Annotated in this window: 53 protein-coding genes and 1 tRNA gene (1 of these 54 cut by a window edge); 19 read left to right on the top strand and 35 right to left on the bottom strand. The window is 65.6% G+C overall.

Features of this window, described 5'->3' with window-relative positions; translation table 11 throughout:
* Positions 1-35: 35 nt before the first annotated feature.
* A complete protein-coding gene (crgA, locus tag LWC34_RS19865) occupies positions 36-305 on the bottom strand; it encodes a cell division protein CrgA (protein WP_233726673.1) in 270 nt (89 codons plus the stop codon).
* Between the two features lie 117 nt (positions 306-422).
* On the opposite strand from crgA, the gene LWC34_RS19860 reads away from it, so the two are divergent.
* Positions 423-1,295: a class E sortase gene (locus LWC34_RS19860; protein ID WP_233726672.1), complete on the top strand. Its 873-nt coding sequence runs from the start codon at positions 423-425 to the stop codon at positions 1,293-1,295.
* Positions 1,295-1,468 (top strand): hypothetical protein, encoded by a 174-nt coding sequence (locus LWC34_RS19855; protein ID WP_233726671.1) that lies wholly within the window; start codon positions 1,295-1,297, stop codon positions 1,466-1,468. Before LWC34_RS19860 ends, LWC34_RS19855 begins: the two co-directional genes overlap by 1 nt.
* On the opposite strand, the gene LWC34_RS19850 is transcribed toward LWC34_RS19855, so the two are convergent.
* A complete protein-coding gene (locus LWC34_RS19850; RefSeq protein WP_233726670.1) occupies positions 1,455-2,129 on the bottom strand; it encodes an HAD family hydrolase in 675 nt (224 codons plus the stop codon). The genes LWC34_RS19855 and LWC34_RS19850 overlap by 14 nt on opposite strands.
* 109 nt (positions 2,130-2,238) lie before the next feature.
* Here LWC34_RS19850 and LWC34_RS19845 point away from each other — a divergent pair, with 109 nt between their 5' ends.
* On the top strand, positions 2,239-2,880 hold the full coding sequence (locus LWC34_RS19845; RefSeq protein WP_233726669.1) for an aminodeoxychorismate/anthranilate synthase component II: 642 nt from the start codon (positions 2,239-2,241) through the stop codon (positions 2,878-2,880).
* Here LWC34_RS19845 and LWC34_RS19840 read toward each other — a convergent pair.
* From LWC34_RS19840 to LWC34_RS19805, 8 genes are all read right to left on the bottom strand, one after another.
* Positions 2,877-4,220, bottom strand: a complete 1,344-nt coding sequence (locus tag LWC34_RS19840) for a PP2C family protein-serine/threonine phosphatase (RefSeq protein ID WP_233726668.1) — start codon at positions 4,218-4,220, stop codon at positions 2,877-2,879. The genes LWC34_RS19845 and LWC34_RS19840 overlap by 4 nt on opposite strands.
* A 153-nt stretch (positions 4,221-4,373) precedes the next feature.
* The gene (pknB, locus tag LWC34_RS19835; protein ID WP_233726667.1) at positions 4,374-6,344 is read right to left on the bottom strand and encodes a Stk1 family PASTA domain-containing Ser/Thr kinase; all 1,971 of its coding nucleotides are present in this window, start codon (positions 6,342-6,344) and stop codon (positions 4,374-4,376) included.
* A 73-nt stretch (positions 6,345-6,417) separates the two neighbouring features.
* Positions 6,418-7,836 (bottom strand): serine/threonine-protein kinase, encoded by a 1,419-nt coding sequence (locus tag LWC34_RS19830; protein ID WP_233726666.1) that lies wholly within the window; start codon positions 7,834-7,836, stop codon positions 6,418-6,420.
* Between the two features lie 2 nt (positions 7,837-7,838).
* Positions 7,839-9,326 (bottom strand): peptidoglycan D,D-transpeptidase FtsI family protein, encoded by a 1,488-nt coding sequence (locus LWC34_RS19825; RefSeq protein ID WP_233726665.1) that lies wholly within the window; start codon positions 9,324-9,326, stop codon positions 7,839-7,841.
* Positions 9,323-10,810, bottom strand: a complete 1,488-nt coding sequence (locus LWC34_RS19820) for an FtsW/RodA/SpoVE family cell cycle protein (RefSeq protein WP_284051631.1) — start codon at positions 10,808-10,810, stop codon at positions 9,323-9,325. The genes LWC34_RS19825 and LWC34_RS19820 overlap by 4 nt, the downstream gene beginning before the upstream one ends.
* Positions 10,810-12,219, bottom strand: coding sequence for a PP2C family protein-serine/threonine phosphatase (locus LWC34_RS19815; protein WP_233726664.1), 1,410 nt, complete (start codon positions 12,217-12,219; stop codon positions 10,810-10,812). Before LWC34_RS19815 ends, LWC34_RS19820 begins: the two co-directional genes overlap by 1 nt.
* Positions 12,216-12,674, bottom strand: coding sequence for an FHA domain-containing protein FhaB/FipA (locus tag LWC34_RS19810; protein WP_054287533.1), 459 nt, complete (start codon positions 12,672-12,674; stop codon positions 12,216-12,218). Before LWC34_RS19810 ends, LWC34_RS19815 begins: the two co-directional genes overlap by 4 nt.
* Positions 12,675-12,756: 82 nt before the next feature.
* Positions 12,757-13,983 (bottom strand): FHA domain-containing protein, encoded by a 1,227-nt coding sequence (locus LWC34_RS19805; RefSeq protein ID WP_233726663.1) that lies wholly within the window; start codon positions 13,981-13,983, stop codon positions 12,757-12,759.
* A gap of 126 nt (positions 13,984-14,109) precedes the next feature.
* Between LWC34_RS19805 and LWC34_RS19800 the strand changes: the two genes are divergently transcribed.
* A tRNA-Leu gene (locus LWC34_RS19800) sits at positions 14,110-14,192 on the top strand.
* 168 nt (positions 14,193-14,360) lie between these two features.
* Here the strand turns inward: LWC34_RS19800 and LWC34_RS19795 are convergent.
* Positions 14,361-16,124 (bottom strand): hypothetical protein, encoded by a 1,764-nt coding sequence (locus LWC34_RS19795; RefSeq protein ID WP_233726662.1) that lies wholly within the window; start codon positions 16,122-16,124, stop codon positions 14,361-14,363.
* The gene (locus LWC34_RS19790; protein ID WP_233726661.1) at positions 16,121-17,014 is read right to left on the bottom strand and encodes a site-specific integrase; all 894 of its coding nucleotides are present in this window, start codon (positions 17,012-17,014) and stop codon (positions 16,121-16,123) included. The genes LWC34_RS19795 and LWC34_RS19790 overlap by 4 nt, the downstream gene beginning before the upstream one ends.
* A 72-nt stretch (positions 17,015-17,086) precedes the next feature.
* Here LWC34_RS19790 and LWC34_RS19785 point away from each other — a divergent pair, with 72 nt between their 5' ends.
* Complete coding sequence (locus LWC34_RS19785; RefSeq protein ID WP_233726660.1) at positions 17,087-17,482, top strand: hypothetical protein; 396 nt, start codon at positions 17,087-17,089, stop codon at positions 17,480-17,482.
* Positions 17,483-17,617: 135 nt separating this feature from the next.
* Here the strand turns inward: LWC34_RS19785 and LWC34_RS19780 are convergent, their stop codons facing one another.
* On the bottom strand, positions 17,618-18,436 hold the full coding sequence (locus tag LWC34_RS19780) for a hypothetical protein (RefSeq protein WP_233726659.1): 819 nt from the start codon (positions 18,434-18,436) through the stop codon (positions 17,618-17,620).
* A 504-nt stretch (positions 18,437-18,940) separates the two neighbouring features.
* Positions 18,941-20,398, bottom strand: a complete 1,458-nt coding sequence (locus LWC34_RS19775; protein WP_233722402.1) for an IS1380 family transposase — start codon at positions 20,396-20,398, stop codon at positions 18,941-18,943.
* A 117-nt stretch (positions 20,399-20,515) separates the two neighbouring features.
* Between LWC34_RS19775 and LWC34_RS19770 the strand changes: the two genes are divergently transcribed.
* From LWC34_RS19770 to LWC34_RS19755, 4 genes are all read left to right on the top strand, one after another.
* Positions 20,516-21,658, top strand: coding sequence for a 5'-methylthioadenosine/S-adenosylhomocysteine nucleosidase family protein (locus LWC34_RS19770; protein ID WP_372496554.1), 1,143 nt, complete (start codon positions 20,516-20,518; stop codon positions 21,656-21,658).
* Positions 21,659-21,887: 229 nt separating this feature from the next.
* Positions 21,888-22,028 (top strand): hypothetical protein, encoded by a 141-nt coding sequence (locus tag LWC34_RS19765; RefSeq protein ID WP_233726658.1) that lies wholly within the window; start codon positions 21,888-21,890, stop codon positions 22,026-22,028.
* A 1,352-nt stretch (positions 22,029-23,380) separates the two neighbouring features.
* Positions 23,381-23,977: a hypothetical protein gene (locus tag LWC34_RS19760; RefSeq protein ID WP_233728763.1), complete on the top strand. Its 597-nt coding sequence runs from the start codon at positions 23,381-23,383 to the stop codon at positions 23,975-23,977.
* A gap of 28 nt (positions 23,978-24,005) precedes the next feature.
* Entirely contained in the window at positions 24,006-24,677 is a 672-nt protein-coding gene (locus tag LWC34_RS19755) for an NAD(P)H-binding protein (RefSeq protein WP_233726657.1), read from the top strand.
* Here the strand turns inward: LWC34_RS19755 and LWC34_RS19750 are convergent.
* Positions 24,647-25,984, bottom strand: a complete 1,338-nt coding sequence (locus tag LWC34_RS19750; protein ID WP_233726656.1) for a D-arabinono-1,4-lactone oxidase — start codon at positions 25,982-25,984, stop codon at positions 24,647-24,649. The two genes, LWC34_RS19755 and LWC34_RS19750, sit on opposite strands and share 31 nt — an antisense overlap.
* A gap of 87 nt (positions 25,985-26,071) precedes the next feature.
* Between LWC34_RS19750 and LWC34_RS19745 the strand changes: the two genes are divergently transcribed.
* The gene (locus tag LWC34_RS19745; RefSeq protein WP_233726655.1) at positions 26,072-27,274 is read left to right on the top strand and encodes an amino acid deaminase/aldolase; all 1,203 of its coding nucleotides are present in this window, start codon (positions 26,072-26,074) and stop codon (positions 27,272-27,274) included.
* Between the two features lie 136 nt (positions 27,275-27,410).
* Here LWC34_RS19745 and LWC34_RS19740 read toward each other — a convergent pair whose 3' ends face one another.
* A complete protein-coding gene (locus LWC34_RS19740; protein ID WP_233726654.1) occupies positions 27,411-28,031 on the bottom strand; it encodes a TetR/AcrR family transcriptional regulator in 621 nt (206 codons plus the stop codon).
* Positions 28,032-28,109: 78 nt separating this feature from the next.
* On the opposite strand from LWC34_RS19740, the gene LWC34_RS19735 reads away from it, so the two are divergent.
* Both LWC34_RS19735 and LWC34_RS19730 read left to right on the top strand, forming a co-directional pair.
* Positions 28,110-29,441, top strand: a complete 1,332-nt coding sequence (locus LWC34_RS19735; protein WP_233726653.1) for a GH1 family beta-glucosidase — start codon at positions 28,110-28,112, stop codon at positions 29,439-29,441.
* Positions 29,438-30,652, top strand: coding sequence for an MFS transporter (locus tag LWC34_RS19730; protein WP_233726652.1), 1,215 nt, complete (start codon positions 29,438-29,440; stop codon positions 30,650-30,652). Before LWC34_RS19735 ends, LWC34_RS19730 begins: the two co-directional genes overlap by 4 nt.
* A 415-nt stretch (positions 30,653-31,067) precedes the next feature.
* Here LWC34_RS19730 and LWC34_RS19725 read toward each other — a convergent pair whose 3' ends face one another.
* Positions 31,068-31,412, bottom strand: coding sequence for a hypothetical protein (locus tag LWC34_RS19725; RefSeq protein WP_233726651.1), 345 nt, complete (start codon positions 31,410-31,412; stop codon positions 31,068-31,070).
* 13 nt (positions 31,413-31,425) lie between these two features.
* A complete protein-coding gene (locus tag LWC34_RS19720; protein ID WP_233726650.1) occupies positions 31,426-31,725 on the bottom strand; it encodes a hypothetical protein in 300 nt (99 codons plus the stop codon).
* 278 nt (positions 31,726-32,003) lie between these two features.
* Between LWC34_RS19720 and LWC34_RS19715 the strand changes: the two genes are divergently transcribed.
* The 3 genes from LWC34_RS19715 to LWC34_RS19705 all read left to right on the top strand — a co-directional run bounded on the left by LWC34_RS19715 (position 32,004) and on the right by LWC34_RS19705 (position 34,690).
* Complete coding sequence (locus tag LWC34_RS19715) at positions 32,004-33,320, top strand: helix-turn-helix domain-containing protein (RefSeq protein WP_233728762.1); 1,317 nt, start codon at positions 32,004-32,006, stop codon at positions 33,318-33,320.
* A 31-nt stretch (positions 33,321-33,351) separates the two neighbouring features.
* The gene (locus LWC34_RS19710; protein ID WP_233726649.1) at positions 33,352-34,251 is read left to right on the top strand and encodes an aminoglycoside phosphotransferase family protein; all 900 of its coding nucleotides are present in this window, start codon (positions 33,352-33,354) and stop codon (positions 34,249-34,251) included.
* Positions 34,252-34,384: 133 nt separating this feature from the next.
* Positions 34,385-34,690 (top strand): hypothetical protein, encoded by a 306-nt coding sequence (locus tag LWC34_RS19705; protein WP_233726648.1) that lies wholly within the window; start codon positions 34,385-34,387, stop codon positions 34,688-34,690.
* A gap of 86 nt (positions 34,691-34,776) precedes the next feature.
* On the opposite strand, the gene LWC34_RS19700 is transcribed toward LWC34_RS19705, so the two are convergent.
* The 5 genes from LWC34_RS19700 to LWC34_RS19680 form a co-directional block, all read right to left on the bottom strand.
* The gene (locus tag LWC34_RS19700) at positions 34,777-35,796 is read right to left on the bottom strand and encodes a CopD family protein (RefSeq protein WP_233726647.1); all 1,020 of its coding nucleotides are present in this window, start codon (positions 35,794-35,796) and stop codon (positions 34,777-34,779) included.
* A complete protein-coding gene (locus LWC34_RS19695; RefSeq protein ID WP_233726646.1) occupies positions 35,796-36,350 on the bottom strand; it encodes a copper resistance CopC family protein in 555 nt (184 codons plus the stop codon). The genes LWC34_RS19700 and LWC34_RS19695 overlap by 1 nt, the downstream gene beginning before the upstream one ends.
* Entirely contained in the window at positions 36,347-37,117 is a 771-nt protein-coding gene (locus LWC34_RS19690) for a YcnI family copper-binding membrane protein (protein WP_233726645.1), read from the bottom strand. Before LWC34_RS19690 ends, LWC34_RS19695 begins: the two co-directional genes overlap by 4 nt.
* Before the next feature lie 52 nt (positions 37,118-37,169).
* Positions 37,170-37,721, bottom strand: a complete 552-nt coding sequence (locus LWC34_RS19685) for a hypothetical protein (RefSeq protein WP_233726644.1) — start codon at positions 37,719-37,721, stop codon at positions 37,170-37,172.
* A gap of 63 nt (positions 37,722-37,784) precedes the next feature.
* The gene (locus tag LWC34_RS19680; RefSeq protein WP_233726643.1) at positions 37,785-38,225 is read right to left on the bottom strand and encodes a DUF6474 family protein; all 441 of its coding nucleotides are present in this window, start codon (positions 38,223-38,225) and stop codon (positions 37,785-37,787) included.
* A gap of 71 nt (positions 38,226-38,296) precedes the next feature.
* Here LWC34_RS19680 and LWC34_RS19675 point away from each other — a divergent pair, with 71 nt between their 5' ends.
* Complete coding sequence (locus LWC34_RS19675; RefSeq protein ID WP_233726642.1) at positions 38,297-39,934, top strand: TM0106 family RecB-like putative nuclease; 1,638 nt, start codon at positions 38,297-38,299, stop codon at positions 39,932-39,934.
* 45 nt (positions 39,935-39,979) lie between these two features.
* The gene (locus tag LWC34_RS19670; RefSeq protein ID WP_233726641.1) at positions 39,980-40,804 is read left to right on the top strand and encodes a hypothetical protein; all 825 of its coding nucleotides are present in this window, start codon (positions 39,980-39,982) and stop codon (positions 40,802-40,804) included.
* On the opposite strand, the gene LWC34_RS19665 is transcribed toward LWC34_RS19670, so the two are convergent.
* From LWC34_RS19665 to LWC34_RS19640, 6 genes are all read right to left on the bottom strand, one after another.
* Positions 40,741-41,283: a sarcosine oxidase subunit gamma gene (locus LWC34_RS19665; protein WP_233726640.1), complete on the bottom strand. Its 543-nt coding sequence runs from the start codon at positions 41,281-41,283 to the stop codon at positions 40,741-40,743. The genes LWC34_RS19670 and LWC34_RS19665 overlap by 64 nt on opposite strands.
* Complete coding sequence (locus LWC34_RS19660; protein ID WP_233726639.1) at positions 41,273-43,975, bottom strand: 2Fe-2S iron-sulfur cluster-binding protein; 2,703 nt, start codon at positions 43,973-43,975, stop codon at positions 41,273-41,275. Before LWC34_RS19660 ends, LWC34_RS19665 begins: the two co-directional genes overlap by 11 nt.
* Positions 43,972-44,214 carry a sarcosine oxidase subunit delta gene (locus LWC34_RS19655; protein ID WP_233726638.1) on the bottom strand — a complete coding sequence of 81 codons (243 nt, stop codon included), beginning with the start codon at positions 44,212-44,214 and terminating at the stop codon, positions 43,972-43,974. Before LWC34_RS19655 ends, LWC34_RS19660 begins: the two co-directional genes overlap by 4 nt.
* Positions 44,215-44,222: 8 nt before the next feature.
* Entirely contained in the window at positions 44,223-45,425 is a 1,203-nt protein-coding gene (locus LWC34_RS19650; protein ID WP_233726637.1) for a sarcosine oxidase subunit beta family protein, read from the bottom strand.
* A gap of 2 nt (positions 45,426-45,427) precedes the next feature.
* A complete protein-coding gene (locus LWC34_RS19645) occupies positions 45,428-47,821 on the bottom strand; it encodes a GcvT family protein (protein ID WP_233726636.1) in 2,394 nt (797 codons plus the stop codon).
* A gap of 88 nt (positions 47,822-47,909) precedes the next feature.
* Positions 47,910-49,199, bottom strand: a complete 1,290-nt coding sequence (locus LWC34_RS19640) for a carotenoid oxygenase family protein (RefSeq protein ID WP_233726635.1) — start codon at positions 49,197-49,199, stop codon at positions 47,910-47,912.
* An 83-nt stretch (positions 49,200-49,282) separates the two neighbouring features.
* On the opposite strand from LWC34_RS19640, the gene LWC34_RS19635 reads away from it, so the two are divergent.
* Positions 49,283-49,801 (top strand): PadR family transcriptional regulator, encoded by a 519-nt coding sequence (locus LWC34_RS19635; protein ID WP_233726634.1) that lies wholly within the window; start codon positions 49,283-49,285, stop codon positions 49,799-49,801.
* Between the two features lie 58 nt (positions 49,802-49,859).
* Here LWC34_RS19635 and LWC34_RS19630 read toward each other — a convergent pair whose 3' ends face one another.
* The 5 genes from LWC34_RS19630 to betA form a co-directional block, all read right to left on the bottom strand.
* Positions 49,860-50,816, bottom strand: coding sequence for an ABC transporter substrate-binding protein (locus tag LWC34_RS19630; protein ID WP_233726633.1), 957 nt, complete (start codon positions 50,814-50,816; stop codon positions 49,860-49,862).
* Complete coding sequence (locus tag LWC34_RS19625) at positions 50,813-52,738, bottom strand: ABC transporter permease (RefSeq protein WP_233726632.1); 1,926 nt, start codon at positions 52,736-52,738, stop codon at positions 50,813-50,815. Before LWC34_RS19625 ends, LWC34_RS19630 begins: the two co-directional genes overlap by 4 nt.
* A gap of 38 nt (positions 52,739-52,776) precedes the next feature.
* Positions 52,777-53,769 carry a quaternary amine ABC transporter ATP-binding protein gene (locus LWC34_RS19620; protein ID WP_233726631.1) on the bottom strand — a complete coding sequence of 331 codons (993 nt, stop codon included), beginning with the start codon at positions 53,767-53,769 and terminating at the stop codon, positions 52,777-52,779.
* A 126-nt stretch (positions 53,770-53,895) separates the two neighbouring features.
* Positions 53,896-54,672 carry an IclR family transcriptional regulator gene (locus tag LWC34_RS19615; protein ID WP_233726630.1) on the bottom strand — a complete coding sequence of 259 codons (777 nt, stop codon included), beginning with the start codon at positions 54,670-54,672 and terminating at the stop codon, positions 53,896-53,898.
* Positions 54,669-56,309, bottom strand: coding sequence for a choline dehydrogenase (gene betA / locus LWC34_RS19610; protein ID WP_233726629.1), 1,641 nt, complete (start codon positions 56,307-56,309; stop codon positions 54,669-54,671). Before betA ends, LWC34_RS19615 begins: the two co-directional genes overlap by 4 nt.
* A 151-nt stretch (positions 56,310-56,460) precedes the next feature.
* Between betA and purU the strand changes: the two genes are divergently transcribed.
* Complete coding sequence (gene purU, locus LWC34_RS19605; protein ID WP_233726628.1) at positions 56,461-57,306, top strand: formyltetrahydrofolate deformylase; 846 nt, start codon at positions 56,461-56,463, stop codon at positions 57,304-57,306.
* On the opposite strand, the gene LWC34_RS19600 is transcribed toward purU, so the two are convergent.
* Positions 57,226-57,493 carry the 3' end of a LysR family transcriptional regulator gene (locus tag LWC34_RS19600; RefSeq protein WP_233726627.1) on the bottom strand. 674 nt of this gene lie beyond the right edge of the window, so 268 of the gene's 942 nt are visible here — the last part of the coding sequence; the start codon falls outside the window, past its right edge — the gene reads right to left on this strand; it ends in the stop codon at positions 57,226-57,228. The two genes, purU and LWC34_RS19600, sit on opposite strands and share 81 nt — an antisense overlap.

Below are 57,493 nucleotides of genomic sequence, written 5' to 3'. Positions count from 1 at the left end.
GTCCAGCGTCCCTCTACCGAGTGAACAGCAGGTTTTCAGCGCCACCGCATGGTCATCAGCAGACCACCGATCATCAGTGCGAACCCGATCGCGAAGTTCCAGTTCCCCAGATCGTTCATGAACGGGATGTCCTGGCCGGCGATGTAGTTGACCACCAGCCAAGCAAGGCCGATCACCATGACACCGAGCATCACCGCGATGTACAGCGGATGCGAGGGGCCACCCCCACGCACCTTCACCGGGGTACGGCGATCGCTGCTGGGCGCCGTGTAGACGCTCTTCTTGCGAACCTTGGACTTGGGCATCGTGTCCTCGCCTGGCGTTATGCGTGCGTGTACGGCGGCAAGCGGAGGTCCGCAACTGCCGCCGTGTGAACACGTTAACGTAGTCGAAAAGGCTCGCGAACCACCAGGGGAGTACGAGTGGGTTCTCACGAGGGTGCACACGACTCTGGACGCCTCTACGGCGACCTGGGCGACGGGCCGCCGCAGAGCGGCGACCGCGCCCGCAACGTGGTGCGCAACATCGGCGAACTGCTGATCACCGCTGGCATGATCGTGCTGCTCTTCGTGGTCTACGAGCTATACATCACGGATCTTTTCTCCGCAGGCAAGCAGCGTGAGGCCACCGCGGCGCTGGACGACCAGTGGCAGCACCCCGGTGCGGACGTCGTCGAAGGCGGCGAACGGACCAACAAGATCGAGCTCGAGGACGGCAAGGGCTTCGCCAAGCTCTACATCCCGAAGTTCGGCGCGGATTTTCACTTCACAGTTCTCGAGGGCACGAACGACAAGACCCTGGAGAAGGGCCCTGGCCACTACAAGGGCACCGCGCTGCCCGGTGACCACGGCAACTTCTCCGTCGCGGGCCACCGGGTCGGCAAGGGCGCCCCGTTCAACGACCTCGACCTGCTCAAGTCCTGCGACGCGGTGGTGATCGAGACCTCCACCAGCTGGTTCACCTACCGGATGCTGCCGCTGCCGGAAGAGGCCAAGAACTGGGACACGATCAAGACCAAGAGCGCCCGCTGCGAACGCGTGAACACCCTCGGCGCCGACTACGCCAAGGTCTTCGGCAGGGAAATCGTCAAACCATCACAGGGTGGGGTCATTTCCCCCGTTCCCTACGCCCCTGCGGGCACGAAACCGGGCGCGGCACTGCTCACCCTCACCACGTGCCACCCGAAGTTCTCGGACGCACAGCGGCTCATCATGCACCTCGTGCTCACCGACCAGGCGGCGAAGAACCCGGCGAAGCCGAACGAGCTGCCCGCAGTGCTGACGGAGAACGACTGATGTACGGCTGGATTTGGCGCAAGATCCCCGGCCCGCTGGCGGTCCGGATCACGATCGCGACCGTGCTCATCCTCGGCGTGATCGCGCTCCTGCTGTTCGTGGTCTTCCCGTGGCTGGAGCCGAAGCTCTGGTTCAACAACGTGACGACCGAGGAAAGCCTCAGAAGTGGTTGAGCAGGTCGGTGAACCTCTCCAGGTGCAGAACGCCCTGGTCGGAGGGGTCCAGCTCGTCCTCCTCGAGTACCCAGGTGTGCACGTTCGGGATGAACACGGCGTTCATGCCAGCCGCGCGCGCCGACAGGATGTCCGACTTCGGTGAGTTGCCGATCATCCACGTGCTGCCCAGATCCAGCGACAGCTCCTTGACCAGCCGCCGGTAGGTGTCGGGGTCCTTCTCGGCGACGATGTGGATGCCCGTGAAGTGGTGCGCGAGCCCGGAGTGGTCGATCTTGCGTTGCTGCTCGGTCGTGTCGCCCTTGGTGAGCATCAGCAGCTCGTGGCGGCTGCTCAGCTCGCTGAGGGTGTCCGGCACGCCGTCGATCAGCTCGACGCGGTGGTCGATCAGCGCGACCGCGAGCTCCTCGACCTGCCTGCTCTCCTCTGCGGAGATCTGCCGCCGGTAGAGGTGCTCGAACGTCTCGCGGAGGTTGTGCAGCAGCGCCTTGCTGCCGTAGCCGACCGTGACGATGTTGGCGTGCTCGATGTCGTCGAGGATCGGCCGCAGCTCGGCCTTGTCCATCGTCGGATGGGCCAGCCAGCCGAGGAAGTCGTCGATCACCCGCTCGAACAGGACGTTGTTCTCCCAGAGCGTGTCGTCCGCGTCAAAGATCAGCACACCGGCAAGCCTAACCGGAAAAGTGGTACGCTCGCACCACTTTTTGCGTGACATGACGCGTGGTGAAAACACGACGCGCCGGGTTGTCACGGCCGAATAGCATGGCCGCATGCGCGTCCTGGTGGTCGACAACTACGACAGCTTCGTCTACAACCTGGTCCAGTATCTGGCCCAGCTGGGTGCGGAGTGCGTAGTGCTGCGCAACGACTCCGCTGAGCTCGAACTCGACGGGTTCGACGGGGTCCTGGTCAGTCCTGGGCCTGGCACGCCGGAGCGGGCTGGCCGGAGCATCGAGCTGATCAAGCTTGCCGCCGAGCGCAAGACGCCGGTCCTAGGTGTCTGCCTTGGCCACCAGGCCATTGGTGTGGCGTGGGGGGCCACTGTGGACCGCGCCCCAGAGTTGTTGCACGGCAAGACAAGCCAGGTTTACCACGACGGCGCCGGGGTGCTCGCCGGGCTGCCGGATCCGTTCACCGCGACCCGCTATCACTCGCTGACGGTGCTGCCCGAGACGATTCCGGCTGAGTTCGAGGTCACCGGCAAGACCGAGACCGGCATCGTGATGGGCATGCGGCACCGCGAACTGCCGATCGAAGGCGTCCAGTTCCACCCCGAGTCGGTGCTCACCGACGGCGGTCACCGGATGCTGGCGAACTGGCTCGCTGGTTGTGGCCACCCTGTGCCTGAGCACAAGGTGGCTGAACTCGAGCACGGCATGCGCAACCTCACCGAGGCCGCCGCGGTCCGCTAACAGGCTGGCGGCGTGCTGCTCGCCGGGCTGCTGCTGCTTGGCGGTGGCGTCGTCTCGTTGAACGAAGGCACATCCGTCGAGGTGGACGTTCCCGGCGTCGGGCAGTCCACCGGCTGCTGCTGATCCTCGGTGCGCCACGTGCTGATCATCTGCCGGGCCGCTTCGAGGTCGTTGACCGGAACGCCCTCGTTGGCCCGTGTCGTGTTGGTCGCGCCGAGGTCGTCGATCCGCAGTGGACGGCAGGTCGGGCCGTCCGCGGGCGCGCACGAGCCTTCGACCTTGCGGTGCAGGCCCACTCCGAGCACGGTCCCGCGAACGCCTTGGAAGACCGCGATCTCCCCGCCGTCGCTGACACCCACGTAGTAGTTGGTGTACGCCAGATACCTGATTCCCGCACCGACCAACGCGAGGAAGATGACCGACACCGCGACCACGATCGCGACCTTGCGGCCCCGCTTTTTCTTCTTCTGCGGAGGCTGGGGCGGCTGCTGTATCGTGGGCTGCTGATGCGGCGGTTGCTGCGGCATCGGGACCGGCGGCCGCGGCGGTGACGTCGTCGGGCCGACCGGGCGCATGTTGTTGCCCGTCGACTCGAATGCCTGTGTGGCTTGCGGTTTCGGTTCCTCATCGACCACGTCCGCGACGATCACGGTCACGTTGTCCGGCCCGCCGCCCTGCAGCGCGAGCTCGATCATCTTGTCCGCGCACGCCTGCCGGTCGGCGATCTGCATCGTCTCGGCCAGCTTCTCGAAGCCGACCACGTCCGACAGCCCGTCAGAGCACAGCAGGTACCGGTCGCCCGTCCTGGTCTCCCTGACCTGCAGGGTCGGCTCGATCACCTCGTGGCCGACCAGCGCACGCAGCACAAGCGAGCGCTGCGGGTGCGTGAGCGCTTCCTCCGGCGTGATCCGGCCTTCGTCCAGCAGCGACTGCACGAAGCTGTCGTCCCGGGTGATCTGGTTGAACTGCCCGTCGCGCAGCAGGTACGTCCGAGAGTCCCCGATGTTGACAAGGCCGAGTCTGCCGCCGCCGAACAGGATGGCGGTCAGCGTCGTCCCCATCCCCTCGAGGTCGGGGTCCTGGTCGACCAGCTCGGCGATCGTGTCGTTGCCCGACACCACCGCCTCGTGCAGCTTGCCGAGCAGATCGTCGCCGGGGACGTCCTCGTCGAGAGGCGCGAGCGCGGCGATGACCACCTTGCTGGCGACCTCTCCCGCGGCGTGCCCGCCCATCCCGTCCGCGATGGCGAGCAGGTGCGGACCGGCGTACACCGAGTCCTCGTTGTTGGATCGGTGTAACCCTCGGTCGCTACGTGCCGCGTACTTCAGCGCAAGGGTCATGGCCAGCGTGGACTCTCAATGAAGCCGGCCACTGCGTTGCGAAGTCGCCCAACCATTGCATTCCGCCTTTCCGGGCATTGCGGCGCCCAGCTACCGGCAAGCCAGATCTCGGGGCAACAACATACAAAACCATGGATCACACACCGCAAGGCGTCAGGGTGTGCCCGCCTTGAATCTGAACACCTTCACGTTGACCGGCGCGTTCTTGGCGATCTTCGAACCAGGCTGTGGGTCCTGCTCGTCGACCTCGCCGATCTGCGACACGTCGTTGGTGTCCTCTGGCGTGATGTTGAACTGTCCGTCCCAGCCGAGGTTGCGCAGTTCCTGACGGGCGGCGTTCTCGTTCTTGCCGACCAGGTTGGGCATCGTGATCTGGCTGGCGTCCTGGCCCTTGGAGACTTGCAGGGTGATCGTCGAGCCCGGCCTTGCCCTCTTCGGGCTCTGCGAGACCACGATGCCCGCGGGCTTGTCGGAGTCCACGTCGGTGCGCTGGACCTTGAAACCCTCGTTCTCCAGGTTGGTCTTCGCGGCGTCGAAGTCCGAGTTGACCACGTCCGGCACGTCGACCTGGGCAGGCTGCTTGCCGATCACCAGCCGGACCGCCGAGCCCTTGGCCACGTCGATGCCGATCGGCGGCTGCGTGCTCGAGACCTTGCCGACCAGCTTCGAGTCGGTGGTGTCCTCGGTGACGTCGTCCGGCGACGGGGTCAGGCCTTCCTGCACGAGGAGCCTGGTTGCTTCTTCCTTGGACTTGCCACGCACGTCCGGCACCTTCACCGAGCTCGCGCTGCGGCCGATGGTCAGCGTGACCGTGGAGCCTGCTTGGACCTTGCTCGGCGCCGGGTCCTGCTGGATCACCGTGCCGACGTCCTCGGTCTGGCACGGCGGCGCCTGGCCGGGGCCGGGCGGCTCGCACTTGACCGTGGCGATGTTGACCTTGAAGCCGGCCGCCTCGAGCTGGTTGCGCGCCGCGATCTCCTGCGCGCCCTTCACCGACGGCAGGTCGACGTAGCCGGAGTCGGCGCTGTTGGTGCCGATCAGTTTCGTGGTCAGCCAGATGCCGAGCACGATCACCGCGACAACGAGCAAGGTGATCAGCGCGGTCATCCATGCCTTGCGGCGCTTACGTTTGCGCTCTTCTTCCGAGGCGTCGTAGTCGTCGTAGTCATCGGCCATCGAGTCCGGCCGGTGTCTGCCGCGCTGGATGTCGTTGATCCGGGTCTGCTGCTGACCCATCATCGCGGTCCGGTCGTCCTCGGTCATCACCATCGGCGCGGACGGGCGCTGCCCGGACAGCACCCGGACGATGTCCATCCGCATCTCGGCGGCCGACTGGTAGCGGTTGGCCGCACCCTTGGCCATCGCCTTGAGCACGATCGCGTCGAGCTGCGGGCTGACCCGCGAGTTGAGCTGGGAAGGCTTGCGCGGGTCTTCCCGCACGTGCTGGTAGGCGACGGCGACAGGAGAGTCGCCGGTGAACGGCGGCTCACCGGTCAGCAGCTCGAACAGCACGCAACCCGTTGCGTAGACGTCACTTCGCGCGTCCACGGCCTCACCACGGGCCTGTTCGGGGGACAGGTACTGCGCGGTGCCGATCACCGCGGCGGTCTGCGTGACGGCCGCCTGGCCGTCGTGCACCGCGCGGGCGATACCGAAGTCCATCACCTTGACCGCGCCGGTCTTGGTGATCATCACGTTGGCCGGCTTCACGTCACGGTGGATGATGCCGTGCCGGTGGGAGAAGTCCAGTGCCGCGCAGACGTCCGCCATGATCTCCATGGCCCGCTGGCCGGGCAACGGCCCCTCGGTCTTGACGATGTCGCGCAGCGTCCGGCCGTCGACGTACTCCATCACGATGTACGGCAGCGGGCCATATTCGGTGCGCGTCTCGCCGGTGTCATAGACAGCGACGATCGCGGGGTGGTTGAGCGCGGCCGCGTTCTGCGCCTCGCGCCGGAAGCGCTCCTGGAACTGCGGGTCCCTTGCCAGGTCGGCACGCAGCACCTTGACCGCGACGTCACGACCGAGCCGAACGTCACGGCCCTTGTGAACCTCGGACATGCCGCCATAGCCGAGCGTCTCGCCCAGCTCATAGCGATTGGAGAGCAGTCGCGGTGTCGTCATCGCTGCGTAGTCCCGCTCCTAGTCAACTTCTCGGTCCCATCATGCCCGCTTTTGCTGCTTCGCCATGCCGCTTTCAACCAGGTGGCTGTCTGTTCGGGTCGCATTCGACAGTCACCTTCGACCCTTGGTCCACTTGCCCGATCGGTTGTACGCCCGTCACATAGCACGTCCGCAGGTCCTGCGACGGTTCGCCAGACAACCGTAGCGATCGAACATCCGGTTGCAGACCAGCCTCCCGTAAGCGCTCGACTACTTCCGAGGCGGGGTGGCCGAGCAGCTCGCCGGCCTTCACCTGAACCACCGCCGCGCCGGGCCCACCATATGCCGGTCCGTCCGCGGGGAAGCTGACCCTGGGGGTCCCCTGCGTGGCGCTGTCGGGCTGGCCGGGCGGCGCCGGCGTTCCCGAGGTGGAGCTGGTCAGTCTCGGCAGAACCGCCCACACGGCCAGCACAACCAGTGCTACCAGCAGCAATGCGAGCAAAGTCCACAGCCAGGCCCGGCTGCCGCGGCGCGGCCGGCGGGGCGGCATCGGGAACGAACCGGTGCCGTGCACCATCTGCTGGGGCATACCCACTGGCACGACACCCGGATGTGTCCCGGGATGTGTTACTGGGTGCGCGGCCGCCATCGCCATCCCCGAAGGTGTGGGGAGCGGCCGACCGGCACGGACCGCGGCGACCGCCGCGGCGAACTCGCCACCACTGCTGTAGCGCTGGCGCGGGTCCTTGACGAGTGTGGCCTCGATGACCGCCCGAGCGCCAGGTGGAACATCGGGCGGCAGCGGCGGCGCGATGTCGCGGATGTGCATCATCGCCACCGTGACCGCGTTCTCCGACAGGAACGGCCGGCGTCCCATCAGGCACTCGTAGCCGACCACGGCCAGCGAGTACACGTCGCTCGCCGGCTCGGCGTCGTGCCCGAGAGCTTGCTCCGGCGCGATGTAGTGCGCCGTGCCCATCACCATGCCCGAGCGGGTCACCGGTGCCGCGTCGGCGGCTTTGGCGATCCCGAAGTCGGTCAGCTTCACGATGCCCGCCGGGGTGATCATGATGTTGCCCGGCTTGACGTCCCTGTGCACGTATCCGCTGGTGTGCGCGGCCTGCAGGGCGTTGCCCGCCTGCTCGAGGATGTCCAGCGTCCAGTCGGCGGTGATCCGGCCCTCTCTGGCCAGGATGGTCGCCAGCGGCTCGCCCTCGACCAGTTCCATCACCAGGTACGCGGTGTCCTGCGGGCCGTCCGGCGTCGCGGCGGTCTCGCCGTAGTCGTGCACCGAGGCGATGCCGGGGTGGTTCAGCGAGGACATCGTCCGCGCCTCGGTACGGAACCGGTGCAGGAACTCCGCGTCCCCGCACAGTTCCGGCTTGAGCACTTTCACGGCCACGGCACGGTCGAGCCGCGTGTCGGCGGCTTCCCAGACCTCGCCCATGCCACCGACGGCGATGCGCCGCACCAACCGGTATCGGTCGGCAAGCAGCTGCCCCGACGTCAGCATGCTCACCTACCTCCGATTCCCGGCATCGCGTTGATGGTCGCCCGGCCGATCGACGCGGCCACGGTCGCGCCGGTCGCCGCGAGCCCGCGGTTTCCACCGTTCTCAACAAGGACGGCTACGGCGATCTGTGGGTTGTCCGCTGGCGCGAAAGCGACGTACCAAGCGTGCGGCGGGGTGTTCTTCGGGTCGAACCCGTGCTCGGCCGTTCCGGTCTTCGACGCGATGCTCAGCCCGTTGACCTTGCCGTTGCCCCTGGTGTTGTCCTCGGACTTCTTCATCATGTCGCGCAGCGCGTTCGCGTTGGACGTGGACATCGCCCTGCCGAGCTCGTCGGCGTCGAACTTCGACATCTCCGAGAGGTCGGGTGCCAGCACCTTCTGCACGAGCTGCGGGCGCATCAGCACCCCGCCGTTGGCGATCGCCGCGGCGATCATGGCGTCCTGCAACGGGGTCACCCGCGCGTCACGCTGGCCGATGCCGGTCTGGTAGATCGCGGCCTGGTCGGGCAGCGGGCCGATGCTCGACGCCGCGACGCCCATCGGGATCTGCAGGTCGGTCTGGCCGATGCCGAACTTCGCCGCCTGCTCACGCAGCTTGTCCGCGCCGAGCTTGCCCGCCAGTTCGGCGAACGCGGTGTTGCACGAGATCGACAGCGCGAGTTCGAGCGAGGCCGTCGGCGAGTCGCCGGGACCGCAGTGGCCCCCCGCGAAGTTCTCGAGGTCGGCGTCGCGGGTGCCGGGCAGCTGGACCTCGTTGGCCGCGGTCAGCTGCTCGTCCTTGGTCATCCCGTCTTCCAGCGCGGCAGCCGCGATGACCAGCTTGAAGGTCGAACCAGGCTGGTAGGTCTCCCTGATCGCCCGGTTGACAAGCGGCTTCGCCTGCTTGTCGGCGATGTAGTTGTTCCAGGCCTTCTCCTGCTCGTCACCGCTGTGCGACGACAACGGGTTCGGGTCGTAGGACGGCGTGGAGACCATTGCGAGGATCTCGCCCGTCTGCGGCCGTAGCGCGACCACCGCGCCGGTGTAGCCGGAGGCGGTCATTCCGTCGTACGCCACCTGCTGGATGCGCGAGTCGACAGTGGTCTGGATGTTGCCGCCGCGCGGATCGCGGCCGGTGATCAGGTCGGAGAGCCTGCGGACGAACAGCCGGTCGTCCGACCCGTCGAGGATCTCCTTCTCCGAGCGCTCAAGCGCGGTCGCGCCGTACCGGACCGAGTAGTACCCGGTGATCGGGGCGAACGCGGCGCCGAGCGGGTACTGGCGCAGGAAGCGCAGCCGGTCGTTGGTCGGTGTGACCATCGCGACCAGTTTGTTGTCACTGGAGATGATCTTGCCGCGCTCGCGGGAGTACTCGTCGAACAGCACCCGCTGGTTGCGCGCGTCGGCCCGGTAGTCGTCGGCCTTGACCATCTGGATGTACGTGATGTTGGCCAGCAACAACACCAGCATCACGAGCATGGTCAGGCCGACCCGGCGAAGTGGTGTGTTCATGATGGCCGCTCCACCATCACCGTGCTTGCCTCCGCGATTGGTGCCTGCTGAACCGGCCGCGGGCGCGAACCGGTCTGTGGCCGCCGCGCGGCGTCGGATATCCGCAACAGCAAGGCTATGAGGATGTAGTTCGCCAGCAGTGAAGAACCGCCGTACGACAGGAAAGGCGTGGTGATACCGGTCATCGGGATCAGCGCGGTCACACCGCCGACCACCACGAACAGCTGCATGATGATGGCGAACGAAAGGCCGCCGCCGAGCAGCTTGCCGAAGCTGTCGCGGACAGCGACCGCGCTGCGCATACCGCGCAAGGCCAGGATCATGTACACCATCAGCAACGCGGCAAGGCCGATGAAGCCGAGCTCCTCGCCGATCGCCGCGGTGATGAAGTCGGTGTTGGCCTCCGGCACGATGTCCGGCCTGCCTGCGCCAAGACCCGTACCGGCCATTCCGCCGGTGCCGAGGCCGAACAGGCCCTGCGCGATCTGGTAGCTACCGCCGCCCCGCTCGTAGACGGCCTGGTCCATCGGCGTCAGCCAGTTGGCCACACGCTGCTGAACATGCGTGAACAGCGAGAACGCGACCAACGCGCCACCGATGAACAGGGTCAGGCCGATGATCACCCACGCGGCGCGTTCCGTTGCCACATAGAGCATCGCCAGCACGATGCCGAAGATCAGCAGCGAGGTGCCGAGGTCCTTCTCGAAGACCAGGACGCCGATCGCCACACCCCACGCGACCAGGATCGGACCGAGGTCACGCGCTCGTGGCAGCTCGAGCCCGAGGAACCGGCGGCCGGCGACCATGAACAAGTCGCGTTTGGACACCAGGAAGGACGCGAAGAACACCATCAGCAGGATCTTGGCGAACTCACCCGGCTGGATGGAGAAGATGCCGAGCTTCAGCCACACCTTGGCGCCGTTGACCTCGGAGAGGCTTGACGGCAGCAACGCGGGCAGGGCCAGCGCGAACAGGCCGACAAGACCAGCGGTGTAGCCGTATTTGGCCAGTACCCGGTGGTTCTTGACGATGTAGAGCACGGCGAGGAACAGCACGAGCGAGATTGCCGTCCACAGCACCTGTTTCGGCGCCGCCGCGGTGTACTCCCTAGCCCTGGCAAGCGCTTGCTCGGCCTTGGCGAGGTCGATCCGGTAGATCATCACAAGGCCGAACCCGTGCAGCAGTGCCACACACGGCAGGATCAGCGGATCCGCGTACGGCGCCCACTTGCGCACCGCGACGTGCGTGATCGCGAACGCCGCCATGAACGCGAGGCCGTACCAGAGGATCTGGATCGTCAGCTCTTGCTTCTGGTTGATCGAGACCAGCGTCAGCGCGCCGGTGACGAGTGCGGCGGCGAAGGCGAGCATCCACAACTCTGTGCTGCGCCGCGTCGGAGCCACAGGCTGCATCGCGGGGTTGCTGTTGTTGCCCTGCCCGGTCGCCGTCGCCGGACCCGCCCCGACGGGAACCGGTTGCGCCATTAGCCGCCGCCACCCTCGTTGTGCTCGGGCCGGCAGTCCACACCTGGACGCGGCGGTGAGGTCGGCATACTCGTCGCCACCTCAGGATCCACCGGGCCCGTCGGCGGCGTGGACGTCGCCGACTGGTTCTGTCGTTGTTGCTGCTGTGCGATCACATCCGGACACGGATCGAGGACGTTCTCGGTCCGCAGCCGGTTTATGAACTCACGCGCTTCGTTCAGGCTGCCATAAGTGTTGCTACCGCCGAGCACGGTCGCCTTACCGGTTTCGTCAAGTTGGTCGACATACCGCTTGTTGCACTTGTCCAGCGCGGGATCACATGACCCCTGCACCTCACGCTGCAACGGAATACCGAGCAGGCTTCCCGGCACGCCCTGGAAGATCGCGATCTCGCCCTTGTAGGCGCCAGTTCCTTCGCCGACGTAATAGTTGCGCAGTACGAAGTATCGGATGGTGAACCCGCCTGCGACCAGCAGCACCAGCACGACCAGCGTCAACGCGGCGGCCTTCAACCGCTTGCGGCCCTTGGCTTTCGGGTCCTCCGGCGTCGGCTGGTCGAGTTTTCGCGGCTCCTGGCGTGGCTGCGCAGCCGCGGTCATCGCCGCCGCCCGCGACGCGGACGAGTCCGGCGGAGGCGGATCCTCACGGCCGTCGCCAGCGGCACCACCGACGATCGGATCGTCGTCGCCGTAGTCGATGTCGACAACGTCCGCGATGATCACGGTGATGTTGTCAGGGCCGCCGCCCTTGAGCGCCAGCTCGATCATGCGGTCCGCGCAAGCCTGCGGATCATCGATCTCGATCGCCTCGGAAAGAGTCTCGAAACTCACAACCGAGGAAAGCCCGTCGGAGCACAGCAGATACCGGTCACCGGCACGCGCCTCGCGAACCGTCAGGCTCGGCTCGACGTCATGGCCGGTCAACGCACGCAACAACAACGAACGCTGTGGATGGCTCGAAGCCTCTTCCTCGGTGATCCGGCCCTCGTCGATCAGCGACTGCACGAACGTGTCGTCATGCGTGATCTGCGAGAACACCTCACCCCGGCGCATGTACGCGCGCGAGTCCCCGACGTGCACCAAGCCGATTCGGTTGCCTGCGAACAACATCGCGGTCAGCGTGGTGCCCATCCCGTCGAGCTCGGGATCGGTCGTCACCAACTCGGAGATCGCGTTGTTGCCCGCGACTGTCGCGTCACGCAACGGCCCGAGCAGATCCTCACCGGGCGTGTCGTCGTCCAGCGGCGCGAGCGCGCCGACAACCACCTTGCTCGCCACCTCACCGGCAGCGTGTCCCCCAAGCCCGTCCGCAAGCGCGAGCAGGCGCGGTCCGGCGTACACGGAGTCCTGGTTGTTCGAACGCACCAGGCCCCGGTCGCTGCGAGCCGCGTAACGGAGGACAAGGGTCATGAGCGCAGCTCGATCACCGTCTTGCCGATGCGGATAGGAACCCCCAGCGGCACCCGCATAGGCGCCGTCACCTTCGCGCGATCCAGGTACGTCCCGTTGGTCGAACCCAGATCCTCCACATACCAGTCGGTCCCGCGCAGCGAGATCCGCGCATGCCGCGTGGACGCGTAGTCGTCGTCCATCACGAGCGTGGAGTCATCGGCCCGGCCGATCATGATCGGCCTGCCGTCCAGCGAGATCCGCGTCCCCGCGAGCGCGCCGTGGGTCACCACGAGCTGCCGCGGCGCCTTGCCCCGCGCCTTGCCGGACTTGTCCCGGCGGAACCCGGGAATGCCGACCTTCAACCCTGACGCCGCGTAAAGATCCGAGCGAACGATCCTCAGCGCGGCGACCACGAACAACCAGAGCAGGACAAGAAACCCTGCTCTGGTCAGCTGCATCACCAGCTCTGGCACCTGTTGTGACCGCTCCCTAAAAATCGCAGCCGACACCGCTTGAATACACAGACTGTATTCAAGCCCTGCGAACGACTGAACGTCAGCCCTGGGTGCGGAACACTAGGGACGAGTGACCAATGCGGATGACGTCGCCGTCAGCCAGTTGCCAGGTCTGTACCGGAGTGCCGTTGACCGTGGTGCCGTTCGTCGAACCAAGGTCCGCAAGTGTGGCACTTTGGCCATCCCACGTGATCTCGAGGTGACGACGGGACACACCCGTGTCCGGCAGCCGGAAGTCCGCGTCCTGACCACGGCCGACCACGTTTCCGCCCTGCTTCAGGGAGTAAGTGCGGTTCGACCCGTCGTCGAGCTGGAGGCTCGCCGACAGCTGACGTGGCCCGGTCTGCACGGCAGGCGGCGCATATCCCTGCTGGCCATACGGGTCGCCACCCTGCTGGCCGTACGGGTCAGGCTGGCCATAGCCGCCCTGCTGGCCGTACCCACCTTGCTGAGGGTAGCCGCCGGGCTGCTGGCCGTAACCCTGGTCGTAGCCACCAGGCTGCTGGCCATAGCCGCCGGGCTGCTGGCCGTAACCCTGGTCATAGCCGCCGCCCTGCTGAGGCTGGCCGTAACCCTGGTCGTACCCGCCGGGCTGCTGGCCGTAGCCGCCGGGCTGCTGGCCATAGCCCTGGTCGTAACCACCTTGCTGCTGGCCATAACCCTGGTCGTAGCCCTGCTGGCCATAACCCTGCTGCTGGCCATAGCCCTGGTCGTAGCCACCTTGCTGCTGCGGGGGCTGCTGGCCGTAGTTCTGATCGTTGCCGTATTGACCTTGGCCGTATCCGTACTGGCCCTGCTGGCCGTACGGGTCACCCTCAGGCGGTTGGCCGTAGCCGGGAGGCTGGCTCATGGATCGGTCTCCTGCGTTGCGAGGTGATGCCGGCCGTCGGCTTACGTCAGGGTCGACGGACGAGCGTGTTCGGAACTGTCCGGTGTGCAGCGCGTCGGAGCGCTCAAGGGAGACTACGACGTCACCATAGGTGTCCCACCCGTGCTCCGCGAGATTCTCCGAGATGACGTCCGTGAGCAGCGTGATGATGCGTTCCTCATCGACTGCGAGCCGATCGTGGTCACCGGATCCCAACTGCACGACGTAGTGGTTGGGAGCCAGCAGCCTGCCACCGGCCAACTCACGAACGTTGTCTTCGCTCTCCCGCTGAAGCGCCTGCGCGACCTCCTGTGGCACGACGTTGCCACCGAACACACGCGCGAAGGTATTACCCACGATGCCTTCGAGCCTGCGCTCGAAGCGCTGCACGAGGCCCACAGATCATCCCTCCACACGTACGCTCCTCCCCCGATCGTATCCGGGCGCGGCCCAAGAGACACCGGGATGTTCCAACCCCCTGCAAACTGGCCCCAAACACCGTGCTACGCTTCCGCGGTCACTTCAGGGCGAGTGGCGGAATGGCAGACGCGCACGGTTCAGGTCCGTGTGTCCGAAAGGACGTGAGGGTTCAACTCCCTCCTCGCCCACTCGGGGCTGACGACGAAATCAGCCTGGTCAGACCAACGTTATTAGGTTTGGCTGTCCAATAGGGTTTTTTCAGGGGCGCCGCGTAAGCGGCGCCCCTGTTGTATGTCGAGGTCGTTTGTTTTGTGTCGCGTGATCGCGGAGTGTGGGTCGAAAAGTGCCCGATGGGGTTATCGGTAGTGACGCTCTGGTTCAGCTGAAGCGGGTGCCCATTCGGTGAGCGGTCGGGTTGACCGGCGTCGTGCGCGTCGTTGTGGTGGTTTCTCTGGGTCGATGGGGTGAGCATGTCGCCAGTGGGCGTGTTTGCGCAGGTTGGAGGCCGCGAGCTGAAACCCGACCAGGAAGCTGACAGCGGCGATGCCGCGGACGCGGCGGGTTCCGGAGCTTTCGAGGTTGGTGTTGGTGGGGTCTTTGAGGTAGCCGTTGGTGCCTTCGACTCCGTTGCGAAGAGTGTGATACGCGTTACCCCATTCGGGGCTCGCGTAAGGCAGCGCTTGGCCGTGCTTGGCCCCTGCCTGGGGTGGGACTGTGATCGATTGTTGCGAGCAGATCTGGGGCGGTTCGACCGGGCTGGCCGCCGGGTTCACGGTGGGTTTGGCTGTGTGGCGCATCGAGGGTTTCTTGAGGGGGCAGCGGACCGTGGGCGCGGGCCCGGCGGCGGGGCAGAGCATCCGCTGATGGCCCTCGGCGTCCGGGCTGGCTTTGGGCCGCAGCTCGTAGGCGGCGCGAGCGGCCAAGTGACGCCGCCAGGTCGCCTCGTCGTGGTGTTCGTCTCGGAAGTGTCGTGTGGTCTCGACCAGGGGTGTGGGCATGTGTGGGCAGTGCCAGTGGCCTTCGACCTGGATCGCACCACCATGCTCGGCCTGGACGCCGAGCTGGTCATCGCGGTAGTCGAACACCAACCCGAACCCGAGAGCACGGGCCGGCAGCTGGAACGTGTCCGGGTCGCTGTTGTTGTAGGCCCGGTCACCGGCCAGCAGCCCAGTGGGCCAGCCGTTGACGATCGCGTGCCGCAGTACGTCGGTCGCGGCGGCGCCGGGCCGGTGTCCGGGACGTTCGAGGGTGTAGCCGCCGACGAGCACGGGTGGGGCGATACGGCCGTCGACTGGGCGGGTGGAGCCGTTGACCAGCAGCGTGGCCTCGTAGCCGTACAGCTCTTTCACGATCTTCTTGGTGACCACTTTCTGGGTAACCCTCGCGGAGGATGTCTTGTGCTTCACGGTGTTGTTCGGCGATGTTTGGTGTGTGGCGGGGGGCTTGGATTCGTTGGTGCGCAGGTAGAGCCCTGCGTCCGGGTCGGCCGACACGATGCCGCTGGTGCGGGAGGGTTTGCGGGCATGGGTCTTGATCGGGGTGGCGTCCACACAGCTGCCGGTCGCCGGGTATGCCCGCAGGATGTCCAGCATGCCGGTGAGGCTGGGCGCGAGGACCCGGTTGCTGACCCAGTCACGACATTCCCGGCGTCGCGCCTGGTCGCCGAGTGTCATCGGGGTGAGTCGGGCCGCGAACTCGGCCTCGGTCCAGCGGCGGTTCTTCGGGTTCGGCGAGTCGTCGAACACCTCGACGATCGCGTGGAACAGGCGGCGCACCACTGCGTAGGAGGCTTCGACCGCATTCGCGGTCAGTGGCCTATCTGGGACACCGAGCTGTTGGCGGAACCGGGGCGAGATGCGGTGATGCACCAGCATGTTCACGCCGCTCAACAGCACCGTGCGGTCGGTGACCGCGGTCAGCAGCAACCCGACCAGCAAGGCTTCGATCGTGAGCGTGCGGGGACGACCAGCCGGGCTGCGGCGACGGTCGGCCAGCGCGGTGGTGAAGAACTCGACCAGACCGGTCTGGTCGATGTAGGCGCGGGCTCGGTCCACCTCGGCGTCCGACACCGCAACAAGTTCGTCGCCAAGCAGGATCTCAGCGGCCGCGGCGGCGTTCACGACAGGTCGCGCAAATGCTTCTCCGCCCGATCCGCACCGACACTCGGCAGGTGCGGCAGCAGCCGGTCCAGACTAGACAGACCATCCAGGCCCGCGGCGGCCACCAGCACTGGCAGCGGCGTCCCAGCGGTGAGATGCTCCACAATCCAGGTATCGCGCAACCGGGAGAGCTTGACCGGCGGGGTGGTGGGTCCCCGGTGAGCCCTGGCCAGAAAGTTCGACACCAGGTTTTTCGCCCGGATTGCGTTGGGGCGAAAGAAGAATCCACTTCCCGCTGCACTGGCCAGCTCAGCCAGCACCGCCTCCCACCGCTGGCGGCAGACCACCAGCCGCGCACGTCGCCCGATGACCTCGACGACGACCACACCATTACTGACCGTCCGCACACAGCCCGCGCGCAGGGCGATGACTTCGTCGGCGGCCAGACCGCATCCCAGGCTGAGGGCCAGCAGTTGTGTGCAACCCGCCCGCAGCGCGGAAGTGGGCTGTCCCCGAGCCCACGACCACAGCCCAGCCAGCTCCCGGGTGGTGTACGGGCGGGAAGTGTCCGTGGCCGACAGTGCAATGGGTTTGGCGCCGTCGACCCCGTGGATGGCCTCGGTCAGGCGACGCAGCTTGGCGCGATAGGTGGCGCGGGTGTGCGAGGACACGGCAGTGCAGCCCAGATCGAGAAACCAGTCGATCGTGGTCGGTTCCAGCCACTCCGCGGCGCTGGTGATCCCGTGCCCGTCGCAGAACATCGCCAGCCGGGCCAGCACCGACATCAACTCGGCCGTCTCATACGGAACGCCAGGGCTGGCCTGCGACACCAGGGACCGGACACCGGCCGCGACCCGGTCCCAAGCCGGTGGGGCATCACGCGGAACGTAGGTCGCGATCCGTCGCTCCACCGCTCTCCTCGGCACGTAGACTCCAGGAGCGGCCATGCTATTCGAATAGCAACCCTGTGGGGAGTGGGCTGAATGGGTACTCGTCGCACTCAAGCCCCCCGTCAACACGTGGTCTCCGGCCACTGGCCACACGCCGAACTGGACGGCGACCACGCCGCCGCGATCGCGCAAGGCATCTCCGCACGCCTGACCGGGCTGCTGGCCGAGAACGGCAGCAGCCTCAACGCGATCAGCAAGACAGCGGCGGTCAACCGGCAGACGATCGTCAACATCATCGACGGTTTGGCCTGGCCGACCATCGCGGTGCTGGCCGACCTGGAACGAGCGTTGGGGACTTCGTTCGCGCTGGACCCGACACTGTGGTCAGGACAGGACACCATGGATACGGGCCTTTCGGGGCGTGCGGACACGACACGGCAGAGCCCCGAACGAGTGACAATCCAGCGGAGGAAACGCGACGTCCGCTAGCGTGCGAGCACGACGAGGCTCCCCGTGTGGCTTCGAACAACCCGTGTCCGTGCGAAGGTTTGGGGTCGTTCGAGGTGGGGGTGTGCTTGTCAACCGGCCGCCACCGAGTTCACGCTTGGTGGCGGCTTTCTTGTGCTACGCCATGCTCACCTGCCGACCATCGGCGGCCTGCGCGGCCACCACACCGGAGGGACGTGACGGCCAATATCGCCCGGCGTCGTCCTGCACGATCTCGCTGCTGTGTGCCATGTCCCGCAACAGAGACCACAGGTCGTCAGGGTTCGTGTGTGTCAGGACCGCAGCCAGCTCCCGAGGCCGCCAACCACGCCCTGGTGCCTGCCGCATGATCACCGTGATCTGCTCCCGCAACGTCACGTTCTCAGCCTCGCGCTGCTGTTGCGGGGTGGGTGGGGCCTCGTGGCCAGCAGCTTCGTCTGCCGGCAGGTCGAACCGGAAACGACCCTTAACCACCCGGATGATCTTGCCCTGGCGCACCAACCGGCCCAGCCGCTCACTGATCTGAACACGTGACGCGCCAGGGAACAGCCCGAGTATCTCGGCTGGGGACATCACTTGACCCGGCCGAGCTGTGAACGCCTCGAACACGTCATCGATGGGCGCCTCGTTCGGTACACTGTCCATAGTGGCCTCAAGCGTCGCCGCGGCGGGAACACGCGGCCTGTCAACGTCGGCCCCGTTGGTTCGGGCACCACGATCCTTTACGGCGTCGCGAGCCTCGCTCGTCTCGCCAACCGGGCCGTCAGCACCAGACACCATGCCCGGCTCATCGAGCACCTGGTCCAGCAACACCCGCAACTCGCGATACTTGCCCACCTCATGCTGCGCGCGGGCCAACTCGTCCATCAGAACCGCGACGCGCCGCTCGCGCGCCTCAATCGCCGAGTCCAGCTTGGCGGCCAACACCCCGCCCGCGTCTTGTCTGGTCCCTGACACGCGCCGAAACCTAGTGCACACAAGCCCTCACACAGGGCCACAGCCGCACCGCCATGAACAAGATCACCCAGTCAGGTACAGACACAAGCCTGCGACAGACACGTGGCTCCTCAGACAAGCCCAGACAACAGGCTGCTGCAGCCGACAATCGCCATACCAAGACTCAACGCTCGCATACCGGCTGGATGACCGCCGTCGCCGATCAGGTGGTCTCTGTGGCGGATACCGCACCATTTTGTCCTTCCTAGCCGATAAAACCAAAGTCGATCGGCGCATCGCTGCCTCGGCCGATCCGGCACCTGGCCGGCGCCGAGCCACAGCTGAGCCACCCGTTCCACTAGCCTTGATCATTCACGTGGGTGACGTGTCCGCCTGTGCCGGTTCGGATGTTGATCTTGAGTTGGTTGCTGTGTGGTGATGGTCAGGGTTCGAGCCCGGCCGCCGGTGTTGGCTGGGCGCCGGGTTGGGGGGCGGGCCTTTCAGGTCGAGGGGCAGGGACAGGGGTCATCGAGTTGGTGGTGGCAGGGCCAGCGCTGCCCGGAGGCAGGCGGCGAGAGGGTCGGCCCAGGGCCAGGTTTCCGGGATTTTGATCTTGCGTTTGCGTTGGCCGCGGACGATGCGGGCGGCGGTGTGCAGTAGCCGGTAGCGCAGGGTTTTGGGTTCGGCTTTGGCGAGGGTGCCCTCAAGGCAGAGCAGGCGCAGCCAGGCGAGCAGGTCGATGGCGATGGTGGCGGCCAGACACCAGGCCCGGTTGATCTCGATCTTGGTGGAGGGCAGGTGACCGAGGCCGGTTTGCTTGCCGCAGCGGACGTGGTCCTCGACTCGGGCGTGCGGGCGGTGACGGGCTTCCAGGAACTGGACGGTGGCGCCCGAACCGCTGCCCGGGGTGTTGGTGGCCACCAGTTGGTAGCGCCAGCCGTCGGCTTCTTCGAACAGGGACAACTGTGCGCCGGGGTGGGGTTTCTCACGACGACAGATGATCCGCAGATCGGCCGGCCAGTTCTCCAGTTGGTCCCCGTCGGGGTGGTGACGTAGTAGCGCGGTCAGTTCCACCACGCCGGCTTTGTCCAGCGGCCGAGGATCGCCGTGGTGATCGAGCACTGCCTGCCATGCCTTCGCGGGGACACGGCCGATCGCGGCTCGTTCCCGCGCACCGAGTTCCCAGCCGACGCTGTAGTGCGCCTGCCTGCCTGGCTTGGCGTTCAGCGCGGTGATGTACTTGATGAGACCGTGGGAGGCGCCCGCGCCGTCCACGGTGACTAGAAGGTTCCTTCGATGTTTCGCCGGGATCTGGGCGATCGCGGCGTCGAGGACCTCGAGGTGATCAGCTGTCGTGTTGGATCCGGCGCTTCCTGTGCGCAGCAACAGGGCCAGCGATTCGCCGGTGTTGTCACACATGGCCAGCAGCGGATGATGACCGAAGCTGCCCTTGTAGGTTCCCGCGGCGAGTTGTTTGTCCGAGTGCGCGATCACCAGCGAACCATCCAACCGGACCACCACGGTCGTGCCCAGATCACGGTCGGCCACCCGCGACGGCGGAATCCGGCCGTGCCGTCGCTCGATCAACGACCACACATGCTCGCGGATCCGGGCACGCACACGGGCGATCTTGTTGCGCTGCACCTGACCGACCGCGTCCAACGTGCGCCACAACGTCGGATCTGAGGCGACCGGCCCGAACAGTTCGGCCTGATCGCGCAGGACAGCCAGATCCGACAGGACCCGCCCGCCGTCAGCGATCAACACCGCGGTGTCGGCGAACACCCGGCCACGGTCATGCACCGGCATGAACCCACGCCGCGCCATCGCCCGCGACAAGCCTTCCGTCAACCCGGTGCGGTCGGCCAGCAACCGCACCGCCGCGGTCCCGGCATGACTGACCACGCCACGCCCACCGACTTCTACCGCCAGATCCCGCGACCACCCAGTAACATCCACGTCGAAAGTGCTCCAGAGCTTCATGGGTAAGAACAGGCATTAGCAACCTCATCTTCCCAGCTCAGGAGCACTTTTCCCTGTTCCGACACGGCGCCCGAATCAAGATCGCCATGAATACTCAGGGCTAGCGGAGGGGGCATCGTGACCACCAGCAGCAATGACACCGTGTCGGGCACCGTGGTGATCTGTGCCGCGCTGGACGTGGAATACCTAGCCGTGCGCGCACACCTGGACGGCCCGTTCACCGAACGCGAAGAACGCGGCACCCTCTACGAGATCGGCACCTTCCTCACCGACCACGGCCATTGGACCGTCGCACTGGCCCAAAGCGGTGCCGGAAACACCCAAGCCGGAGTCGAGGTGGAACGCGCCGTAGCAGTGTTCCAGCCACAACTGGTGCTGTTCGTCGGCGTCGTCGGAGGCCGCAAAGACGTCACCCTGGGCGACGTGGTGATCGCCGACCACGTCTACGACTACGAGTCCGGCAAGGACACCGCCACCGACTACCAACCCCGCATCAAATCCGCCGCACCCTCACACAGGCTGCTGGCACGTGCTCGCAAACTCGTGCGGGACAACGCGTGGCAACATCGTGTCTTCGATACCGATCCGATTGCCAGGGTGGACGGTGTTCCGAAAGCGCTGGTGCGGCCGATCGCCGCAGGAGGAAAGGTCGTCGCCGACCAACACTCGCCCACAGCCCAATTCCTGAGCCAGCACTGTGGAGATGCGGCCGCGGTCGAGATGGAAGGACACGGCTGCCTGCACGGCGCCTACGTCAACGACGCCGTCCAAGCCCTGGTGGTACGCGGGATCTCGGACCTGTTGTCCTGCAAAACCGAGGACGCTGACGCCCATTGGCAGCCGACTGCGTCCCGGCACGCGGCCGCGTTCGCCTTCGAACTTCTCGCGCGCCACACCTCACCACCCACGCCACAGGCGGGTGCGGTGCCGCGCCAACTACCGGCCGCACTGCGGTTGTTCACCGGCCGCGCCACTGAACTGGCCTACCTCGACCAGGTACCTGGTCAGACCGCCGAACAGCCGGGGATCGTGACGATCACTGCGGTGGGCGGCACCGGCGGCATCGGCAAGACTTGGCTCGCCTTGACCTGGGCACACCATAATCTGCGCCGATTTCCCGACGGCCAGTTGTTCGCAGACCTGCGCGGCTTCAGCCCTGCTGGTCAACCAACAGCCCTGGAGGATGTACGGCTCCTGGTAGCAACGGCCGGAAACCAACGATTGGCCGAGCTGCTGAAGCTGGCGCGTACGCGCCGATGACGTAACCGTGCCTGCCGTGCCTGCTGACCTGCGGGGAGTCCCGTCCTAGCGTGGGGCACGCCATGGCCACTCGTGTGTTCTCCAGGGCTGTTCGAGGTGCAGTTACAATTGTCTTAGGGCGAGAAATTGCCAAACGCGATGCCAGCTAGTGACAGGGCGCCGTCCGGTGAACAAACTCACTTATCGTTAGTATCTTCGTTCGCCCATCGACATTCATAGGGGAGTAACCATGTCCACAAAGCTCAAGCTGCTCGCCTGCGCCGTTTTCGCGGCACTTTCCACTACATTGATCGCCATGCCAGCTAGTGCAACCACCGCGCCGCAGGAAGAATGCGTGATTGGCCCTGGCGGAGTGATTTACTGCTTCTAAGGCCAGCATCCTTCGGTAAAATGGGGTGGCCGGTCAAACGTCGAAGATGGTTGGCCTGGCACCGGATCCCTTCTTGGAAGACGGCGCCTGATTCAGGAACAGGCGTATGACGCCGTCGGCGACTCGGCCACCCTTACTCCGCCCTCCGCAGGCAGAAGCAAGCCCACGACGCGTGGAACGAAGCACGGCTGCTGTACATGCAACAAGGCCGCAACGGTGACGCCGAACGCGTGCAGCGACAACTCGATGACCTCGACAACACCTAGCTAGCGGTTGACACCAGATACCCCCAGTGGCCTTTGCCTGGACCGTGCGGGCAGGGAAACGATCACCAGGAGCGCGGGAACAACACCACCAACATCACCCTGTAGCCGCTGATCATCGGATTCCGTCGGCAGCCCACTCGACTTAGACGCCCCCTGCTCGTTGCTTCGCAACTTCGCTGGGGGCGTCTTCGTCATTATGTTGGGGGGCCGAGCCCCCCAAACCCCCCACGGTGCGGGCTTCTTCTGACCCAGCGCTGGTTGCTTTTTGTTTGACCAGCTTCTTTTGCGGCTTTGCCGCAAAAGTTTGGCTTGGCTTGGGTGTCGGTTGGCTTCTTCTGGGCGGGGTTTTGCCATGGCCTTCTTGTTTGGCCTGGTAGATGTCGCTTTTCAGCGTGTTCGCTTTGGCACCTGCCAGCTTTGTCCTTGGCTCGGCTGCCTGTGCCTGCTTGGTTGGCCGGTTCCTCTGCTTTGCCGCTTGTGTGCTTGCGCTTCGGGCGGTGCTTTTCTGCTCGTCCTGGGGTTGGCGGGGGCCTCCTTCTTTCTTTGTGTCCTTGCTCGGCTGGGGCCGCCGTCTCGGTCTCTTGTTTGCTGCCTGGTTGGGGTGATGAGCGCTCTGGTTGCTCCGTTTCCTTGCCTTCCTTCCCTTTCCTGTGGTCTCGCTACTCGGCCCGTGGCTCTTCGCGGGATCGTTTCCCTAGTTGCTTGAGTCGCACGTGTGAGCGAAGGGTGGGGTGGGATTTGCAAGGGGGCTCGCCGGGTGGATGTGATGTTCGGCGCGAAATTCGGCCCTTTGGGGTAGGGAATTACAGGGGTGTAATTCAGTCAATTGTGGTGGGGGTCACTTTACTGGGTGTGGTTGCCATGGAGGACCGCCCGTCTTTGTCTCACCCGGACGGCGGCATCGCGGGGCTGAAGTCGGCTGGCGGCTTACCGACCGGTCACCGACCGCTCGGCGCCGTTGGTCGCCGGAGAGCGGAATGGAGATCCGTGGGGCTGGCTCAGCTGGTACCAAATTCCATGTACCAGTTCGGCCCGTGACCACCAGGGACACGGTCGAGTCGAAGGAGGCGGGGCTTCGTGACCGGCATTCCAGGGCGCACGGCAGTGACTCAGCAGGACGCTGCACTGCCCATTCCGTCCGCCGTCGAGCTTCCCGCCCCAGATGACGAGCTCGCGTCCGCGGCCGTCGCCCAGCTCGGTTGGCCGGGTGTGGCGCTGCAGCCGATGACGCTGCTGGGCCGCCGGGTTTCGCTCGTCGCTGAACTTCTGCCCGACGCGCACGCCGAGCGGATCTGCCTCGGCCAGGCGCCGGTCACGGACCGCGCGACCGTGTCCACGTGGGTGTGGCCGGAGTTCGCTGGCCAGGTGCCCGCCGCGGCCGTGCGGATCGTTGGTGTGCTGGCGGTTTCGCGGCACTGGCGGACCGGTCTTGCCGCGCTGGCGCCGTTCGCCCGCTACGGCGACACGGCGATGGTCGTTCCGTCGTCGGTCGTTCTGACGCACGACTACCTCGCGAACTGCCTGCCGCGGGCCCGCAACTACGGCATCGCCGTGGTCAGCGCCGACCCGGACAACGGCGTCGAGCTCGATCTGCCTGGCCGCAACGACAAAGTCACCGCCGGGATCGACGCGGTGTCGCGTTGGGTCAACGAGGTCGCCTACGAGCGAGTTCTGTCAGCCTGACCGAACCAGACGACTTAGGCTGGTCCGCATGCGAGTTGTCATCGCCGGTGGACACGGCAAGATCGCTCTTTACCTCGAACGTTTCCTCTCGACCCGTGGTGATGAACCGGTCGGCTTGATCCGCAATCCCGCGCAGGCGGATGACCTGCGCGAAGTAGGCGCCGAACCGGTTGTGCTCGATCTGGAGCAGTCGGCCGCGGAAGATGTTGCCAAAGTCCTGAGTGGCGCGGATGCCGCGGTTTTCGCGGCAGGAGCCGGACCGGGCAGTGGCGTCGAGCGAAAAGACACAGTCGACCGCGCAGCGGCGGTCCTGTTCGCCCAAGCCGCCGAGATCGCCGGAGTCCGGCGGTTCATCCAGATCAGCTCGTACGGCCTCGACCGCGCCGACGACCCATCGGTCGACGAAACATTTCGCATTTACCTCAAGGCAAAGGCCGCGGCGGAAGAGGACCTGAGGTCACGTGACCTCGACTGGACCATCCTGCGACCGGTGCACCTGAGCGACGAGTCGGCGACTGGGCTGGTCAACCTGGATTTCCAGGTGCCGCCAGGCAACGTGCCGCGTGAGGAAGTCGCCGCTGTGCTGGTCGGACTGCTCGACGACAACGACACCATCGGGCTAACCCTGGAGCTGGGCCGAGGCCCGACGCCGATCGACATCGCGATCACTCAGGTCAAATCGAGCACGCGCTCCAAATAGGCGTTGCGGAACACCAGATTCGGGTCGACCTCGGCGCGCACCCGGCGGAAGTCCTCGAACCTCGGGTAGCGCTCGCGCAGAACGGACGCGTCCAAGCTGTGCATCTTGCCCCAGTGCGGACGCCCGCCGACCTGCGCGGCGATCTTCTCAAAGGCGTCGAAGTACTCCCGATACGGCATGCCCGGGTACTGGTGGATCGCGAAATACGCGGAATCCCGCTGGTAGGCGGTGGACATCCAGATGTCGTCGGCCGCAGCCACCCGGATCTCGACCGGCAGCATCACCGGGTCCTTCAGCGTGGGGACCACCGCGCGCAGCTCGTTGAGCACGTCGACAAGCGACTCCCTGGGCACGGCGTATTCCGCCTCGACGAACCGCACATTGCGTGTGGTCACGAAGACCCGGTGGGACAGGTCGCTGTAGGCGCGCGGCGAGAGGGCGTTCGACGAGAGGTTGTTCAGCGGCTCGACCAATTTCGGCACGACCCGGCCGAGTCGGCACACCGCGTCGAACACGACGTTTTCCATGAGGGTGTACTCGAAGAACTGCCGCGGTCGGCTGAGCGGTCGGACTGCCGCGTCGAGCGGTAGGCGGTCGTTACGCTTCACTAAAGCCTTGCGACCGTATGGGAACCAGTAGAACTCCATATGGTCGTGACCGGTGATCAACTCGTCGAGCTGCTCGATCACTTCCTCAAGCGGAACAGGCCGTTCATCGGCCTGCAGGCAGAAAGACCGCTCGCAGCGCAAGGTCACTGTGCTGATCACGCCGAGCGCGCCAAGCCCAACCCTCGCCGCGTTGAACAGCTCCGGCCGCTCATCGGCAGAGCAACTCACCACGGACCCATCGGCCAACACCAGCTGAAGGGCGGCTACCTGGGTCGCGATCCCGCCGAGTTTCGCGCCCGTGCCGTGCGTCCCGGTCGAGATCGCGCCGGAAATGGTCTGCGCGTCGATGTCGCCGAGGTTGATCATGGCCAGACCAAGCCGGTCGAGCGCGGCGTTGAGCTGCTTGATCGTGGTGCCGGAACGGACCGTGACCAGGCCGGACTCGATGTCCGCCGATTCGACGCCGGTCCACTGCGACAGATCGATGGCCGCACCACCGTGCGCGGCGGCGATGGCGGTGAAGGAGTGGCCAGAGCCGAGCGCCTTGACCTGCAGCTTCTTGGCACGAGCGGTGCTGACGGCGTCGCTGATCTGCTCGACACTGGCCGGCCGGGACACCGTGGCCGGTGCCGCGATTTCGTTGCGGGCCCAGTTCGTCCACCGGATGTGACCTTCGGCGCTGGTCTTCAGAGCACTCATAGACGCGTTGCCCTCCGCGGCAGGGTTTCGACACACCGTAAGTGAAAGCTATTCACATTTCAACCGAAATCGACGTACTGTGGTGGCGTGACCCAGCAGGCCGACTTGGACACCGCCACCAAGGGACTCGATCCGCCCTTCGCCGTGGTGGACCTGGACGCGTTCGACGCCAACGCCGCAACCCTCGTGCGCCGCGCCCACGGCCGTCCGATCCGAGTGGCCAGCAAGTCGATCCGGTGCTCGTACCTGCTGGAACGAGCACTCACGATGCCGGGATACGAAGGCGTCATGGCGTACTCGCTGCGCGAAGCCCTGTGGCTGACCCGCAAATGGCGAGAGACCCCATTGGCGAACACTGACATCCTGGTCGCCTACCCGACAACAGACCATGCCGCACTCCGTGACCTCGCCGCAGACCCGGAGGCCGCCCGGGTCATCTCGGTCATCGCCGACTCGACCGCCCATCTGGACCTGATTGATGCGGCCCTTGGCGTTGATCATGCCCCGATCCGGATCTGCCTGGAATTCGACGCGGCCTGGCGCCCCCTGCCAGGCGTCTACGTCGGAACCCGCCGATCACCGATCCGCACCCCACGCCAAGCAGCGCGACTGGCCGCGGAAGTCTCCCGCCGCCCAGGATTTTCCCTGGTCGGAGTGATGTCCTACGAAGGTCAGATAGCGGGCCTAGGCGACGCCCCACCAGGAAACCCGGTGAAAGGCGCGGTCATCGGCTGGATGCAACGCCGCTCAGGACCAGAGCTGATCAAACGCCGCAGCGCCGCGATCTCCGCGATCCGCGGCGTGACGGACCTGGAGTTCGTGAACGGCGGCGGCACAGGCAGCCTGGAAATGACCTCGACCGACCCATCGGTCACAGAGCTGGCAGCCGGATCAGGCCTGATCGGCCCTTGGCTGTTCGACAGCTACCGCGGCTTCAAACCACGCCCAGCCGCCCTGTACGCGCTGTCGGTCGTTCGCCGACCCGCGCCGGGCATCGCAACTCTGTTCGCGGGCGGCTACGTCGCTTCCGGAACCGGTACGCCCGACCGGCTGCCACAGCCTTACCTGCCATCGGGCCTCAAACTGATCGGCTTCGAGGGCGCGGGCGAGGTGCAGACGCCGGTGGTCGGCGCGGCGGCGGATTCGCTGAAACTCGGCGACCGGGTGTGGATGCGCCACTCCAAGGCAGGCGAACTGGCCGAGCGCTTCCAGGAATACCACCTGATCAGAGGGGACCGGATCGAGCGGACCGTCCCGACCTACCGAGGCGAAGGCGTCAACTTCGGCTGAGCCAAACCCGCCAAACATCCCCCACCACTCCCGGGGGGACGACCCCTGGCCAGTCTATCGGGGGTATGGGCTGGTCAAGGGGGTTGGTGGTCGGTTGTGGACAACCTGATTTGGTGATGGTGCCGTCGGTTCGGGGCTACTTGCCGACCTTGCTCGACAGGTATTGCCTGAGCAGGTATTTGCCTTCGTCGATGATCGTTTGATCGCCGCTGGGGTCTCGGCGGAAGGCGAGTTTGTGGATGCCGTCGGTGGCTTCGACGGCGATGGTGATCGGCAGGATCAGCTCTTCCACCGGCAGTCCTGCCTTTGAGGCGACGATCTCGGTCAGCCGGCCGGACACCACTTCGTTGTTGTGCTTGCCTTCCCCGTCGTCGAGCAGTTCGAGGTCGACCACGTCGCCGAAGTGCAGCTTGCTGAAGCCGGGAATCGTCCTGTGCATGTCCACATAGATGTCGATCGCCAGGTCGACCGCGTCCCACCAGTGGTCCACATAGGTCGTTTCGAAGCGTTCGCCGACGACCTTCAGGAAGTGCTCAAGGTTGCGCCGGGTCAGCTCGCGCACGACTGCTCGCTTGTCCGGGAAGAACTGGTAGAGCGAGCCGACGGCGACGCCCGCACGCTCGGCGATCAGTGTCGTCGTGACTCCGTCGTAGCCGACCTCTTCGATGAGGGCAGCGCAGGCTTCGAGCATCTGCTCGACGCGTTTCGTGCTGCGTTGCTGGACCGGTTTGCGCCTCAGCGGGGTCGGACTCGCCACAAGTGTCTCCTCTGCTCAGCACCTATCTTGCCGTGAATCGGCCGCTGGCGTGTGAGTGACATCGCATCTAGTATCCGAATGAATTTCACATTCGTCCAGCAACGAGGCAACGAGGTGAAGATGGCGTTCCCGAGCGACTTCGTGTGGGGTGTGTCCACGTCGGCCTTCCAGATCGAAGGCGCGACGCGCGAGGGCGGGCGGGGCGTCTCCGTATGGGACACCTTCTGTGCCACGCCGGGCAAGGTCCGCAATGGCGACAACGCCGACATAGCGTGCGACCACTACCACCGCTTCGGTGAAGATGTCGCGTTGATGGTCGAACTCGGCGTCAAGGCGTACCGGTTCTCCGTCGCGTGGCCGCGGATTCAACCGACCGGCCAAGGCAAGGTCAACGTCGAAGGCCTCGACTTCTACGACAACCTCGTGGACACCTTGTGCGAAGCGGGCATCGCGCCAGTGACCACGCTGTATCACTGGGACACGCCACAACCGTTGGAGGACAACGGTGGTTGGCTCGTCAGGGACACCGCCGAACGGTTCGCGGAGTACGCGCAGATCGTCGGCGAGCGCCTTGGTGATCGAGTGGAGATGTGGATCCCGCTCAACGAACCGATGGTGGAGACGCTCTTCGGGTACGCGCTGGGTGAGTACGCCCCTGGTAGGGCGCTGCTCTTCGATGCCATGCCTGCGGCGCACTACCAGAACCTCGCGCACGGACTCGCGGTCAGCGCCTTGCGCGCAACCGGAGCGAAAAACATTGGTACGGCGAACAATCACAGTCCGATCTGGCCTGCCAGCAAGGACGAAGGCGACCTTACCGCAGCGCGGCACCTGGACGCCGTGATCAACTGGATGTATGCCGAACCGGTACTCACCGGGAGCTATCCCGATGAGGTAATCCCTTACCTGCCAAGAAGTTATGTCGATGACTTGCCGAAAATCGCCGCACCACTGGACTTCTACGGCGTCAACTACTATGAACCGCAGGGTGTCGCGAAACCTGGCGAGGGCAACCCGATGCCGTTCGAGCTACGGCCGGTCGAGGGATACCCGTTGACCACCAACGATTCTCCCGTTGTCCCCGATGGGCTCCGGCAGTTCCTCGCCACCTTGAACAGCCGCTACGATCTTCCGCCGGTGTACATCACCGAGAGCGGCTGCAGCTTTGACGGCGTGCGCGACCGGGAGCGCATCGACTACCACACCGAACACCTTGCGGCACTGGAGAAAGCGATGTCCGAAGGTGTCGACGTCCGTGGTTATTTCGTGTGGTCCTTGCTGGACAACTTCGAGTGGTCGAAGGGGTACCAGCCACGGTTCGGCCTCGTCCACATCGACTACGAAACCCTTGCCCGGACACCGAAGGACTCGTTCCACTGGTACCGCGACGTGATCGGAGGCGCCCGGTGACGACCGCGTTATCGGAGCCCGTCCAACGGGTTCGCGCAGGCTGGATAACCCTGCTCTTCCTCGCCAACCTCGGGTTGTGGCTGGCGATCTACGCGCCGATCCAAGTTTTGTTGCCGCAACAGGCCGAGCTGCTTGACGCCGCCAACAAGGAGTTGGTCTTCGGTATCACCACTGGTGCCGGTGGTGTGGCCGCGTTGATCATCAATCCGTTGGCAGGCTTGCTGTCGGACCGGACGACGTCTCGGTTCGGCCGTCGCCACCCGTGGACCATCGGTGGCGCTGTCGTCGGCGCTGTCGGGCTCGTGGTGCTTGCTCTGGCGGGCAATGTCGTCGTGATGGTACTCGGCTGGTGCCTTGTCCAGGTCGGGCTGAACGCGATGCTGGCTCCGCTCATCGCCGCGATTCCGGACCGTGTTCCGGTCGCCCAGCGCGCCCAGACCGGCGGTTTCATCGGGATCAGCCAGATGTTCGGCACTGTGCTGGGTGCGGTTCTGGTTACGGCGATCGTGACTGGTCTGGTCGCGGGTTACGTTGCGTGTGCGGTCGTGGTGCTGTTGGGGGCGGCCGCGTTCGTGTTCTTCACACCGGATGCCAGGCTGCCGAAGGAACTTGTCAGCAAGACGAAGCTGGATCTGTGGATCTCGCCGCGAGAGCACCCGGGTTTCGCGTGGATGTGGGGCTGCCACTTCATGATCAACCTCGGCAACGCCCTCGGCACGTTCTACCTGCTGTTCTTCCTCAAGGACGCGGTGAAGCGGGCGGATCCCGAGGAATCGTTGCTGATCCTGATGGCTGGCTACGGAATCGCGTTGGTCATCGGCGCGCTCGTGGCCGGCAGGCTCTCCGACAAGTCCGGTCGCCGCAAGCCGTACGTACTGGTAGCAGTCGCTTTCATGGCCGCGGCCGCACTCGTTCTGGTGATTTGGCCGACCTGGATCGCGTCATTGATCTCCGGACCGCTGCTTGGCGCGGGCTTCGGAATCTATTGGGCGGTGGCGATCGCGCTGCTCACGCACTTGCTTCCGGCGGCAGCAGATCGCGCCAAAGATCTCGGCGTCGTGAACATCGCCAATTCGCTGCCGCAGGTTTTCGCGCCACTCATCGCCCCGGCAATCTTGGCCGGACTTGGTTACGCGGGACTGTTCGGTGCTTCCGCACTGGCAACCTTGGTCGCCGGATTCCTACTGACGCGAATAACAACGGCGAACTAGTCACAAAATTGACCCCAACAAAAATTGGGACTCCGGGCAAGGACCGGTGGCTTCAGGCGTGTCCACCGTTCCGGAAGGGTGTGTCCACCTTTGCGGCACATGGTTTTGACCATTGCCGCAGGCGTTTTTGACCATTGCGGCTGCTTGGGGTGGTTTGCTGGTGGTTCCAGCTGGGTTGGGTTGGGTGAACTACCGCGTGTCCGCCCCACCGGCACGGTGAGTCAAACTGCTCGACTCGCTTCCAGCTTTCTCACTCGCCGCTTTGCGCCGCTCGCGTGTTCAACTCACCATGCCGGAGCGGCAGACACGCGCGGACCGGCCTTCACCCAGTCGCACTGCTCGCTTTGCTCGCTGTGCTTTTGGATGGCAGTCCGGTTCGCCTCGCTCGGGGGGACGGACGAACCGGACCGCCGGTCTATCGGGCGCCGGCCACCACACGGCGGGGGGTTGCTGTTGCCCTTCGGACGTGCCTGCCTCCTGCTGGGGCGAGGCCTCCGGCTACCAGGTGCTCGTAGGCTGCTCGCCAGACCGAGCATGGCGCTTTTTGCTGGCGCCACCTTGATGAACAGGTAGGGCAGTTTCCTCGCTCGTCGGGCTCGTGGGCCGAGAGCATCGCTCGCCAGCCTTCGGTCAGGCGGGGCAGCTCGGATCGGGCCACGGACAGCAGGGACGGGGCGTCTGCGCGGGTTGCCAGCTCGGAGAGCATGTCAAGGCGTTCCCACACCGCATTGCGCAAAACCTGGCCGAGTATCTCGTCCACGGGAGCGTCACCGTCACCTTTCCGCCTGCTCGGCGGCTTCTCGTAGGGCGTCCCGCAACTGGCCGAGCTGGCCGGAAGACAGGACCGCGGTCTCGCCGGGAGGTCCGACAAGCACCACCTTGTTCTGATCGTTCACGAGCACAGTGAGACAGCGATCGCGGTTGATGACGTCTCCGCAGCTGATGTGCCATACCTGACGGCCGGAAAATGAGCCGGTCAGATCTCTGAGGCCAGGGGAGTCCTGCGCCTCCGCCTGCGCTGCAGGTGAGGGCGTAGGAGCGGGGCGCGTCACCGTCGAGCCGACCAGGTCCACGATCAGAAGTTTCCCTCCGTGCTCGAATGCTTACCAAAAACTAGATTGGTACGTGGCAAACTCGAACGGGGTGATGGTGAGCTGATCGGGCGCGGTTTCACGTTAAGCGGTCAGCGGACTTCGGCCCGACCGATCAGCCTGACCGATCACTACTTCTCGGCCCTGCCGCAATGTGTTTACTCTGCGGTTGACGCCCAACGGACTGCAAGGGGGCGCGAGTGAACTCCACCGGGTCACAAGGTGCTGTGGTAACCGCTGATGTCTGGGAGAAGCCGGACATGCGGGCAGCGCTTGCCGCGAGGGAGATCAGTCAGGTCTACCGGCTGCTGCGAAAGCACGGAATCTCGCAGCGGCAGATCGCCGCGCAGACCGGCCAGTCGCAGTCCGAGGTATCGGAGATCCTCAAAGGTCGCCAGGTCATGGCCTATGACGTACTCGCGAGGATCGCCGCTGGCTTGGGCGTTCCAAGGGGATACATGGGCCTCGCATATGACGAGGAGACACGGGTCCGTGTCGTCGCCACGGTCGACGACCAGACCCCCGAGGAGGCAGAGTCGGTGAAGCGTCGGAAGTTCCTCGCGCACGCCGCGGCCGTCACGATGGGCGCGAACGTGTTCGGCGCGGACTCCGGGCCGTGGGTCTCGAACCCCATCCAGACTCCGGCCCCCGGTCGGATCGGTATGACGGATGTGCGCCAGGTTGAGGCCGCTACCAGGGCATTGCGCTCGTTGGACTACCAGTACGGCGGTGGTTCCTGCCGTGACGCGGTGATCGCGCAGCTGTCCTGGGGGCAACAGATGCTCGGCGCGTCCGCGACCGATGTGGTCAAGCAACGCCTGCACGTCGCACTGGCGGACCTGCACAACCTCGCGGGCTGGACGTCCTTCGACATCGGGCTGCTCGACTCCGCCCGCAACCACTTCGGCAAGGGTCTTGAGCTGGCGAAAGAGGGCCGCAGTGAGCCTCTTGTCGCCAACATCCTCTACCGGATGGGCCGGGTCTACTTGCACAACGGCGCGCCCAATGACGCGCTCAAGATCTTCTCGCTCGGCCAGATCGCGGCCCAGAACTCCGGCTCGGAGCTGGCGGTCGCGGTGCTGTGCGCGAACGAGGCGTGGGCCTACGCGATGATGGGCCAGCGGGAGCAGACGATGAAGCTGCTCGGCCGGACGCGTGACGAGTTCGCTCGTGCCGACCTCGACGGCGCCGAAACCTGGGTGAAGTTCTTCACCGAGACCGATGTGCACGCGATGATCGGCACCGTGCACACGGTGCTCGCCCAAGAGGTCGACACCAAGCACACGAAGTACGCGATCCCGGCATTGCAGCGGGCGATCGACGCCTATGGCGACGACATGGCCCGCAGTAAAACCTTCAACCTCAGTGCGCTTGCCACCAACCACCTGATCGAGGGCGATATCGACCACGGTTCCAAGGTCGGTCGGTCCGCGGTCGAGCTGGCCGAGAACATCACGTCCGGTCGTGCGAAGGACCGGATGCGGCCGTTGAAGCAAGAGGCCGACAAGCGCCGCAACAACAGTCAGGCCCGTGAACTCTCCGACGCGCTCAACAAGTACTTCGACGCGGACGCGTGAGCAGACGGCTGAGCCCCACAGAACCGGTTCCATGGTCAAGTCCGAGGGACGGTTCAGCAGGGACAGCCTCGCCGCGGCGTTAACGCTGATCTGCGAGCAGATCGGCCTGGACGCGTCCGGCGCGACCTTGCTCAGGTTCACCAACAACGCGGTGTATCGCCTGGTCGGCGATACCGCCGTGGTCCGTATCGTCGGGTCGCACGCCTTGCGCCACCGGGTCGAGAAGGTCGTCAGGGTCGCCGCGTGGTTCGCCGAGCACGACATTCCGTCCGTCCGGCTGCTTGCCGGGGTCACCCAGCCGGTACGCGCGGGTGAACACCTGGCGACGGTTTGGGATGTCGTCCCGGACGGCAGCCGCAAACCTCGTGGCCGTGATCTGGGCGAGCTGCTGAAGCGGATCCACAGCCTGCCGCCGCCGTCGTTCGAGCTGCCCGCGTGGGATCCCCTTGATGACGTGCTCAGGCGGATCGACGACGCCGAGGACATCGATGACGACGACCACCAGTTCCTGCTGGACACGTGTGAGCGGCTGTCCGATGAGCTGGCCAACCTGCAGTTCGAGCTGCCGCCCGCGGTCCTGCACGGCGACGCGCATCTCGGGAATCTGATTCCGTCGCCGGACGGACCGGTGTTGTGTGATTTCGATTCCACTTCGCTGGGTCCGCCAGAGTGGGATCTGACACCTGTTGCCGTCGGAGTTGGCCGGTTCGGCGAGCCCGCGCGTACGTACCGTGAGATCGTCCGGGCGTACGGTTTTGACGTCACCCGATGGGCTGGCTTCCGGGTGTTGCGTGAGGTCAGAGAGCTGAAGTTGATCACTAGCGTGCTGCCGAGTGTGCGCAGCAACCCCGAGGTACGGCCCGAGCTGATGCGCCGTCTCGGTGATTTCCGGCGCGGCGACACCCGCGCGCGGTGGGTCCGGTACACCTGAATGGCGGTAACGCCAGGGCCTCGCTGAGCGAATCCTTTCTCGACAGATGGCGGCCGTTGCCCCAACCGGGTTATCGGCTACTCTGTGTTCAAGTTCTCGTCGAGAATTGCTCACCAAGAGGTGATGGATCACGGTGTTGGGGCTGCTGAGCAGGACAGTCGGTGATGGTCGGCGTGCGAAGCGCGCGCTGCGGTCCGCCCAAGTGCTGGACGAAGTGGTGGAAGCCCAGCTCGCTCTGGTTTCCCGGTTGCCAGAAGGCAGTCGTCGCAGGGCAGCTGACTACCTCGCCGAACTCGTCATGCTGGCGCAGAGCTACCGGCACTTCGCGGCAGGCTGGATCACCCGCAAGGAACTCGAGAAGCGCGGGGCGACGACCATGCAGCGGTTGTCGGAGTTGCGCAGGCCACACGAACCCGCGCAGTTCACCGAGCAGGACTGACCGCTCGACTCTTCGGATTTTCAGCGGCTTTTTCGTTGAACGTGACGGCCGCCACATAATCTCCACTCGCGACGAACGGCGAGCGCTCACACCACCGGCGCGCGGGTGAGCACAACGGCGAAGCCAAAGGCCAGTCCCATGATCGCCAGTTCGGCCGTTGCCCAGCCGACCAGCGCGGTCCGGTTGTGCCGCATGATCGACGGCAGCAGCCGCCAGCGGATGTTCGCGCCGAGCAGTCCAAGCAGGACAACGCAGCCGATCTTGAAAAGCACGAGCAGGCCGTAGCCCGTTCCAAAGAGGTCACGCCACAGCGAGCTGCCGGGTGTGAGCACGAGTTCGGCGATTCCGTTGAACAGCCCGGTCACCGCCGAGACCACAACGCAAATTGTGGCCAACTTCGAGAATCGCGGCAGGGCATGCGCCAGCAGGGTGCGATTCGCGGCCAGTAGCACGACCACCGCGCCAAGCCCTCCGGTCCATGTGACCGCGGCGAGCACGTGCAGTTCCATCGAGACCATCGTGATGTCGTGCCACGACCAGTCGGTGGCGTGACCGGTCACCGGCAACGGCAAGAGCGTGAACAACGCGGCAGCGGCACGCAGTTCGGCAGGAACAGATTCGCCTTTGCGGACAGTCCACGCCGCGAGGACAGCACACAGCATCGCGAAGAGGAAAACCGCGACAAGTGCCTTTCCCGCCGCGACAGTCCGGATGTAGTCCCAGATCGCGGTGAGAGTGACCGATCGCGACAGTCGCAGTTCGGCGGTCTGCAGGACGAGTGCGACCAGTGCGGCGATCGCCCACGTGAGTGCACTTGCGACAGTCACCCGCCGTGTCCCGGCCAGCACGGCCTCGGCGAGTTTCGGCCGATCGAAGCCGATCAGCAAGGGCAGCAGGGAAAGTCCGACGGTGACGACCGCGGCCATGTCCAACAGTACCCGGACGACCGGAATGCCGTACCGGACCACCGCATCCGGCTCGGGCAGCCCGGGCAGCGCCGTGGTCACGGTGATCGCGAGTCCAATAAGGACACCAACGATCGCGGCCGTGACCAGGACGCCGACCAGAGCGAACCGAGGCGAAGCGGTGGCCCGGGTCGAGGACATCAGGCGTCGTCTTCCTTACCGCCCATACGAAGCGCGAACACAATGCCTATGCCGAGCACGAGCACGGCACCGACGATCCATACCCACGTGGGGATTCCGCCGCTCTCGGCTTCACCCGGCGCGGAGACACTGGCGCCGTTGTTGAACTTGGCCAGTTCGTCCGCGGGCAAGGGCGTGCCGTTGCCCGCAGTGGTGAGCGTGAACGACAGTTCGCCCTTCACGGGGTGACCGTCGGCCGACAGCACGCGCCACGCGATCCGATAGACGCCACTGGGGCCCAGCGGCCGCAACGGCGCGCTCACGACCGTGCTGTTCACCTGCGGCGGCGCGGCTTCCCAATGGTTGCCCTGCGGATCCATCACCGAGATGGTGTTGATCCCGTCGCCGTCCTGTACTGGCTGGTCGAACGTGAGCTGGATGGTTTGCGGACCCGTCGCGAGCGACACCTTGTCCTTGGGGTTGGAGTCCACAAGGGAGTTGTGCGCGAGGGCGGGGGTGGCCAGCCCGACGAACGCCAGGCCGGCCAACACGGACGCGGCTACGAACCGCCTCATGCCTTCTCGCCTCCACGGGCGGCGGCCGTCACCCGCTTCGCCCGCAGGGTGGCGCCGATACCCAGGCCGAGGCCCAGTGCGCCGACGACAAGGCCGATTCCGCCGAGCCAACGCGCGGTGGTGTCGGTGCCTGCCGCAGCGGCCTCGTTGTGCGAGTCAGCGGCGGGTTTCACGTCGCTTTGCGTGCCCGCGCTGCCGTGGGCGTCCTCGCCAGCGGCAGCCGCGACCAGCTTGACGACCGGGGCCGGGTGCTCAGGCTCCTCACCCGCGGTCGGCGGGGCGTCCCACTTCACTTCGCCCTTGGCGCCGTCGTAGGTCTGGATCGCGGGGATGATCAGCTGGTCGGCCTTGGGCAGCGGGCCAGCGGAGATGTCGAACTCCTGGAACTCGCCCGGGTTGATCCGGGTGCCTGGCTGTGCGGTCCAGGTGATCGTGTCGATCGCTTCCTTGATCTCGCCGCCGTGGCCGTTGGAGACCGGCTTGTCCAGTTGGGTCTTCTTGACTTCGGCGGTCCAGCCGGGCACCGGCTTGGGCCGCGCGCCGGTCAGCGGCGTGTCCTTGGGGAACACCAGCTGCAGTTTGATCGTGCCCTGGCTGGCGTCCTCGTTCGGCACCCGGAAGGTGATCTTCGAGTAGCCGCCCTGCTTGGCGGGCTCGGTGACATTCGCCGTCACGTGCGCGCTGGCGACGCCGCCACCAGCGAGAACAACGGCTCCGGCGGCGATCGCCACGGCAAAACCGCGCGCCAAAAGTCGATTTGTAGACATAGTGAGGTAGCTCCTGAAAAGTGCAGGGGTGAGTGAGGGGAGAAATCGGATTTCAGGAGCAGACAGGTGGACCGCGTCTGGCGTGCACGCGGCGCAGCAGCACGGCCCGGATGTGATCGATCCGGTCCGGCGATTCCGGCAATGCATAAGTCGCGCTGGCGACCGCCGGGAACCGGGGCGGCTCGATCAGATCGAGCAGCAGCCGCATCGCCGAACCGATCAGCCCGACGGCCGTGTCGGCCTTGGCCAGCAGCAACGCGGTCACCAAGGTCGCGCCCGCGTGTGTCGCGAGCATGACCGCCGGGTCGAAGGGCGTGCTGTGGCCGACGTGTGAGGGAACGACGTAGTTGAGGACCAGGTGCATCGCCGCCTGGGCCATTCCCAGGGCGATGAGCATCGACAACGGCCCGTCAAAGCGGCTGGCGACAGCTGTGCCCGCCCACGCGACGATCATGGTCAACAGGACAGCGAGCGCCGTGTCCGGCGTCGCGCCACCTGCCATCCCGTGCGCGGCGATGGCCAGCGCGCCCGAGCTCACGGCCAGCGTCCAGCCACGCAGTGACGCCCTTGGGCAACTGCGCGCGGTGACCGGTCGCCTCTTCACACGGTGGAGCGTAGCCGGAGGCTCCCGGTGAGCGAGTCGGCCGGAATACTGAAACCGTCGGACTCAGATGCCCAACTTGTGCAGGAGCCGCTGCTCCAACTGGTCGAGTTCGGCAGCGACCGCCTTGTGCACAGTTTTTCGCTTCGCGGTCGGCATCCGTTCGGCCGCGCGCACGGCCGAGGTCAGTTTGGCCAGCGTCTCGGCGGTCTCAGCGGCGAACAGATCGTCCTTGCCGCGGTCCTTCAGCTCTTGCAGTACCTCGGCGAGACCGGCGATCCGAGCGTGTAGTGCAGCGCCTCGGCCGGTGTATTTCGCCAGGTCAGCGACGGGAACACCGAGTTTGTGGGCGCGCCGGTTGTCCTTGAGGTTACGAAGTGTGGCCGCGGCTTTCGCGGCGAAGGGGATGAGCACCGGAACGACCACCGGGCCGATCACCTTGGCGACGGCGACGGCGTTTTTCGCACTGCGCGGATTGATCCGTGGAGTTCGCTTCGTCGCGCTCATGGCCACCAACCTACTGTCGTGGGGCAATAGCAGCATCTCGGTCGTCAATGGCCTCGCCTAAAGTGCTTACTGTGACGGATTCGGTGCTGCTCGACGCTGGTGTGGTCAACCGTTGCCGGCGGCGCGTGCACCTGGAACACGACCCGGCCATGCGAGACGTCCCGAAAGCCGCCCCCGACCCCACCGGCCAGCAGCGAAAAGCGGACGCGACCGCGCACCGCCGCACGGTCGCGGACCAGGTGGCGCGCCTGGTCGGCCCGGACTGGATGGAGATCCCCACTGGCGCTGACCTGCGTGGATCCGATCGCGAGCAGGCGACGCTGGCGATGCTGACTGCGGGCGCCCGGTTCATCTGGGCCGCGCAGCTGCCGCGTGACCCCCGCGGCGGACGCCGTGGTTCGATCGATCTCCTGGTCAAGAGCGACAAGGGCTACGTGCCAGTGCTGGTCGTCCGGCACAAAGTGACCGACCCGGGGCAGGGCGCCCGCACGTCGCCGCTGGGCGAGCCGATGCCGAACGGCAGCCGCGTGGACCCGCTGCGCAAGATCCGGCCGCAACCGCGTGACCAGATGAGGCTCGCGCACGCCTGGCGGATGCTGCAGGCCTCTGGTTACGCGGCGTCCGGACGCGCGGTCGGCGGCGTGATCGGCCTGGACGCGGACGTCGTGGCGTGGCACGACCTGGAGGCGCCAACCTGGCCAGGCGGCCGCACGGCACTGTCGGAGTACGACAACCGATTCTCCGACCGTCTGGCTGTCGCCGCCGCAGCCGCCAATGGGGGACAACCGCTGGCGCGGCCATCGCGGATCTTGGAATGCCGCAGCTGCCCGTGGTGGCCGGTCTGCGAGGTCACGCTGATGGAGAAGCGTGACGTCAGCCTCGTGGCGCGCGGCGAGGACGCGGTGACGTTGCGAGCGGCGGGCATCCAGACCGTCGACGAGCTGGCAGACGTTCAGATGGGGACGGATTTGCAGCTGGTCGGGCTGCCCTCGGATGACGCGATCGCATTGGCCAAGGCGTGGCTGCGTGACCTGACGATGGTCCGCCGGGTGCCCGAAGTGGTCGTGCCCCGCGCGGATGTCGAGGTCGACGTCGACATGGAGAGCTTCGGTGACGCGGGCGCGTACATGTGGGGCGTCTTGCTCAGCGGCGCCGATGTCGGCGAGGAACAGGGCTACCGCGCATTCGCGACCTGGGACCCGCTGCCGACAAAGGATGAGGCGCGTTCGTTCGCCGAGTTCTGGGAGTGGCTGATGGGTGTCCGGCTGCGCGCTCGTGCCCGCGGCCTGACCTTCCGCGCCTACTGCTACAACGAACTCGCCGAGAACCGCTGGCTGCTCGCGTCGGCCCGCAGGTTCAAAGGCCAGCCGGGCATCCCGACCGAACACCAGGTCCAGGAATTCATCGACTCGGACGCGTGGTTCGACCTGTTCCGCAGTGTCCAGGACCAGTTCCTGTGCGCACAGGGCAAAGGACTGAAAATCATCGCCCCGGCCGCGGGCTTCAGCTGGCGCGATTCCGAAGCCAGCGGCGAGAACTCGATGCGGTGGTACCGCGACGCGGTCGGCATGGACGGCGGCGAATCGAAACTGGACCAGCGAGACCGGCTGTACGTGTACAACGAGGACGACGTCCGCGCGACGATGATCCTGCGGCAGTGGATGTCCTCGCCTGAGGTCAACAAGATCCCCTACGTCGGCGACCTCTGATCTTGCGCAAGAAAACAAGAAGAAGGCCGGGATAGCGTTGGTGCCATGGCGAGAATGCTCATCTGGTTGCCCGCGCCCGTCGATGACGTACGTGCGGCGCTACACAAGAGCGGGATCGCGTCAGGGGTAGCGGTCCCGGTTCGTTCGGGGACAGTCATCGTGTCGCGTGATCGGATGGGCGGATCTATCGCCCTGCAGTGGGTCTACGGATTCATCCGGCAGAGCCGGAAGTCCGCTGTGGCGGTGGCGTGGGACGACAACGCCAGCCTGATCTACGCGTTCTCCGGCGCGGTGTCGCTTGGCTGGGAATGGGGCGGCGACAAGGCCGTTCGCGACCTGATGATCGGACTAAGTGGACGAAAGGTGCAGCGACCCGGGCTCGCTTTGCTGTCCGCGCTGACGACATCCAAACAAGGGCAAGCCAAGCAGGGGCGCGCGGCCAACCGGATCGCGACCGCTCTCGGTGCGGACGAGGCCACGGTTCTGCGGTACGTGCAGCAGCACGAACAGCGGATGTCGCCCGCTGGGTTCCTTGATGACATCGGCAAATCGGATGTGGCTGCGGTGGTGCGTGCGATGGACGTGAGCCAGTTCGACGCGTGGCGCACCGGCCGGTCCTTCATGTCCGAGTTCTGGCTTGCGACGGGCGCGGCGGCGCTGGCGTGCGTTGTGCTGTTCGTCGCCGGGCGGAACGTGATCAACTCGCTCGGCGAATCTGTCGCGTCGATTGCCCAATTGGTTGTGTTGGTCTTGATGGGCATCTCTTTCTTGATCGCGTGGCAGCGGGTTCGCTACCGGACCACGCGTCAGCCGATCGACGACGTGCTTCCGGTTGTCGAGCTGCCGTCGGACAACCAGTCGGCAAGGTAGGTCGCGAACGAGCCGCGCACGAGCAAGCGATAGACCGGCTCGTCCGACGTCTGCCAGAGGATCACCTGGGTCCGGGCGATCGTGGTCTGCGCGCACCGGCCAGCATGGAACGCCCTCGGGTGCAGGTCCAGCGTGCAGCCGTGTTCCAACAGGTCACGGCTGCGCACTTCGATCGTCGTCCGGTTCGCCGATACGTCCACAATGGACGCTGATGGCTCCTGCAGCAGCCCGGGCAGTTCCGCGTCGCCGTCCGGGCCGACCACGAGCCACTCGTCCGGGCCGAGCCAGAGGATGTGCCGGGAACCGGCTTCCACCACGGAGTTCGGCACCACCGGCAACGGGCCGCCAAGCCTCGCGCAGATCCTGGCGGCGGCGTCGCTTGTCGGCATGACCCGGACGTTGACCATGGTCAGGAACGGAATCTCGGTGATGCCCGGGTAGTCCGCCAGCGGGCTACGACGGAGTGATTCAACCGTCACGACGGGCACCTTCCTTGTCGTAGAACACCGGCTCGGTCACCGTCGCGGCGATCACGCGGTCGCCAAGCGGCGCCAACAGTGTTTCGCCGATCCGGTTACGGCCGTTGCGGATCAACGCGAGCGCGAACGTGCGTTCCAAGGCCGCACTGCGATAACTCGAGGTCACGTGCCCTTCCATCGGGACCGGCGGGGTGAGGTCGGTGCCCTCGGCGATCATTTGGGCGCCTTCTGGCAACAGCGCCGTCGGGTCGACCGGCAGCAGGCCGACCAGGTGCTTGCGGTCGGGCCGGGCGGTGTCCGGCCGACTGAGCGAGCGCTTGCCCACGAAATGCTTCTGCTTGGACACGATCCACGACATGCCCAGGTCATGCGGGGTGACCGTGCCGTCGGTGTCCTGGCCGACGATCGGGAAACCCTTCTCCGCCCGGAGAACGTGCATGGTTTCGGTGCCGTATGGCGTGATGTCGTACGGCTTGCCTTCCTCGTAGATCGCTTCCCACGCCGCGAGGCCGTACCAGCTGGCGACGTTGACCTCGAAGGCCAGTTCGCCGGAGAACGAGATGCGGGCGATTCGCGCAGGGATGCCGTTGACCAGTGTCGTTTCCCGGAAAGTCATGAACGGGAAGGCGTCGTTGGACACGTCGAGTTCTGGCGCCACCAGGCCGATCACCGCGCGGGACTGCGGGCCGACGACCGCGATCGTTGACCACTGCTCGGTCACCGAGGTGAACCGGACGTCCAGCTCAGGCCACTCGGTCTGGGACCACTCCTCGAACCAGTCCAGCACGTTCGCCGCGCCGCCGGTGGTGGTCGTGACGTAGTACCTGTCGTCGGCCAGGCGCATGGTCACGCCGTCGTCGAAGACCATGCCGTCGGCTTTGCACATGAGCCCGTATCGCGCTGAGCCGACGGCCAGCTTCTTGAAAGCGTTGGTGTACATGCGGTTCAGGAACTCGCCCGCGTCCGTGCCGACTACCTCGATCTTGCCGAGAGTGCTCGCGTCCTGCATGCCGACGCCGGTCCTGGCCGCATGGCATTCCCGCAGGACCGCGGCTTCCATGTCCTCGTTTTCCCGAGGGTAGAACCAGGGGCGCTTCCACTGGCCGACGTTCTCGAACTCCGCTGTGTGGCGGACATGCCAGCTGTGGATGGGTGTTGTGCGAACGGGATCGTGCAGTTTGCCTCGGTCCCGGCCTGCCATCAGGGCGAAGGAGACCGGGACGCTGGGGGCCCGGAAGGTTGTGGTGCCGAGCTCGCCCGGGGTCGTGTCCAGGATTGCCGCGATGACGCCGAGGGCTGGGATGTTCGAAGTTCGGCCCTGGTCGGCTCCGGTGCCGATGGTTGTGTATCGCTTCACGTGTTCGGGGGAACGCATACCTGCGGCCACTGCGCGCTGGACGTCTGCCACTGTGGCATCACGCTGCAGGTCGACGAATTGGGTCTGCGGGTTGCCTGGCACAAGGAGGACTGGATGTGCCGTGAAGGCCACCTTACCGGCGTCTGACGCACCAAAAGAGGCCCTCACAGCCGAGTCTGGCACGGGGTAGCCCACCAGGTTCGCGGCTTCGGCGCCTGCCTCGGCGGCCTCGATCAAGGCTGCTTCGAGGTTGAACGTGCCGTTCGCCGCGCCGATCACCCGGTTCGCCTGCGCCGCCTGGTCCGGAACAAACGCTTGGCCGTTCCACCGCAGCGTGCCACGGGACTGGCTGAACAGGTGGACCGCGGGCTGCCAACCACCAGACACCGCAAGCAGATCGCACTCGATCCGCCGGTCCTCTGTAGACACGGCCGTGATCCGTCCGGAGCCCTCGGTATTGGTGATCACGCCACTGATCACCTCGACACCCTTGGGGGCCAGGTCCGGCGGCGTTGGCCGCGAGTCGACGACTGTCACCTCGGCACCGGCTTGGACCAGTGCGGCCACGGTCCCGTAGGCGCTGTCGTTCGTGGTGAAGACAACGACTTTACGGCCGGGCAGGACCGCGTACTTCGTGATGTACGTGCGAACCGCGCCAGCCAGCATGATCCCGGGGCGGTCGTTGTTCTCGAACACGATCGGCTGCTCGTGCGCGCCGGTCGCCAGGATCACGCGGCGCGCCCTGATGTGCCACAAGGTTTGGTGCTGCGCCACGAGCACGTAGTTGCTGTCGTAATACCCAAAAGCCGTGGCCCCGTGCAGTATCCGCAGCTCGCCAGCCTCTTCCGCAACAGCAATTCCCGAGGGGGTCCCCCTGAATTTAACGTTACCGGAGGGGTACGACATTTTTACGAGGATGACTCTGGCGCCACCCGATGCGGCCGTCTTCGCTGCCGTCCGGCCCGCCGGGCCCGCGCCGATCACCAGGACGTCCGTGTGCGTGAAACGCTTGTCGTACCTGGGTTCCTCGGGATCCGCCGTGAGGCGGCCGATCCCGGACAGCGTGCGCGCGACCAGGCCGTCGGTCAATTTGACGGTCATCGCCTGCAGTGAAGGCTCCGAGCCGACCTGGACGAGCGCGTTCGGCTCCTCCACGCCAGCAGCGAAAACCCCGCGCGGCCGGTGTTTGTACAGCGAAGGCGCGACCTCGATAATCCCGTTGGCGAGCATGGCCGAAGCGAGCGTGTCGCCCTCGAATCCGGTGTAGGAGACGTCATCCAGGGTGAAGTGCAGCGGTTTCGTGCGGTCAATGGAGCCGCCCTCTGACAGCCTCATGACGTGAACTCGCTGGTCACGGTGTTGCGGACGGTGTTGAACCAGCGGCGGCACCCGGCGGTGTGCACCCATCGCTCGGCGAAGTCGCCTTTGGGGTTGTCACGGAAGAACACGTACTGCGCCCATTCCTCATCGGACAGTGAATCGGGGTCGGCGGGGTAGGCGACGAAAGCCTCACCGCCGTAGTGGAACTCGGTCTCCTCGCGCTCGCCGCACCAGGGACAACTGATCAGCAGCATGCCTCTCCTCAGTGTGCGACGGCCGCGGCGCCGTGTTCGTCGATCAAAGCGCCCGAGGTGAAGCGCTCAAGGGTGAAAGGTTCGTTCAACGCGTGCGGCTCGCCGTGCGCCAACGTGTGCGCGAAGACCCAGCCAACGCCTGGCGTGGCCTTGAAACCGCCGGTTCCCCAGCCGCAGTTGACGAACAGGTTCTCCACCGGGGTGCGGCCGATGATCGGCGACGCGTCCGGCGTGACGTCCACGATCCCGCCCCACGTCCGGATCAGGTGCGCCCGCGCGAAGATCGGGAACAGTTCCAAGGCCGCGGCCATCTGCTGCTCGATCACGTGCACCGAACCGCGCTGGCCATAGGAGTTGTACGAGTCGATGCCCGCGCCCATCACCAGTTCGCCCTTGTGCGCCTGGCTGACGTAGACATGCACGTGGTTCGACATGACCACGGTCGGGTGTACGGGTTCCAAGAGCTCCGAAACAAGCGCTTGCAAGGGATGGCTTTGCAGCGGCAGCCGGATGCCCAAGGTGGACGCGAGCACGCTGGAGTGACCGGCGGCCGCGAGTCCAACGCGACCGGCCAGGATCGGGCCACGATTCGTCTGCACGCCGGTCACCCGGTTGCCGTCCGTGATGAAGCCCGTGACCTCGCAGTTCTGGATCAGATCGACGCCGTACCGGTCGGCCTTACGCGCGAAAGCCCAGGCCACGTAGTCATGTTTGGCGATCCCGGCGCGCGGCTGCCATGTTCCGCCGAGCACGGGATACCGCACGTCCGGCGAGATGTTGACGATCGGGCAGACCTTGGCGACCTCGTCCGGCGTGAGCCATTCGCCGTCGACGCCGTTGAGGCGGTTGGCGTTGACGCGCCGCGTGCCCTCCCGGATGTCCTGCAGCGTGTGCGCGAGGTTGAGCACGCCGCGCTGGCTGAACAGGAAGTCGTACTCCAGGTCCTCCTGCAGGCCTTCCCACAGTTTCAGCGCGTGCTCGTAGATCGCCGCGCTCTCGTCCCACAGGTAGTTGGACCGGATGATCGTGGTGTTGCGGGCCATGTTCCCGCCTGCCAGCCAGCCCTTTTCCAGCACGGCCACGTTCGTGATGCCGTGGTTTTTCGCAAGGTAGTACGCCGTGGCCAGGCCATGGCCGCCGGCGCCGACAATGATGACGTCATAGGACTTCTTCGGCTCCGGAGTGCGCCAGAGCCAGTCGGGGTGCTCCATGCCTATCCCCTCAACCGGGTCATGGTGGGGTCGAACAGCGGCTCTTGCGCGACCGTCGCCTCGATCCGGCGATCAAAGTATCCAATGTGGACAGTCTGGCCCGGTGTGGTCAGCTCGGTCGGCAGCCAGGCGTAGGCGATGCCTTTGTTGATCGTGTGGCCGTAGGACGCGCTGGTCACGTACCCGACGCACTGGGAGCCGTCGAACACCGGCTCCTTGCCCATCACGGTGTCGTCCAAGGTCAAGCACGTGAGCTTGCGTTTGGGCTCGTCCGGGTTCAACGCGTCCTTGCCGATGAAGTCCTTGGACATCTTCACCGCGAACCCGAGACCGGCCTCGAACGGATCGTGCTCGTAGGTCATGTCCGTGCCGAACGAGCGGTAGCCCTTCTCAAGGCGCAGGCTGTTGAACGCCGCCCGGCCGCCCGCGATCAGCCCGTACTCCTCACCTGCGGCCCACAGCGTGTCCCACAGCTTCAAACCCATGTCAGCGGTGGTGTACAGCTCCCACCCCAGTTCGCCTACATAGGACAGACGCAACGCGGTGACTGGCACGTTGCCGACGTAACCCTGCTTGCCACGGAAGTACTTCAGCGCGGTCAGGTCAATGTCGGTCAACGGCTGCATCAGCTCGCGCGCCTTGGGACCCCAGAGGCCCAGGCAGCACGTGCTCGCGGTGATGTCACGCACGGACACGTCCTCCGGCAAGTGCCGCGTGAACCAGTCCAGGTCCAGGTTTCCGTTGGCGCCAACCTGGAACTCGTTGCGGCCCAAACGCGCCACGGTCACGTCACTGCGGATGCCGCCGTCGATGTCCAGCAGCAGGCAGTACGTCACCGAACCGACAGACTTGTTCACGTCACCCGTGGTCATCCGCTGCAGAAAGTCCGCCGCGCCACGACCTTCGACAATCAGCCGCTTCAAGGCCGTCATGTCATACAGGGCAATGCGCTCGCGGGTGATCTGCGCTTCCACGGCCGCGATCGGCGACCAGTACTGCGCGGCCCACGCGTTGGGTTGGTGAACTTGCCGGTCCTGCAACAGATCCAGGTTCACCTCATACCACTGCGGCCGCTCCCAGCCGTTGGCTTCGAGGAAGTAGCCGCCGAGTTCCTTCTGCCGCTGGTAGAACGGGCTCGTGCGCAATGGCCGAGGCGCTTCCATCGGCTGCAGCGGGTGCTTGATGTCGTAGACCTCGACGAAGTTCTGGCAGCCACGGGCTTTGACGTAGTCCGGCGCCAGGTGGTGCTTCTCGAACCTGTTCACGTCGCACTCGTGCAGGTCGTAGGACTTGCAGTAGCCCTCGACCAGCCACTCGGCCATCGCGTTGGCGACACCGGCGGAGTGCGTGACCCAGACCGCCTCGGCGACCCAGAACCCGCTGACAGTGGGGGATTCGCCGAGCAACGGCATGTCGTCGACGGTGAACGAGAACAGGCCGTTGATGCCTTCCTCGATCTTGGCGTCCTTGGTCGACGGCAGCAGCCAGCGGGTTTCGTGCCAGGCCTCTTCGAAGTCCTGTTCGGTGAACGGCAGCACCGACGGCATGACTTCGGCCTTGTCCACGCTGGCGATGTCGTGCACGTCGATCGGCATCGGCTGGTGGCCGTAGAAGCCGATGCCGATCGTGTCGTAGCGGTCGCGGTAGTACAGGTCCGCGTCCTGGTGCCGCAGGATCGGCCGGACCGCTTCGGCCTGCTGGCCCGCGATCGCCGGGACCTGGCCGGTCCACGCGAGCTGATGCGCGAGCGGGACCAGCGGCAACGTCATCCCGACCAGGCCCGCGACCTTCGGGCCCCAGATCCCGGCGCAGCAGACCACGATGTCCGCCGCGAGCTCACCCTTGTCGGTGACGACGCCGGTGACCCGGTCGCCTTCGGTCTTGATGTCCAGGACCTCGTGGCGCTCCATGAGTTTCGCGCCTCGGTCCGCGGCACGCTTGAGCTGCACCTCGACGGCCTTGACCGCTTTGGCCAGGCCGTCGGTCGGCACATGCAGGCCCGCGCGGACGCTGTCCTCGCGCAGCAACGGGTACAGCTTCTGCGTCTCGCCCGCGTCGAGGACCGTGCCCTCGACGCCCCACGAGGTCAACCAGCCGAGCCTGCGGTGCAGCTCCTGCTCACGTTCCGGCGTCAGCGCCACTTCCAGGCCGCCGACTTGCAGGAAGCAGTCGAGCTCGACCAGCTTCTCAACGGTGTAGCGGGCCAGTTCGGTCATCGTCTTGGAGCCGTTGGCCTGGAATACCAGGCCGGGCGCGTGCGAAGACGAACCACCGGGTGTCGGCAGCGGGCCTTGATCGACGACCGTGACGTCGGTCCAGCCCTTGGTGGTCAGTTCGTCGGCGAGGGCGGCTCCTACCACCCCGGCCCCGATGATCACGACCTTCGGTCCGGCCACACCAGCCTCCTGCGCTCACCATGTGGGTGCACTATTCGCAACACCATGCAGCTTGCGCAACAAGCGTGGCTCGTGGGGAGTCCCGGTGTCAAGCGTCCGGCAGCCAGTTCCCGTGGAAGCCTGCGGGAACCCGGCGCGGCAGCGTGATCGACGCGGTGAAGCCAAGCGTTTGCGCGTCGAGAACCAGCAGCTCAGAGCCGCCGCCGTCCTGTTCGGTGACGATGGACATCAGCCAGCCCTCGTCCTCGCTCTTGGCGTCCTGTTTGCGGACGAACTCCGCCTCACCGGGACTCTTGCCGAGGTCGTTGACGTGACTGCGGCCCGTGTCCGTGTCGTACTTGACGATCGCGTTGTCGGTGACCGTGTAGAGGAACTTGCTCGGGCGGCCGAGGTGCTCCTCGTTGAACGACGGGAACTCGATGTCCCGGTCGTCCCGCAGCTCCTCGACGACCTTGCCGGTCGCCGGGTCGAGGATCCATCGGTACAGGCCGGATCCGACCGCACTCGCCGCCGGATTGGTCTCGCCGCTGATCTGGCCCCAGAGCTCGGTGAACTTGCCGCGCGAGTACCTGACCGCGTCCAGCACGATCCGGCCTTGGTCCTCGTAGGCGTTGCCGACGTGGAAGACGTAACACGGATCCACGTCGAACCACTGGACCTCGCCGCCCTTGGGCATCACGCCGATCCGGGCGCCGTAGCTGTCGCTCCACTGGTAGGGCATGCCTTTGCCGACCAGCTCGAAGTCGAAAGCCAGGGGCAGGTCCAGCCAGATCACGTAGTTCTCGGTGATCGAGAAGTCGTGCATCATCGTGGCGCCCGGCACGTCGATGTCCCGGCTTTCCACCAGCTCGCCTGTGGCGGACAGCCGGTGGTAGGTCACGTAGGGCGGCATGAAGCCGTAGCCGAAGAAGTGCAGGTCGCCGGTGACCGGGTCCTCTTTGGGGTGTGCGGTCATCGCGGTGGTCAGCCTGCCGCCGAAGTCGCACGGGCCGACCGTGTCCAGCTCGGGCGTCATCTCGTACGGAAAACCGGACTCCACCAGGGCGAAAATCTTGCCCGCGTGCCGGATGACGTTCGTGTTCGCGTTGACGGCGGTCCGGTCAAGCCCGTTGTCGGTGAGGTACTGGGCGCCCGCCAGTTTCGCGGTCTTCACCCACCGGTTGCGGTACCAGTCGGCGTGGCCGTCACGGATCCGGACGCCGTGGATCATCCCGTCGCCACCGAACCAGTGTCCAGGATCCTGGCCAGGCAGGGGATTCGGGCCGTTGCGGAAGTACCGGCCGGTCAGTTCGGCAGGCAGCTCGCCGGTGACCGGCAGGCTGACCGCCTCGATCTCGTCGGCAACCGGGGCGAGCAGGCCTTCCAGGTACGCGGGCATCTCGATCTCCTTCCAGGAGTGACATGTCAAAACTAGAAGGTCAGAATTCGACATGTCAATGCTGGAATGTCAAAATCATCGGTATGAGTCTTCGGCACGCCGTGCTCGGCCTGCTCACCGCGGGTCCGGCCAGCGGATACGACCTGATGAAACGCTTCGAGGTCTCCCTGGCCTACGTCTGGTCGGCGACCCAGAGCCAGGTCTACGGCGAACTGACGAAGATGGCGGACGAAGGCCTGGTGGAAGTGGCCGCCGAGGGGCCGCGCGGCCGCAAGGAATACGCCATCACCGAAGACGGACGGGCGGCCCTGCTGCACTGGATGACCGAAGTCGAGCCGGAACCATTGCGCCGCAACGGGATGCTGTTGCGCGCGTTCTTCCTGCACCTGGTCTCACCGGAGAAAGCGGCCGCGTTCCTGCGTCACCAAGCCGAGTTGGCGGCACAGCAGCATGAGGAGCTCAGCAAGCTGGCGGAGCTGATCGCCGAGGAAGAACCATGCCCGGAGAACACGTCAGGCCGGGTGGTCCTTGAGTTCGGCCTGCGCGGCAGCGCGACCTACCGCGACTGGGCCCTGTGGGCCGAGAAGCAAATCCCCTCGTGAGTGGTTAGCAGAGTTCTAACCCCGATAACCACTCACGAGGCGCACGCTGGGAAAACGCTTACGACTGGGCAGGCAGCCAGGCTTTGACCTTGTCCTGGTTGGCTTCGACCCACTTCTTCGCCGCTGCGTCCGGGGACATCTTGTCCACCGCGATCCACCTGGCCACGATGTTCTGGTCGTCGTTGGTCCACGTGAAGTTCTTCACCAGCTGGTAGGCGGGGCCGTTGGCGTCGGCGAACTTCTTGCTGACGATCTTGTCCAGGTCGTAGTCCGGGTAGTCGCAGGCGATCTTCTCAGCGACCGCGTCGCAACCCGGCGCGTACGGCGGCAGCTTCACCTTTTCCAGCTTGAGCTCCGAGAACAGCCACTGTGGCGAGTAGAAGTAGCCGATCAACGGCGTCTTGCGCTCTTCGGCCTGCCGGAACGCCTGGATCAACGCGGTCTCGCTGCCGCCGTAGACCACCTTGAAGTTCAGGCCGAGGTTCTTGACCAGTGCCTCGTCGTTGGTCACGAACGACGGGTCGCCGTCGAGCAACTGGCCCTGCCCGCCGGATTCCGAGGTCTTGAACAGGTCCGCGTTCTTGTTCAGGTTGTTCCAGTCCAACAGCTCTGGCTTTTCTTTCGCCAGCCATGGCGGGATGTACCAGCCGATCTGGCCTTTCACCCCGGTCGATCCGGCAGAGACGCCGATCTTCTGGTCGTCGATGTACTTCTTGCGCAGGTCATCGTGGCCCCAGTTCTCGACGACCGCGTCGACCTCACCGGTGCCGAAACCCTGCCAGGCCACCTCTTCCTTCAGGTCCTTCTTGGTCACGCGGCAACCGAGGTTCTTCTCGGCGACGTACGCGATCACCGCCGCGTTGGCTTCGTAGCCGACCCATGGGTTGATCGCGATCTTGAACTCGCCGCACGATGCCTGCGATCCGCCGCCACCGCTGCTTTCTCCGACCTTCGCACCGCTGCAGCCGGCCAATGCCAATGCGGCGACAACACTGACCGCCAGAGTCCTCTTCACCGTGAACCTCCTCGTTGCGTCCGGTTGGCCGCCGCCTGCGTCAGGCGGTCGAGCATCACCCCGAGCAGCACAATCGCGATGCCGGCCGCGAGCCCCTTGCCGTAGAGCTGGCCCTGTGAGAACCCCGCGACGACGTCGTAGCCGAGCGCACCGGCGCCGACCAAGCCACCGACGACGACCATCGAAAGCACGTAGATCAACCCCTGGTTGGTGGCCAGCGTGACGGCCCGGACCGACATCGGCAGCTGCACCTTGGTGATCGTCTGCCAATTGCTCGACCCGGACGCTACCGCTGCCTCCACTGTGGTCGCCGACACGCCACGGATGCCATCCGCGACGATCTTCACGGCGACCGGTGCCGCGTACACGACCGCCGCGGCGATCGCGGTGAACCTGCTTGCCGAGAACAAAGCCAGGAACGGCACCAGATACACGAAGTGCGGCATGGTCTGTGCCGCGTCGAGCACTGGCCGGATCACCCGGTCGGCTCGCTGCGAGCGTCCCATCCAGACACCGACGACCAGTCCGATGATCATCGTGAACACTGTGGCAACAAGCAGTGAAGCCAACGTGGTCATGCCGTCGGACCACAATCCCGTCGCGACAAGCAATGCCAAGCAGACCGCGGAAACGATCGCCGCGCGGACATTGCCGATCACCACTGAAATTGCCACGATCGCGGCCGTGACCAGCCACCACGGCGAGTCGGCGAGCACGGCCTGCAGCGGATCGATCAGCACCAAGGTGAAGAAGTCCTTGACGCCGTTGGTGATCGGCGCGAAGTTCGACTGCACCCAGTCGGTCACGTCGGTCGCCCACAACACGATCGTGCTGCCGATGTCCCACTGGGAGTCGAACTCGGCCGCCCACACGTAGGTGTACGACAGCCAGACCGCGAAGGCCGTCAACGCGGCCCCCACGAGCAGGACGATCCTGTTTGGACGGCTGCGCCCACGGGTGGCGGCGGCCGTGGTGACGCGGTCGAGCACGATCGCCATCACCACGATCGCCAGGCCCGCGTTGAACGCCGTACCGACGTCCAATGTCTGCAACGCCTTGATGACCGTCTTACCGAGACCGGGAGCGTCGATCAGGGCCGCGATGGTGACCATCGCCAGCGCCGCCATGATTGTCTGGTTCACGCCGAGCACGATGGTCCGTTTGGCCGCGGGCAGCAGAACCTTGGTCAGTGTCTGGGTTTTCGTCGAGCCAAGGGATTCGCTTGCCTCGACCGTGTCGTGTGGCGCCGATCTGATCCCGTGCGCCGTCAGCCGGATGACCGGTGGCGCCGCGTAGATCAGGGTCGCGATGGTCGCTGACGCCGGTCCGATCAGGAAGAACAGCGTCAGCGGCGCAAGGTACACGAACGACGGCATGATCTGCATGAAGTCCAGTGCCGGCGTGATGATCCGGTTGAACCGGTCGGACAGACCCGCCCAGATGCCCAGCGGGATGCCGATCACCAACGAGATGATCACGGCGGCGAGGGTGAGCGCGAGCGTGTCCATGCTTTCGCGCCACAACCCTTGCAGGCCAAGGAAGAAGAAACCGGCCGCGGCGAGCAGCGCGACGCGGATGTTGGCGACCGCGTAGGACACGAAGCCGACCAGCGCGACCACACCGAACCAGCCGATCAGCGGCAACGGCCGGCCGAACGACGGCTGCGCGATGATCGACTGCAGGAACACGACGAAGTTGTCGATGAACAGCCGGATGTAGTTGAAGAAGTACAGGAAGATCGGGTTGGAGTTGCGGTTCGCGCCGATCACGTCGTTGAGGTCGTTGAACCAGTGGTGCACCGACGTGAGCTGGGCGCCGCCGAGGGCCAGCGTGTGCATTCCGCGCAGGAACACCCACAGCACCAACCACACCGCGAGGATGCCGAGCACGAGCCTGCCGCGGTTGCGCACGACTATGTTCACCTTGGGCAGCGTCGGTGATACCCGTGAGGTAGCCACCATCAGGAGTCACTTCCTCCGGCGATGACCGACAAGATCTCCTCGTCGCCGACGATGCCGAGCAGTTCACCGTCCTTGACGACCTTCACCGGCTTCTCGGCCGCCAGCACACTGCGCGTCGCCTCGCGCACGACTACGTCCGGCCCGAGTTCGGGACCGTCGAGCGGATCGCTGTCCCGCGGCGCACGCATGATCCACTTCAGCGTGAGCACGTGCGAGCGCGGCACGTCCCGCACGAAGTCGCGCACGTAGTCATCCGCGGGCGCGGCAACGAGTTCATCGCCCGTGCCGATCTGTACGAGTGCGCCGTCCCGCATGATCAGGATGCGGTCGCCGAGCTTGAGCGCCTCGGACAGGTCGTGGGTGATGAACACCATCGTCTTGCCGACCTCGCGGTGCAGCCTGATCACCTCGCTCTGCATGTCCCGCCTGATCAGCGGGTCGAGTGCGGAGAACGGCTCGTCGAACAGCAGCACGTCCGGATCACCGGCGAGCGCACGCGCCAGCCCGACCCGTTGCTGCATACCGCCGGAAAGCTGATCGGGGTACGACAGTTCGTATCCGCCGAGGCCGACGAGTTCGATGACTTCCTTGGCGCGCTTGGTCCGTTCGGCCTTCGGCACGCCACGGATCTCAAGGCCGTACGCCACATTGTCCGAGACGCACCGGTGCGGCAACAGGCCGAAGTGCTGGAACACCATGGAGAACTTGTTGCGCCGGAGGTCTCTGAGCCGCTTCGGGTCGGCGGAGAGGATGTCTTCCCCTTCGAAGATCACTTCGCCTGCTGTCGGCTCGATCAGCCGGGTGAGGCAGCGCACCAGGGTCGACTTGCCCGACCCCGACAGGCCCATCACCACGAAGACCTCGCCGGGAGCGACGTCGAAATCGATGTCACGGACCGCGGCCGTGCAGCCGGTGCGGTCCAGCAGTTCGCGCCGGGACAGCGCACCCAGCTCTTCGGAGCCGGGGACCCGGGCGGCCTTGGGTCCGAACACCTTCCAGAGGTTCCGGACGGAGATGACCGGTTGTTGCGTATCGTGCACCTGAGTTCCGTGCATGGAACACCATCATTCCAGGGACGGTCCATAGTCAAGACCGCCGTATGTTTCAAATGGGTTTATCTAGTGGCCATGCCATCCCAGACGGCGGGACACATCCCGTCCGGCGGCCACCACTTTGGCGGCAACATCCGGTATCCGATCTGCGGTAATGCGGAATCCGGGCCCTGATGCACTGATCGATCCAACCACGGTTCCATCGGCACCGCAGATTGGTGCGGCGATGGCGGTGAGCCCGACCTCAAGCTCGTCGACGGCAACCGCGTAGCCGCGGTTGCGTGCTTCGTCGACCTGTCTGCGCAGCGCGTCCCGGCTGGTCACGGTCTTGTCCGTGAAGCGCTTCAGAGGCCCGGTCGTCAGCTCGTCGAACCGGGGACCGGACACGGTCGCCAGCAAGACCTTGCCGTTGGACGTGGCGTGCAACGGGATCCGCTGGCCGACCCAGTTGTGCAACTGCAGCGCCGCCGAACCAGCGACCTGATCGACGTACAGCGCCTCATGCCCGGACAACACCGTTATGTTCACGGTCTCGCCGACGATCTCGGCAAGCCGTTGGGACACCGGCTTCGCGCGCTGCACCAGATCGAGCTTGGCCGTGGTGGCACCGGCCAGCTGGAGAATGCCGACGCCGAGCCGGTACTTGCCGCGATCGGTGTGCTGCTCGACCAAATCGTGCAGCTCCAACGTGGTGACCAGGCGGAACGCCGTCGACTTGTGCACTTTCAGCTTGGCCGAGATCTCGGTGACGCCGAGTTCGCCGTACCGGGCGAGCAGCTGCAGCACGGTCAACGCCCGATCGACGGACTGGATCGTGCTGCCGCTCTCGCCATTGACACTCATGGCTTGTGGTGGCGGTAGAAGGTGGCCTCGGCTGGCGGCAGCGGAGTATTGCCCAGGATGAGGTCACTTGCTTTCTCCGCAACCATCATCACCGGCGCGTAGATGTTGCCGTTGGTGACGTACGGGAAGACCGACGCGTCGACCACGCTCAGCCCCTCGACCCCGTGCACGCGCATGTTCGTGGGGTCCACAACGGACATGTCGTCGATGCCCATCTTCGCTGTGCACGACGGGTGGTACGCGGTCTCCGCGTCCTTGGCCACCCACGCCAGGATCTCCTCGTCGGTGGACACATCCGGCCCGGGGGAGATCTCGCCGTCGTTGAACTCGGCGAACGCGGGCTGCTTGAGGATCTCGCGCGCGACGTGGATCGCCTCGACCCATTCCCGCCGGTCCTGCTCGGTCGACAGGTAATTGAACCGCAGGGCTGGATGCTCGCGCGGATCCGTGGACTTGATCTTCACCGTGCCGCGGACGTCGGAGTACATCGGGCCGATGTGCACCTGGTAGCCGTGGCCAGCGGTCGGCTGCGACCCGTCGTAGCGCACGGCAAGCGGCAGGAAGTGGAACATCAGGTTCGGGTAGGCCACGTCTTCGTTGCTGCGCGCGAACCCGCCGCCTTCGAAGTGGTTCGTCGAGGCCGGGCCTTTCTTGGCCAGCAACCACTTCAGACCGATCATGGGACGGTTGCGCCACTTCAACGCGGGGTTCAGCGAGACCGGCTTCTTCGAGGCGTGCTGGACGTAGACCTCAAGGTGGTCCTGCAGGTTCTCACCGACACCGGGCAGGTCGTTGACCACGTCGATGCCGAGAGCCTGCAACTCTGACGCGTTGCCGATCCCGGAGAGCTGGAGTAGCTGAGGCGTGTTGATCGCGCCGCCGCAGAGGATGATCTCCTTGCCGCGTACGGTTTTCGTGCGACCGAACCGGCTGATCTCGACACCGGTCGCACGTTTGCCCTCGAACAGGACTTTGTTCACGTGCGTGTAGCACTTGAGCGTCAGGTTGGGACGGTCCAGGACCGGGTGCAGGTACGCGCGGGCCGCGGAGAGGCGCCGTCCTTTGTAGATGTTCCGGTCGAACTTTGCGAAGCCCTCTTGCTGGAAACCGTTGACATCCTTGGTAAGCGGATAGCCCGCCTGCTGCACGGCCTCGAAGAACGCGCCGAAGAGGGGATTGGTCGCCGGGCCGCGTTCCAGTTTCAACGGGCCGTCGTCACCGCGCCAGGCGTCCCCGCCGGCCAGGCAGTTCTCCATCTTCTTGAAGTACGGCAGGCAATGCGCGTAATCCCAGTCCTTCATGCCGTCATCGGCGGCCCAGCGTTCCAGGTCCATCGGGTTGCCGCGCTGGAAGATCATGCCGTTGATGCTGCTGGAACCGCCGAGTACTTTGCCGCGGCCGTGCGAAACCCGGCGCCCGCCCATGAACGGCTCCGGTTCGGAGTTGTATTTCCAGTCGTAGAACCGGTTGCCGATGACCATGGTCAGCGCGGCAGGCATGTGGATGAAGATGTCCCAGATCCAGTCCGGCCTGCCCGCTTCGAGGACCAGGACCTTCGTGGAGGGGTCCGCGGACAGTCTGTTGGCCAGTGCGCAGCCGGCCGACCCGCCGCCGACGATGATGTAGTCGAAGCTCATCGCACCCTCCTTGTGTTGCGTAATACCCAACGCTGTTCGTAATGCGAAGCATAAGCAGGCTAGCTGGGGTTGACTCTGAGACCAACTGCTCTGCTGGCGACACTGTTGCGGACTACGTGGCATGTCTCGCAGTGCGCAACAGGAGGATGTCGTGAGCGATGAGTTCGTGCTGACCCTCACCTGTCCCGAGCAGCTCGGGATCGTGCACGCCGTCTCCGGGTTCCTGCTGGAACACGGCTGCGACATCGTGGACAACCGGCAGTTCGACTCGGAACGGTTCTACATGCGCGTGCACCTCGCCGCTCGTCGAGAACCTGTCGACCTGGCGACCCTGCGTGCCTCCTTCGCCAAGACCGCCACGGTCTACGGCATGGAATGGCAGCTGCACGCGGTGGATGAACGGCCGCGCGTGATGATTATGGTCTCCAGGTTCGGGCACTGCCTCAACGACCTGCTCTACCGCTGGCGAACCGGCCAGCTGGGAATCGACATCCCGCTGATCGTGTCGAACCACCGCGACTTCGAACCGCTGGCCAACACCTACGGCATCCCGTTCGAGCACGTCCCGGTCACCCGCGAGACCAAAGCCGAGGCGGAGGCAAGACTGCTCGAGCTGATCGAGCGGCACGACATCGAGCTGACCGTGCTCGCCCGCTACATGCAGGTCCTTTCGGACGACCTGTGTCAGAAGCTGGAAGGCCGGGTGATCAACATCCACCACTCGTTCCTACCCAGTTTCAAGGGCGCCAAGCCTTATCACCAGGCCTTCGAGCGTGGCGTGAAGGTGGTCGGGGCCACCGCCCACTACGTCACGGCCGACCTGGACGAAGGCCCGATCATCGAGCAGGAGGTGATCAGGGTCGACCACACCCAGGACGCCAACCAGCTCGCCGTGATCGGCCGGGACGCCGAATGCCTAGCCCTGTCCAGAGCCGTCCAGTGGCACGTCGAGCGCCGCGTCCTGCTCAACGGCCATCGCACGGTTGTGTTCAAGTAACTCGACAAAACGCCTGGTAGCCGGGCTGGCGGCGGCGCCTTTCGGGTAGACGAAGTCGATCCGGCGGTCCAGCCGTACGTCCGAGAGCGGGATCAGTCGCAGCTCCCGCCAGCTCGGCCTGCTGAAGTCCAATCCGCCCGGCAGCAGCGAGATCCCGACACCGGCCCGGACGAGGTCGAGCACGGGT

The organism is Kibdelosporangium philippinense (assembly GCF_021390435.2).
GTDB lineage: Bacteria > Actinomycetota > Actinomycetes > Mycobacteriales > Pseudonocardiaceae > Kibdelosporangium > Kibdelosporangium philippinense.
This window is presented reverse-complemented; position numbering and strand designations above follow the sequence as displayed.

Excerpts from the sequence above, each read along its gene's own strand:
- crgA (WP_233726673.1), bottom strand. The coding sequence starts at position 305 with ATGCCCAAGTCCAAGGTTCGCAAGAAGAGCGTCTACACGGCGCCCAGC.
- LWC34_RS19855 (WP_233726671.1), top strand. The coding sequence starts at position 1,295 with ATGTACGGCTGGATTTGGCGCAAGATCCCCGGCCCGCTGGCGGTCCGG.
- LWC34_RS19845 (WP_233726669.1), top strand. The coding sequence starts at position 2,239 with ATGCGCGTCCTGGTGGTCGACAACTACGACAGCTTCGTCTACAACCTG.
- LWC34_RS19840 (WP_233726668.1), bottom strand. The coding sequence starts at position 4,220 with ATGACCCTTGCGCTGAAGTACGCGGCACGTAGCGACCGAGGGTTACAC.
- pknB (WP_233726667.1), bottom strand. The coding sequence starts at position 6,344 with ATGACGACACCGCGACTGCTCTCCAATCGCTATGAGCTGGGCGAGACG.
- LWC34_RS19830 (WP_233726666.1), bottom strand. The coding sequence starts at position 7,836 with ATGCTGACGTCGGGGCAGCTGCTTGCCGACCGATACCGGTTGGTGCGG.
- LWC34_RS19825 (WP_233726665.1), bottom strand. The coding sequence starts at position 9,326 with ATGAACACACCACTTCGCCGGGTCGGCCTGACCATGCTCGTGATGCTG.
- LWC34_RS19820 (WP_284051631.1), bottom strand. The coding sequence starts at position 10,810 with ATGGCGCAACCGGTTCCCGTCGGGGCGGGTCCGGCGACGGCGACCGGG.
- LWC34_RS19815 (WP_233726664.1), bottom strand. The coding sequence starts at position 12,219 with ATGACCCTTGTCCTCCGTTACGCGGCTCGCAGCGACCGGGGCCTGGTG.
- LWC34_RS19785 (WP_233726660.1), top strand. The coding sequence starts at position 17,087 with ATGGGTACTCGTCGCACTCAAGCCCCCCGTCAACACGTGGTCTCCGGC.
- LWC34_RS19775 (WP_233722402.1), bottom strand. The coding sequence starts at position 20,398 with ATGAAGCTCTGGAGCACTTTCGACGTGGATGTTACTGGGTGGTCGCGG.
- LWC34_RS19765 (WP_233726658.1), top strand. The coding sequence starts at position 21,888 with ATGTCCACAAAGCTCAAGCTGCTCGCCTGCGCCGTTTTCGCGGCACTT.
- LWC34_RS19755 (WP_233726657.1), top strand. The coding sequence starts at position 24,006 with ATGCGAGTTGTCATCGCCGGTGGACACGGCAAGATCGCTCTTTACCTC.
- LWC34_RS19750 (WP_233726656.1), bottom strand. The coding sequence starts at position 25,984 with ATGAGTGCTCTGAAGACCAGCGCCGAAGGTCACATCCGGTGGACGAAC.
- LWC34_RS19735 (WP_233726653.1), top strand. The coding sequence starts at position 28,110 with ATGAATTTCACATTCGTCCAGCAACGAGGCAACGAGGTGAAGATGGCG.
- LWC34_RS19715 (WP_233728762.1), top strand. The coding sequence starts at position 32,004 with ATGCGGGCAGCGCTTGCCGCGAGGGAGATCAGTCAGGTCTACCGGCTG.
- LWC34_RS19710 (WP_233726649.1), top strand. The coding sequence starts at position 33,352 with ATGGTCAAGTCCGAGGGACGGTTCAGCAGGGACAGCCTCGCCGCGGCG.
- LWC34_RS19700 (WP_233726647.1), bottom strand. The coding sequence starts at position 35,796 with ATGTCCTCGACCCGGGCCACCGCTTCGCCTCGGTTCGCTCTGGTCGGC.
- LWC34_RS19695 (WP_233726646.1), bottom strand. The coding sequence starts at position 36,350 with ATGAGGCGGTTCGTAGCCGCGTCCGTGTTGGCCGGCCTGGCGTTCGTC.
- LWC34_RS19690 (WP_233726645.1), bottom strand. The coding sequence starts at position 37,117 with ATGTCTACAAATCGACTTTTGGCGCGCGGTTTTGCCGTGGCGATCGCC.
- LWC34_RS19680 (WP_233726643.1), bottom strand. The coding sequence starts at position 38,225 with ATGAGCGCGACGAAGCGAACTCCACGGATCAATCCGCGCAGTGCGAAA.
- LWC34_RS19670 (WP_233726641.1), top strand. The coding sequence starts at position 39,980 with ATGGCGAGAATGCTCATCTGGTTGCCCGCGCCCGTCGATGACGTACGT.
- LWC34_RS19660 (WP_233726639.1), bottom strand. The coding sequence starts at position 43,975 with ATGAGGCTGTCAGAGGGCGGCTCCATTGACCGCACGAAACCGCTGCAC.
- LWC34_RS19655 (WP_233726638.1), bottom strand. The coding sequence starts at position 44,214 with ATGCTGCTGATCAGTTGTCCCTGGTGCGGCGAGCGCGAGGAGACCGAG.
- LWC34_RS19650 (WP_233726637.1), bottom strand. The coding sequence starts at position 45,425 with ATGGAGCACCCCGACTGGCTCTGGCGCACTCCGGAGCCGAAGAAGTCC.
- LWC34_RS19640 (WP_233726635.1), bottom strand. The coding sequence starts at position 49,199 with ATGCCCGCGTACCTGGAAGGCCTGCTCGCCCCGGTTGCCGACGAGATC.
- LWC34_RS19635 (WP_233726634.1), top strand. The coding sequence starts at position 49,283 with ATGAGTCTTCGGCACGCCGTGCTCGGCCTGCTCACCGCGGGTCCGGCC.
- LWC34_RS19615 (WP_233726630.1), bottom strand. The coding sequence starts at position 54,672 with ATGAGTGTCAATGGCGAGAGCGGCAGCACGATCCAGTCCGTCGATCGG.
- betA (WP_233726629.1), bottom strand. The coding sequence starts at position 56,309 with ATGAGCTTCGACTACATCATCGTCGGCGGCGGGTCGGCCGGCTGCGCA.